At 71.2% G+C, this 56342-nt stretch carries 55 protein-coding genes, 1 pseudogene and 1 riboswitch (2 of these 57 cut by a window edge); of the genes and pseudogenes, 40 read left to right on the forward strand and 16 right to left on the reverse strand.

Features of this window, described 5'->3' with window-relative positions; translation table 11 throughout:
- From metK to AB0M36_RS04185, 6 genes and pseudogenes are all read left to right on the forward strand, one after another.
- Nucleotides 1–126, forward strand: partial view of a methionine adenosyltransferase gene (gene metK, locus AB0M36_RS04160; RefSeq protein WP_364151967.1) — the 3' end only. 1065 nt of this gene lie to the left of the window's left edge; 126 of the gene's 1191 nt are visible here — the last part of the coding sequence; the start codon falls outside the window, past its left edge; the stop codon is at nt 124–126.
- A gap of 448 nt (nt 127–574) precedes the next feature.
- Nucleotides 575–2959, forward strand: coding sequence for a primosomal protein N' (locus AB0M36_RS04165; protein ID WP_364152275.1), 2385 nt, complete (start codon nt 575–577; stop codon nt 2957–2959).
- Between the two features lie 228 nt (nt 2960–3187).
- A pseudogene (locus tag AB0M36_RS04170) lies at nt 3188–3577 on the forward strand (cytochrome P450); the annotation flags it as partial.
- Nucleotides 3578–3615: 38 nt separating this feature from the next.
- Nucleotides 3616–4173, forward strand: coding sequence for a peptide deformylase (gene def / locus AB0M36_RS04175; RefSeq protein WP_364151969.1), 558 nt, complete (start codon nt 3616–3618; stop codon nt 4171–4173).
- Nucleotides 4174–4175: 2 nt separating this feature from the next.
- Nucleotides 4176–5102 (forward strand): methionyl-tRNA formyltransferase, encoded by a 927-nt coding sequence (gene fmt / locus AB0M36_RS04180; RefSeq protein WP_364151971.1) that lies wholly within the window; start codon nt 4176–4178, stop codon nt 5100–5102.
- Nucleotides 5099–6583 carry a transcription antitermination factor NusB gene (locus AB0M36_RS04185; protein ID WP_364151973.1) on the forward strand — a complete coding sequence of 495 codons (1485 nt, stop codon included), beginning with the start codon at nt 5099–5101 and terminating at the stop codon, nt 6581–6583. The genes fmt and AB0M36_RS04185 overlap by 4 nt, the downstream gene beginning before the upstream one ends.
- A gap of 6 nt (nt 6584–6589) precedes the next feature.
- On the opposite strand, the gene AB0M36_RS04190 is transcribed toward AB0M36_RS04185, so the two are convergent.
- Nucleotides 6590–7459: a septum formation family protein gene (locus tag AB0M36_RS04190; RefSeq protein ID WP_364151975.1), complete on the reverse strand. Its 870-nt coding sequence runs from the start codon at nt 7457–7459 to the stop codon at nt 6590–6592.
- Nucleotides 7460–7529: 70 nt separating this feature from the next.
- Between AB0M36_RS04190 and rpe the strand changes: the two genes are divergently transcribed.
- The 6 genes from rpe (at nt 7530) to ribH (ending at nt 13012) form a co-directional block, all read left to right on the forward strand.
- A complete protein-coding gene (rpe, locus tag AB0M36_RS04195) occupies nt 7530–8207 on the forward strand; it encodes a ribulose-phosphate 3-epimerase (RefSeq protein WP_364151977.1) in 678 nt (225 codons plus the stop codon).
- The gene (locus AB0M36_RS04200) at nt 8204–9223 is read left to right on the forward strand and encodes a response regulator (RefSeq protein WP_364151979.1); all 1020 of its coding nucleotides are present in this window, start codon (nt 8204–8206) and stop codon (nt 9221–9223) included. The genes rpe and AB0M36_RS04200 overlap by 4 nt, the downstream gene beginning before the upstream one ends.
- A gap of 57 nt (nt 9224–9280) precedes the next feature.
- A riboswitch (FMN riboswitch) is annotated at nt 9281–9465 on the forward strand.
- A 132-nt stretch (nt 9466–9597) separates the two neighbouring features.
- Nucleotides 9598–10683: a bifunctional diaminohydroxyphosphoribosylaminopyrimidine deaminase/5-amino-6-(5-phosphoribosylamino)uracil reductase RibD gene (ribD, locus tag AB0M36_RS04205; RefSeq protein ID WP_364151981.1), complete on the forward strand. Its 1086-nt coding sequence runs from the start codon at nt 9598–9600 to the stop codon at nt 10681–10683.
- 9 nt (nt 10684–10692) lie between these two features.
- A complete protein-coding gene (locus AB0M36_RS04210) occupies nt 10693–11295 on the forward strand; it encodes a riboflavin synthase (RefSeq protein WP_364151983.1) in 603 nt (200 codons plus the stop codon).
- Nucleotides 11285–12490 carry a bifunctional 3,4-dihydroxy-2-butanone-4-phosphate synthase/GTP cyclohydrolase II gene (locus AB0M36_RS04215; protein WP_364151985.1) on the forward strand — a complete coding sequence of 402 codons (1206 nt, stop codon included), beginning with the start codon at nt 11285–11287 and terminating at the stop codon, nt 12488–12490. Before AB0M36_RS04210 ends, AB0M36_RS04215 begins: the two co-directional genes overlap by 11 nt.
- Before the next feature lie 45 nt (nt 12491–12535).
- Complete coding sequence (gene ribH / locus AB0M36_RS04220) at nt 12536–13012, forward strand: 6,7-dimethyl-8-ribityllumazine synthase (RefSeq protein ID WP_364151987.1); 477 nt, start codon at nt 12536–12538, stop codon at nt 13010–13012.
- Nucleotide 13013: 1 nt separating this feature from the next.
- Here ribH and AB0M36_RS04225 read toward each other — a convergent pair whose 3' ends face one another.
- Genes AB0M36_RS04225 through AB0M36_RS04235 form a run of 3 tightly spaced genes read right to left on the reverse strand, consistent with a single transcriptional unit; the run spans nt 13014 to nt 15474 of the window.
- Nucleotides 13014–13754 carry an amino acid ABC transporter ATP-binding protein gene (locus AB0M36_RS04225; RefSeq protein WP_364151989.1) on the reverse strand — a complete coding sequence of 247 codons (741 nt, stop codon included), beginning with the start codon at nt 13752–13754 and terminating at the stop codon, nt 13014–13016.
- A gap of 2 nt (nt 13755–13756) precedes the next feature.
- Nucleotides 13757–14590 carry an amino acid ABC transporter permease gene (locus tag AB0M36_RS04230; protein WP_364152278.1) on the reverse strand — a complete coding sequence of 278 codons (834 nt, stop codon included), beginning with the start codon at nt 14588–14590 and terminating at the stop codon, nt 13757–13759.
- An 11-nt stretch (nt 14591–14601) separates the two neighbouring features.
- On the reverse strand, nt 14602–15474 hold the full coding sequence (locus AB0M36_RS04235) for an ABC transporter substrate-binding protein (RefSeq protein ID WP_364151992.1): 873 nt from the start codon (nt 15472–15474) through the stop codon (nt 14602–14604).
- 102 nt (nt 15475–15576) lie between these two features.
- Here AB0M36_RS04235 and AB0M36_RS04240 point away from each other — a divergent pair, with 102 nt between their 5' ends.
- From AB0M36_RS04240 to pheT, 9 genes are all read left to right on the forward strand, one after another.
- Nucleotides 15577–15840, forward strand: coding sequence for a phosphoribosyl-ATP diphosphatase (locus AB0M36_RS04240; RefSeq protein ID WP_364151994.1), 264 nt, complete (start codon nt 15577–15579; stop codon nt 15838–15840).
- A gap of 45 nt (nt 15841–15885) precedes the next feature.
- Entirely contained in the window at nt 15886–16728 is an 843-nt protein-coding gene (gene hisG, locus AB0M36_RS04245) for an ATP phosphoribosyltransferase (RefSeq protein ID WP_364151996.1), read from the forward strand.
- A 66-nt stretch (nt 16729–16794) separates the two neighbouring features.
- Nucleotides 16795–17247, forward strand: a complete 453-nt coding sequence (locus AB0M36_RS04250) for a PH domain-containing protein (RefSeq protein ID WP_364151998.1) — start codon at nt 16795–16797, stop codon at nt 17245–17247.
- A gap of 309 nt (nt 17248–17556) precedes the next feature.
- Nucleotides 17557–18186 (forward strand): translation initiation factor IF-3, encoded by a 630-nt coding sequence (gene infC, locus AB0M36_RS04255; protein ID WP_364152281.1) that lies wholly within the window; start codon nt 17557–17559, stop codon nt 18184–18186.
- Between the two features lie 55 nt (nt 18187–18241).
- Nucleotides 18242–18436 carry a 50S ribosomal protein L35 gene (rpmI, locus tag AB0M36_RS04260; protein ID WP_071807036.1) on the forward strand — a complete coding sequence of 65 codons (195 nt, stop codon included), beginning with the start codon at nt 18242–18244 and terminating at the stop codon, nt 18434–18436.
- Nucleotides 18437–18475: 39 nt separating this feature from the next.
- Complete coding sequence (rplT, locus tag AB0M36_RS04265) at nt 18476–18868, forward strand: 50S ribosomal protein L20 (RefSeq protein ID WP_184991627.1); 393 nt, start codon at nt 18476–18478, stop codon at nt 18866–18868.
- Between the two features lie 46 nt (nt 18869–18914).
- Entirely contained in the window at nt 18915–19730 is an 816-nt protein-coding gene (locus AB0M36_RS04270; protein WP_364152001.1) for an RNA methyltransferase, read from the forward strand.
- A gap of 200 nt (nt 19731–19930) precedes the next feature.
- On the forward strand, nt 19931–20992 hold the full coding sequence (locus AB0M36_RS04275; RefSeq protein ID WP_364152003.1) for a phenylalanine--tRNA ligase subunit alpha: 1062 nt from the start codon (nt 19931–19933) through the stop codon (nt 20990–20992).
- A gap of 2 nt (nt 20993–20994) precedes the next feature.
- Nucleotides 20995–23472: a phenylalanine--tRNA ligase subunit beta gene (pheT, locus tag AB0M36_RS04280; RefSeq protein WP_364152005.1), complete on the forward strand. Its 2478-nt coding sequence runs from the start codon at nt 20995–20997 to the stop codon at nt 23470–23472.
- Nucleotides 23473–23583: 111 nt separating this feature from the next.
- Here the strand turns inward: pheT and AB0M36_RS04285 are convergent, their stop codons facing one another.
- Nucleotides 23584–24357 carry a hypothetical protein gene (locus AB0M36_RS04285; RefSeq protein ID WP_364152008.1) on the reverse strand — a complete coding sequence of 258 codons (774 nt, stop codon included), beginning with the start codon at nt 24355–24357 and terminating at the stop codon, nt 23584–23586.
- A 121-nt stretch (nt 24358–24478) separates the two neighbouring features.
- On the opposite strand from AB0M36_RS04285, the gene AB0M36_RS04290 reads away from it, so the two are divergent.
- Nucleotides 24479–25969 carry a hypothetical protein gene (locus AB0M36_RS04290; RefSeq protein WP_364152010.1) on the forward strand — a complete coding sequence of 497 codons (1491 nt, stop codon included), beginning with the start codon at nt 24479–24481 and terminating at the stop codon, nt 25967–25969.
- Nucleotides 25970–26691: 722 nt separating this feature from the next.
- Nucleotides 26692–27897, forward strand: a complete 1206-nt coding sequence (locus tag AB0M36_RS04295) for a hypothetical protein (protein WP_364152012.1) — start codon at nt 26692–26694, stop codon at nt 27895–27897.
- On the opposite strand, the gene AB0M36_RS04300 is transcribed toward AB0M36_RS04295, so the two are convergent.
- Nucleotides 27868–28425, reverse strand: coding sequence for an NUDIX domain-containing protein (locus tag AB0M36_RS04300; protein WP_364152014.1), 558 nt, complete (start codon nt 28423–28425; stop codon nt 27868–27870). The two genes, AB0M36_RS04295 and AB0M36_RS04300, sit on opposite strands and share 30 nt — an antisense overlap.
- Before the next feature lie 283 nt (nt 28426–28708).
- On the opposite strand from AB0M36_RS04300, the gene AB0M36_RS04305 reads away from it, so the two are divergent.
- Nucleotides 28709–29236, forward strand: a complete 528-nt coding sequence (locus AB0M36_RS04305; protein ID WP_364152016.1) for a hypothetical protein — start codon at nt 28709–28711, stop codon at nt 29234–29236.
- A gap of 33 nt (nt 29237–29269) precedes the next feature.
- On the opposite strand, the gene AB0M36_RS04310 is transcribed toward AB0M36_RS04305, so the two are convergent.
- The 4 genes from AB0M36_RS04310 to AB0M36_RS04325 all read right to left on the reverse strand — a co-directional run bounded on the left by AB0M36_RS04310 (nt 29270) and on the right by AB0M36_RS04325 (nt 34317).
- Nucleotides 29270–30226, reverse strand: a complete 957-nt coding sequence (locus tag AB0M36_RS04310) for a serine hydrolase (RefSeq protein ID WP_364152019.1) — start codon at nt 30224–30226, stop codon at nt 29270–29272.
- 91 nt (nt 30227–30317) lie between these two features.
- On the reverse strand, nt 30318–31232 hold the full coding sequence (locus tag AB0M36_RS04315) for an aminoglycoside phosphotransferase family protein (RefSeq protein ID WP_364152022.1): 915 nt from the start codon (nt 31230–31232) through the stop codon (nt 30318–30320).
- Nucleotides 31233–31244: 12 nt separating this feature from the next.
- Nucleotides 31245–33488 (reverse strand): glycoside hydrolase family 3 N-terminal domain-containing protein, encoded by a 2244-nt coding sequence (locus AB0M36_RS04320; protein WP_364152025.1) that lies wholly within the window; start codon nt 33486–33488, stop codon nt 31245–31247.
- A 103-nt stretch (nt 33489–33591) separates the two neighbouring features.
- Nucleotides 33592–34317 carry a DUF4386 domain-containing protein gene (locus AB0M36_RS04325; RefSeq protein WP_364152028.1) on the reverse strand — a complete coding sequence of 242 codons (726 nt, stop codon included), beginning with the start codon at nt 34315–34317 and terminating at the stop codon, nt 33592–33594.
- Between the two features lie 96 nt (nt 34318–34413).
- On the opposite strand from AB0M36_RS04325, the gene AB0M36_RS04330 reads away from it, so the two are divergent.
- Both AB0M36_RS04330 and AB0M36_RS04335 read left to right on the forward strand, forming a co-directional pair.
- Complete coding sequence (locus AB0M36_RS04330) at nt 34414–35811, forward strand: TetR/AcrR family transcriptional regulator (protein ID WP_364152031.1); 1398 nt, start codon at nt 34414–34416, stop codon at nt 35809–35811.
- Between the two features lie 61 nt (nt 35812–35872).
- On the forward strand, nt 35873–36643 hold the full coding sequence (locus AB0M36_RS04335; protein WP_364152034.1) for a hypothetical protein: 771 nt from the start codon (nt 35873–35875) through the stop codon (nt 36641–36643).
- Here AB0M36_RS04335 and AB0M36_RS04340 read toward each other — a convergent pair.
- The gene (locus tag AB0M36_RS04340) at nt 36628–36969 is read right to left on the reverse strand and encodes a hypothetical protein (RefSeq protein ID WP_364152037.1); all 342 of its coding nucleotides are present in this window, start codon (nt 36967–36969) and stop codon (nt 36628–36630) included. The two genes, AB0M36_RS04335 and AB0M36_RS04340, sit on opposite strands and share 16 nt — an antisense overlap.
- Before the next feature lie 232 nt (nt 36970–37201).
- Between AB0M36_RS04340 and argC the strand changes: the two genes are divergently transcribed.
- The 8 genes from argC to argG all read left to right on the forward strand — a co-directional run bounded on the left by argC (nt 37202) and on the right by argG (nt 45023).
- A complete protein-coding gene (argC, locus tag AB0M36_RS04345) occupies nt 37202–38203 on the forward strand; it encodes an N-acetyl-gamma-glutamyl-phosphate reductase (protein WP_364152040.1) in 1002 nt (333 codons plus the stop codon).
- Nucleotides 38200–39372 carry a bifunctional glutamate N-acetyltransferase/amino-acid acetyltransferase ArgJ gene (argJ, locus tag AB0M36_RS04350; RefSeq protein ID WP_364152043.1) on the forward strand — a complete coding sequence of 391 codons (1173 nt, stop codon included), beginning with the start codon at nt 38200–38202 and terminating at the stop codon, nt 39370–39372. Before argC ends, argJ begins: the two co-directional genes overlap by 4 nt.
- On the forward strand, nt 39369–40235 hold the full coding sequence (gene argB, locus AB0M36_RS04355; RefSeq protein ID WP_364152046.1) for an acetylglutamate kinase: 867 nt from the start codon (nt 39369–39371) through the stop codon (nt 40233–40235). The genes argJ and argB overlap by 4 nt, the downstream gene beginning before the upstream one ends.
- Complete coding sequence (locus AB0M36_RS04360; RefSeq protein ID WP_364152049.1) at nt 40232–41389, forward strand: acetylornithine transaminase; 1158 nt, start codon at nt 40232–40234, stop codon at nt 41387–41389. The genes argB and AB0M36_RS04360 overlap by 4 nt, the downstream gene beginning before the upstream one ends.
- Nucleotides 41386–42303, forward strand: a complete 918-nt coding sequence (gene argF, locus AB0M36_RS04365) for an ornithine carbamoyltransferase (RefSeq protein ID WP_364152052.1) — start codon at nt 41386–41388, stop codon at nt 42301–42303. Before AB0M36_RS04360 ends, argF begins: the two co-directional genes overlap by 4 nt.
- A gap of 85 nt (nt 42304–42388) precedes the next feature.
- On the forward strand, nt 42389–42892 hold the full coding sequence (locus tag AB0M36_RS04370) for an arginine repressor (RefSeq protein ID WP_364152055.1): 504 nt from the start codon (nt 42389–42391) through the stop codon (nt 42890–42892).
- Nucleotides 42889–43791 (forward strand): hypothetical protein, encoded by a 903-nt coding sequence (locus AB0M36_RS04375; RefSeq protein WP_364152058.1) that lies wholly within the window; start codon nt 42889–42891, stop codon nt 43789–43791. Before AB0M36_RS04370 ends, AB0M36_RS04375 begins: the two co-directional genes overlap by 4 nt.
- Nucleotides 43791–45023, forward strand: a complete 1233-nt coding sequence (gene argG / locus AB0M36_RS04380) for an argininosuccinate synthase (RefSeq protein ID WP_364152061.1) — start codon at nt 43791–43793, stop codon at nt 45021–45023. Before AB0M36_RS04375 ends, argG begins: the two co-directional genes overlap by 1 nt.
- Before the next feature lie 141 nt (nt 45024–45164).
- On the opposite strand, the gene dapE is transcribed toward argG, so the two are convergent.
- Nucleotides 45165–46232, reverse strand: coding sequence for a succinyl-diaminopimelate desuccinylase (dapE, locus tag AB0M36_RS04385; RefSeq protein ID WP_364152064.1), 1068 nt, complete (start codon nt 46230–46232; stop codon nt 45165–45167).
- 46 nt (nt 46233–46278) lie between these two features.
- Here dapE and argH point away from each other — a divergent pair, with 46 nt between their 5' ends.
- Nucleotides 46279–47709, forward strand: a complete 1431-nt coding sequence (gene argH / locus AB0M36_RS04390) for an argininosuccinate lyase (protein ID WP_364152067.1) — start codon at nt 46279–46281, stop codon at nt 47707–47709.
- A gap of 23 nt (nt 47710–47732) precedes the next feature.
- Here the strand turns inward: argH and AB0M36_RS04395 are convergent, their stop codons facing one another.
- Together AB0M36_RS04395 and AB0M36_RS04400 are read right to left on the reverse strand one after the other, a co-directional pair.
- Nucleotides 47733–48101 carry an STAS domain-containing protein gene (locus AB0M36_RS04395; RefSeq protein WP_364152070.1) on the reverse strand — a complete coding sequence of 123 codons (369 nt, stop codon included), beginning with the start codon at nt 48099–48101 and terminating at the stop codon, nt 47733–47735.
- Nucleotides 48098–49075, reverse strand: coding sequence for an ATP-binding protein (locus AB0M36_RS04400; RefSeq protein WP_364152073.1), 978 nt, complete (start codon nt 49073–49075; stop codon nt 48098–48100). The genes AB0M36_RS04395 and AB0M36_RS04400 overlap by 4 nt, the downstream gene beginning before the upstream one ends.
- 365 nt (nt 49076–49440) lie before the next feature.
- Here AB0M36_RS04400 and AB0M36_RS04405 point away from each other — a divergent pair, with 365 nt between their 5' ends.
- On the forward strand, nt 49441–50247 hold the full coding sequence (locus AB0M36_RS04405) for a hypothetical protein (protein ID WP_364152075.1): 807 nt from the start codon (nt 49441–49443) through the stop codon (nt 50245–50247).
- Here the strand turns inward: AB0M36_RS04405 and AB0M36_RS04410 are convergent.
- Both AB0M36_RS04410 and AB0M36_RS04415 read right to left on the reverse strand, forming a co-directional pair.
- Nucleotides 50229–51146 (reverse strand): sulfite exporter TauE/SafE family protein, encoded by a 918-nt coding sequence (locus tag AB0M36_RS04410; RefSeq protein WP_364152078.1) that lies wholly within the window; start codon nt 51144–51146, stop codon nt 50229–50231. The genes AB0M36_RS04405 and AB0M36_RS04410 overlap by 19 nt on opposite strands.
- A 97-nt stretch (nt 51147–51243) precedes the next feature.
- Entirely contained in the window at nt 51244–53544 is a 2301-nt protein-coding gene (locus tag AB0M36_RS04415) for a bifunctional diguanylate cyclase/phosphodiesterase (RefSeq protein ID WP_364152081.1), read from the reverse strand.
- Nucleotides 53545–53649: 105 nt separating this feature from the next.
- Here AB0M36_RS04415 and AB0M36_RS04420 point away from each other — a divergent pair, with 105 nt between their 5' ends.
- From AB0M36_RS04420 to AB0M36_RS04435, 4 genes are all read left to right on the forward strand, one after another.
- Nucleotides 53650–54378, forward strand: a complete 729-nt coding sequence (locus AB0M36_RS04420) for a histidine phosphatase family protein (RefSeq protein ID WP_364152084.1) — start codon at nt 53650–53652, stop codon at nt 54376–54378.
- Complete coding sequence (locus AB0M36_RS04425) at nt 54362–55243, forward strand: NAD(P)H-hydrate dehydratase (protein WP_364152087.1); 882 nt, start codon at nt 54362–54364, stop codon at nt 55241–55243. Before AB0M36_RS04420 ends, AB0M36_RS04425 begins: the two co-directional genes overlap by 17 nt.
- 52 nt (nt 55244–55295) lie before the next feature.
- Nucleotides 55296–55709 carry a CBS domain-containing protein gene (locus AB0M36_RS04430; protein ID WP_364152090.1) on the forward strand — a complete coding sequence of 138 codons (414 nt, stop codon included), beginning with the start codon at nt 55296–55298 and terminating at the stop codon, nt 55707–55709.
- A gap of 94 nt (nt 55710–55803) precedes the next feature.
- Nucleotides 55804–56342 carry the beginning of an alkaline phosphatase D family protein gene (locus AB0M36_RS04435; RefSeq protein ID WP_364152093.1) on the forward strand. Its footprint extends 1108 nt past the window's final position, so only the first 539 of its 1647 coding nucleotides appear in the window; it begins with the start codon at nt 55804–55806; its stop codon lies off the right edge, out of view.

Consider the following 56342-nt stretch of genomic DNA (forward strand, 5'->3'; position numbering starts at 1 on the left):
GACCTCGACCTGATGCGCCCGATCTACCAGCAGACCGCGGCCTACGGCCACTTCGGCCGCGAGCTGCCGGAGCTCCTCTGGGAGAACACCGACCGCGCCCAGGACCTCAAGTCCGCGGCGGCCTGACCCGCACCGCCCGGCGGGGCGCGCCGGCCCGGTCCCGAGAGGTCCGACCGCATTGACGCAGCAAAAGGGTGCCCCGGCCAGGTCCGGGGCACCCTTTCCATTTCCCGGCGCGGCCAATGCGGTCCCCGGGAGGGCGTCCGTGCGGCGAGCGGGTCGGGTTCCGGGCGTGGTTGATGCGGTGTCTGGGAGGGCGTCCGTGCGGCGAGCGGGTCGGGTTCCGGGCGTGGTTGATGCGGTGTCCGAGAGGCCGTCCGTGCGGCGCACGGGTCCGGGGGAGACGGCCGTGGGGCGCGACGGGCCGGGGGACAGACGTGGCGAGCACGACGGTCTCGGAGAGGCCGATGCGGAGCGCGAGGGTGAGGCCGCGCTGTTCGCCGGGGATGTCATACCCCGGCGCGAGAATGGGCGGGTGACGGCGAAGAGCAGGGAGCGGGAACCGGCGGCGGTGCTGCCGGTCGGCCGCGTCTGCGTCGACGTGCCGCTGCCCCACCTCGACCGGCCTTTCGACTACCTCATCCCGGCGGCCGACGACGCCGCGGCGCAGCCCGGCGTGCGGGTGAAGGTGCGTTTCGCGGGCCAGCTGGTCAACGGCTTCCTGCTCGAACGGGTGGAGTCCAGCGCCCACGCCAAGCTCGCCTATCTGGAAAAGGTGGTCTCCGCCGAGCGCGTCCTCGATCCGGAGATCGCCCGCCTCGCCCGAGCGATCGCCGACCGCTATTCGGGAAGCCTCCCGGACGTCCTGCGGCTGGCAGTGCCACCCCGACACGCCCGCGTCGAAACCCAAGCCACCCCCACGGCCGATCCGACTCCTGTCGGTGCCGCTCCTGTCGGTGCCGCTCCCGTCGATGGCGCTCCTGTCGGTGCGGCGAGCCTGGTTCCCGTCGGTGACGCGGTCCCTGCCAGCCTCGCGGCCACGGGCGATGCTGCCGCCGGGCCGGGCCGGGTTCCCGGTGCCGTTGAGACTCACGGCGATGAGAGCCACCTGAGCGACGCAGAAGGCGCGCTTAGGCCGAACTCGTCGAGTCGTCGGGAGCAGAACGACGGCAGCGATCAGGGCAACGGCGGCGGCCAGAGTGACGGCGGCGGCCAGAGTGACGGCGGCGGCCAGAGTGACGGCAGCGATCAGGGCAACGTCGGTGGCCAGGGCAACGTCGGCGGCCACAGTGACGGCGGCGGCCAGAGTGACGGCAGCGATCAGGGCAACGTCGGTGGCCAGGGCGACGTGGGTGGCCAGGGCGACGTCAGCGGCCAAGGCGACGTCAGTGATCAGAGCGACGGCAGCGGCCAGAGCGGATGGGATGCCTACTCGGCCGGGGCTCCCTTTCTTCGCGCTCTCGAACAAGGCCGCCCGGCGCGGGCGGTGTGGTCCGCCCTACCGGGTGAGGACTGGCCCGCCCGGATCGCCGAGGCCGCGGCGGCCACCGTGCGGGCTGGGCGGGGCGTCGTCGCCGTCGTGCCCGACGCCCGGGATCTCGAGCGGCTTGATCGGGCGCTCACCGCGAGGCTCGGTGACGGGCGGCACGTGGCGCTGCATGCCGCCGCCGGGCCCTCGGAGCGCTACCGGCGGTTCCTCGCCGCGAGTCGCCACCGGGTTTCCGTCGTCGCGGGGACGCGGGCGGCCATGTTCGCGCCGGTCGCCGATGTCGGGCTCGTCGTCATCTGGGACGACGGCGACGATCTGCATGCCGAGCCGCGGGCGCCCTATCCGCATGCCCGGGAGGTGCTGCTCACCCGGGCGCAGCTGGCCGGGTGTTCTGCGCTTGTCGGCGGCTTCGCGCGTACCGGAGAAGCGCAGTTGCTTTTGGAAACGGGATGGGCGAAGGAGATCGTGGCCTCCCGGGAGGTGTTGCGGGCCCGCTGCCCCGCCATCGCGCCTACCGGTGACGATCCGCAGCTCGCTCGCGACCCGGGTGCGGTGACCGCGCGGCTGCCCAGCCTGGCGTGGCAGACCGCGCGGCAGGCGTTGCAGTCCGGCGCGCCGGTGCTCGTTCAGGTGCCTCGGCGCGGCTACCTGCCGTCGGTGGCTTGCGCCGAGTGTCGGACGCCCGCGCGGTGTCCGCACTGTTCCGGGCCGCTCGGGCTGGCTGGTGCGCGTTCGGTGCCTGCCTGTCATTGGTGCGGGCGTGCCGCCGCGGTGTACGCGTGTCCCGCGTGTGGTGGCCGCCGGCTGCGGGCCTCGGTGACCGGTGCCCGGCGGACGGCGGAGGAACTCGGACGAGCTTTCCCCGGCGTGCCCGTGCGCACCTCCGGACGGGACGAGATCCTCGACACCGTGCCCGGCGATGCCTCGGTGGTCGTCGCGACGCCGGGTGCGGAGCCGATCGCCGAGGGTGGGTACGGCGCGGTGCTCCTGCTGGACACCTGGGCGCTGCTGAGCCGTGCTGACCTGCGGGCCGCCGAGGAGACGATGCGGCGGTGGCTGTCCGCCGCCGCGCTGGCCCGGCCGGGGGCGGCGGGCGGTCGGGTCGTGGTCGTCGCCGACGGTTCGCTCGCGCCGGTGCAGGCGCTGCTGCGGTGGGATCCGGCGTGGTTCGCGGCACGCGAGCTGGCCGAGCGCCGTGAGCTGCGGTTTCCGCCGGCCGCCCGGTTCGCGAGTCTCACCGGCCGCACCGAGGCGGTCGCGGAGCTGCTCGCGGCGACCCGATTGCCCGACGGCGCGGAGGTGCTCGGGCCGGTGCCGGCCCCCGACGATCAGGAACGCATGCTGGTGCGGGTGTCCCGGAGCCGCGCCGCCGACCTGGCCCGCGCCCTGCACGAGGGCGCCGCGGTGCGCAGCGCGAAGAAGGCGGCGCTGTCGGTGCGCGTTCAGATCGACCCGGCGGAGCTGCTGTGACCGGAGCGGGGCCGCTGAGTCGGTGGAGATCGACATTGATGTGCGTCGTCAGCACAATGGAGCGATGAACGTCGCCGAAGCCGTCTCCCGGCTGCTGTCGCCCGGTGCCGGGCATGATCCCTACCCCGCGTACCCGTTGCCCATCGGCGGTGATCTGCGCCCTGCTCGGGGTGCCGGAGGCCGACCGGCCGCAGTTCCGGCGGCTCGCCGAGGCGCTCACCGCGGTGTTTCGACTCCCCGGTGCGGTTGACCGAACGCTTCGCGGGGGCGGCCACCCGGATCGCCGGGTTGCCCGTGCCGGCCGGCAGCGAAGTCGTTCTGTTCCTCGGCGCCGCCAACCGGGATCCGGCCCGGTTCGCCGACCCGGACCGCTTCGATCCGGACCGGTCCGGCAACGCGCCGCTGTCGTTCGGCGCGCCGAGGCAGTACTGCCTCGGCGCGCCGCTGGCGCGGCTCGAGGCGCAGGTCGCGCTGCCCGCCGTGCTGCGTCGTTTTCCGGCGATCGAGGCAGCCGGTGAGCCGGTCCGCCGTGACCGGCTCACGCTGCGCGGATGGGCGACTCTTCCGGTCGCGCCGGGCTCCGTAGACTGCAGGGGCGCGCCGGGCTCCGTAGCCTGAGGGCGTCAAGTCTTCACCCGAGTCAGGAGTGGCACCGCGTGACCGTCCAGCCCATCCGTCTGTTCGGCGACCCGGTGCTGCGTACGCAGGCCGACCCGGTCACCGGCTTCGACAAGGAACTGCGCACTCTCGTGAAGGACCTCACCGACACCATGCTCGACGAGGGCGGCGCGGGCATGGCCGCCCCGCAGCTGGGCGTCGGCCTGCGGGTGTTCGCGTTCGACGTCGATGACGTGGTGGGTCACATCGTCAATCCGGTGCTCGCCTTTCCCGACGACGAGGAGCAGGACGGTCCGGAGGGCTGCCTGTCCATCCCCGGCGTCTACGTCGATACGAAACGCCGTCAGAACGTCGTCGCCGAGGGCTTCAACCAGCACGGCGATCCGATCCGTCTGATCGGTTCCGGCCTCATGGCCCGGTGCGTGCAGCACGAGACCGATCATCTCGACGGGGTGCTCTTCCTGGATCGCCTAGACACCGCCGCCCGCAAGGACGCGATGAAGCAGATCCGCGCTGCCGAGTGGTATGACGCGGCTAGTCCGCCCGTGGTCAAGGCAAGTCCGCACGGCCACGGCATCTTCGGTTTGGGACGGTGACCATGCGCCTGGTTTTTGCCGGTACGCCGGAAGTCACGCTGGCGTCCCTCGACGCGATCGCGGCGTCCTCGCACGAGCTGGTCGCCGTGGTGACCCGCCCCGACGCCCCGGCCGGGCGGGGTCGGCGGCTGGTCCGCTCGCCCGCCGGCGCCTGGGCCGACGAGCGCGGCATCGAGGTGCTCACTCCGCAACGCCCGCGGGAGCCCGAATTCCAGGAGCGGCTGCGGGAGATCGCGCCCGACTGCGTGCCCGTCGTCGCGTACGGCGCCCTGGTGCCGCCGCCCGCGCTGGCTATTCCGCGGCACGGCTGGATCAACCTGCACTTCTCGCTGCTGCCCGCCTGGCGGGGCGCGGCGCCGGTGCAGCATGCCGTCCTGCACGGCGACGAGGTCACCGGCGCGAGCGTGTTCGCGCTGGAGGAGGGCATGGACACCGGCCCGGTCTACGGCACGCTGACCGAGCGGATCCGGGCCGTCGACACCTCCGGCGACCTGCTGGGCCGGCTGGCGACCGAGGGCGCGGGGCTGCTCGTCGCCGTGCTCGACGCGATCGAGGCGGGCACCGCCCGGGCCCATCCGCAGCCGGCGGACGGCGTGAGCATGGCGCCGAAGATCACGGTCGAGGACGCGCGGGTGCGCTGGGACGATCCGGCGTTCGCGGTTGACCGGCGGATCCGCGCCTGCACGCCCGCGCCCGGCGCCTGGACGACGCTGCGCGGCGAGCGGCTCAAGCTGGGCCCGGTGCGCCCGGTGGCGAACGCGGTCGCACTCAAGCCCGGCGAGTTGCTGGTCGAGCGCACCCAGGTGCTCGCCGGCACCGCCACCACCCCGGTGATCCTCGGCGAGGTCCGGGCCGCCGGCAAGAAGCCCATGTCCGCGAGCGACTGGGCGCGCGGCCTGCGGATCAACCCGGGAGAGCAGCTTCAGTGAGTTCCGAGCACCGCGCCGACCGACCGCACAACCCCGGGCCGCGGCGCCCCGGCGGACCCGGCTACGGCCGGGGCCAGGACCGCGACGCCCGCACCGGCCGGGGTCCGCGCGGCGGCCGGCCGCCGTCGGATCCGGCACGGCAGGCCGCGTACGAGGCGATCGCCGCCGTGCACCGCGACGACGCGTACGCCAACCTGGTGCTCGGCGACATTCTGCGCGGCATGGGCCTGCACGGGCGGGACGCGGCGTTCGCGACCGAGCTCACGTACGGCACCCTGCGCGCCGTCGGCACCCTCGACCTGATCATCGCGGACGTCGCCGGCCGTGAGGTGGCCCGCATCGACCCGCCGGCCCGGGACGCGCTGCGGCTGGGCGCGTACCAGCTGCTGTTCACCCGGGTCCCGGCGCACGCCGCGGTGAACCAGACCGTCGACCTGGTGCGCTCGGTCGCGCCGGGCGCGGCCGGGTTCGCCAACGCGGTCATGCGCGGCATCTCCGAGACCAGCCTCGACGACTGGCTGACCCGGGTCGCGCCGACCTACGAGGAGAATCCGGTCGGCCACCTCTCGGTCGTCCACCACCACCCGGAGTGGATCATCCGGGCGTTCGCGGAGGCGCTCGGCGGCGACCTGGACGACACCGCGCGCCTGCTCCTGGAGGACAACCAGCCGCCGACGGTGCACCTGTGCGCCCGGCCGGGCCGCTCCGACGCGATCGAGCTCGCGGACGCTGTCGACGGGGTGCCGGGGGCGTTCTCGCCCTACGCGGTCTATCTCAACGGTGGCGCCCCCTCGGATGTCGCCGCTATCCGCGACGGTCGGGCGCACGTGCAGGACGAGGGCTCGCAGCTGGTCGCCGCCGCCCTGCTCGCCGCGCCGTTGGAGGGCCGCGACACCCGCTGGCTCGATCTGTGCGCCGGCCCGGGCGGCAAGGCGGGGCTGCTCGGCTCGATCGCCGCGCAGCGGGGCGCCGAGGTCACCGCCGTCGAGGTCGCCGACCACCGGGCCCGGCTGGTCGAGCAGGCCACCGTCGGACTGCCGGTCACGGTTCTGCCGACCGATGGGCGTACGGTCGGCCGCGATCCCGACCTGCCGGAGGAGTCGTTCGACCGGGTCCTGGTCGACGCGCCCTGCACCGGCCTGGGCTCGCTGCGCCGGCGTCCCGAGTCGCGCTGGCGCCGCCAGCCCGCCGACCTGCCGCCGCTGACCCGGCTGCAACGCGAGCTGCTGGTCGCGGCCCTGCGCGCGGTTCGGCCGGGCGGGGTGGTGGCGTATGTCACGTGTTCGCCGCACATGGTGGAGACCCAGGTGACGGTGAGCGAGGGTGCGCGGCGCAGCGGGGTCGAGGTGGACTTCGTCGACGCGCGTCCGCTGCTGCCGCCGGGCATGCCGAAGCTGGGCCCCGGCCCGACGGTGCAGCTGTGGCCGCACCGGCACGGCACGGACGCCATGTTCCTGGCGGTGCTGCGCCGCACCAGCTGAGGTCGGTCAGTCGACCGGGAGGACCGCCGGCCCGGCGTTCCTGAGCGAGCGGGTCAGGGTGCGCTCGGCGAAGTAGACGAAGCAGCGCACCCGGCGCTCGCCGGCCAGCCACTCGGTGCGGGTGGGGTTGTAGGAGATCCAGCCACTGCGGTACTGCATGTCCGAGTCGTCGGGCACCGCGGCGAAGCGGGCGATCACGCTGCGGCAGGCCGCCGCGCTGCGTTCGGTGCCGGCTTGCAGCTGCTCGTACGAGACGTCCGGCGCCCGCCACAGCCCGGCGAACTCGGCGCGGTGTTCTCCGGTGCACGGCGTGGGTCGCATCTCGGTCACCGCCTGCCCGTCGACCGTCGGGTCGAAGCAGCCCAGGCGCAGTGGGGACGGCCGGGTGAGCTCGCCGGAGAGGCTGTCTTTGCGGCCGCTCTGGCCGTACCCGTCGAGGTCTGCCTGGGTGACGTCGCAGCGGAACCAGCGCGCCCCGCCGGACCAGGCTTTCCGGGTGGGCCACACCACGTGCACGGCGATGCCGGCGGTGCGCCAGTCGCCGCCGAGGAAGTCCTCCGCGGCCGCCGAGCACTCCCGGTAGGCCGCCTTCGCGCCTGCGGTGCCCGGCGCGGGTGGCTCGGCGGCGCCGGGCGGGGTGCCGACGTGGAAGGTCTCGCTGACGTGGACCTCGTCACAGCTCGCCGGCCGGTCGTCGCCGGGGCCGGCGGTCTGCGTCAGCGCCTCGTGGCAGACGCCCGGCACCGGCCGGTAGGCCGCCGGTGCCGGTAGCGGCGCCCAGTCGTCGGTGAGGTCTTTGTCGGTGCCGCTCGGGGGCGCGCTGGTGCATCCGGCGGTGAGTGTCACCGCCGTCAGAGCCGTGATGACCCGACGCATGCTCCGACCCCTCCGCGGGAGAACCCCATGAGTATCCCGGCCCGGCGGACGGAGGCCATACACTTCACCGGTGGAGTCATCGCCGATCATCGCCCCCAGCATCCTGGCCGCGGACTTCGCGCACCTCGCGGACGCGGTCCACGACATCGAGGGTGCGGCCGACTGGGTGCACGTGGATGTCATGGACAACCATTTCGTCCCCAACCTCACCATCGGTCTGCCGGTCGTCCAGAGCCTGCGCAAGGCGACGACGATCCCGTTCGACGTGCATCTCATGATCGCCGACCCGGAGCGCTGGGCGCCCGGGTACGCCGAGGCCGGCGCCTACAACGTCACCTTCCACGCCGAGGCCTGCGACGACCCGGTGGCGTTGGCGAAGACGTTGCGCGCGGCCGGCGCGAAGGCGGGGCTGGCCATCGACCGGGACACCCCCGTCGAGCCGTACCTGGAGCTTCTGCCCTACGTGGACACCGTGCTCATCATGACGATCAAGGCCGGCTTCGGCGGCCAGAAGTTCCTGCCCGAGATGCTCGACAAGGTTCGTGACGTGCGCCGCCGCATCACCGCCAAGAACCTCGAGGTCCGCCTGGAGGTCGATGGCGGCATCGCGGTCGACACGATCGAACAGGCCGCCGAGGCCGGCGCCGACGCGTTCGTCGCGGGCACGGCCGTCTACGGCGCCGAGGACCCCGCCGAGGCGATCCGCAAGCTCCGGGCGCTCGCCGCGCGCGCAGACGTCCGAGCATGAACACCGGCGTCGGGCGCCAGAGTGACGAGCCGGGCGCGGATACCGAGGCCCGGCCCGACCTCGTGCTGGTCGTGGACGATGACGACGACATCGCCGGCTTCGTGGGCTTCAACCTCGAGGTGCACGGCTTCGAGGTGATGCGGGCGCGCGACGGCCAGGAGGCGCTCGAGCTGATGGAGACCCGCCGTCCCGATCTGGCGGTGGTCGACTGGATGATGCCGCGGATGGACGGCGTCGAGTTGACCCGTCGGTTGCGCGCCGAGCCGCTCACCTCCGCGCTGCCGGTGATCATGCTGACCGCCAAGGCGATGACCGTGGACAAGGTCGTCGGCCTCACCGCCGGCGTCGACGACTACCTGGTCAAGCCCTTCGACACCGCGGAGCTGATCGCCCGGGTCTCCTCGACGCTGCGGCGCACCAAGGAGTTCCGCGAGGTGTCGCCGCTGACCGGCCTGCCCGGCAACGCCCGGGTGACCCGCGAGATCGCCGACCGGATGCGGGCCGGTGGGGACTTCTCCGTCGGCTACGTCGACATCGACCGCTTCAAACCGGTCAACGACGTGTACGGCTTCGACCGTGGCGACGAGTTCATCACGGCCCTGGCCCACAGCCTGCATCGCGCCTCGACCGCCGCCGGTCGGCCGCCGGTGTTCCTGGGCCACATCGGCGGCGACGACTTCGTCTTCATCTGCCATCCCGACCAGGTGCTGCCCCTGACCAAGCACATGGTCACCGACTTCGAGGCCTCCGCCGACCAGCTCTACGACCCGGTGGACGCCCGCCGGGGCTACGTCGAGGTGCCGGACCGCCGGGGCGGCAAGCAGCGTGCCGCGCTGGTCACCCTGTCGATCGGCGTCGCGCAGTCCACCACGGGCGGGCGTCCCTATCCCGATCACCGGGCGGTCGTCGCCGTCGCCTCCGAGATGAAGAAGGTCGCGAAGAGCCAGCCCGGCTCGTACGTCGCGATCGACCGCCGTCGCCTCGACTCGGAGAACAGCGACGAGCCGCCATTGTGACCGGGATCGCCCTGTGGCATTTCGGCGTTGGCGTGCAAGACTGATCGGTAACCCACCACGCGCTGGCGGGACTCGGTGAAATTCCGAACCGGCGGTGATCCTTCCGAACCTGGGAGGTAAGCCCGCGACCCGGACGTCGTTTCCTTCGACGGACGGTGGACCTGGTGAGAATCCGGGGCCGACGGTTGATCGACCGGCACACACGCCGATCGGTCAGACAGTCCGGATGGGAGACAGCGCGCGGAGCAGGACCGAGGGCTCGTTGCGGCGTGCCTGGCCCGGGGTGGCGCGAAGCGTCCCCTGATGTCCTGTTCTCGGCGTTTTCTCCCTTTCCCTCGGCGCGTGACCGCACCGCGCCAGGGAAAGGCATTGAGATGGTCACCGAGCACGAGGCGATGGGACGCGCGATCGCGCTTGCCGCCCGTGGCCTCGGCACGACGAGTCCCAATCCGGTCGTCGGCTGCCTGCTGCTCGACCCGGACGGCGAGGTCGTGGGGGAGGGCTTCCACGCGTACGCGGGTGGGCCGCACGCCGAGATCGTGGCGCTCGCCCAGGCGGGCAAGCGCGCCCGGGGCGGCACCGCGATCGTCACCCTCGAGCCGTGCAACCACACCGGGCGCACCGGCCCCTGCGCCCAGGCGCTGATCGGTGCCGGCATCCGGCGGGTGGTCATCGCCGTCGACGATCCGACGCCGGTCGCCGCAGGCGGGGCGGCGACGCTGCGCGCCGCCGGGATCGAGATCGAGACGGGGATGCGCCGGCTGGAGGCCGAGGCGGGCAACGTGGCCTGGCTGACCGCCGTGCGCCGTGGTCGCCCGTTCGTGACCTGGAAGTACGCGGCCACCCTCGACGGGCGGTCGGCGGCGGCCGACGGCACCAGCATGTGGATCACCTCCGAGCCGGCCCGGGCCGACGTGCACCGCCTGCGCGGCACGGTGGACGCGATCGTGGTCGGCGTCGGCACCGTGCTCGCCGACGATCCCCAGCTCACCGTCCGGTATCTGCGCGACGGCAGCCTCGCGATCAAGCAGCCCCTGCGGGTGGTCGTGGACTCCCACGGGCGTACGCCGGCGAAGGCGCGCGTGCGCGACGCCGCCGCCGAGACCTGGATCGCGACGGCGGCCGCGGTGGGCGCCGGCCCGGACGGCCACGTCGACCTCCCCGCCCTGCTCACCGAGCTCTACCGCCGCGGCGTCCGCGCGGCGCTGCTGGAGGGCGGCCCGATGCTGGCGGGCGCGTTCCTGGCCGCGGGCCTCGTCGACCGGGTCGTCGGCTATGTCGCCCCGAAGCTGCTCGGCGGCGGCCGGGCCGCCCTCGTCGACGCCGGCATCACCACGATCGACGAGGCGATCGAACTGGACCTCACAGACCTCACGCAGGTCGGCTCCGACCTGCGCTTCACCGCCACGCTCCGGCAGAAGCCGTCCGACCTCCCCGCCCGCCACCCAAAGCCGGAATAGAGGAGTCTTATGTTCACCGGAATCGTCGAGGAACTGGGTGAGGTCATGTACCTCACCGACGCGGGGGGAGACTCGGCGGTACTTGCCGTGCGAGGACCTCTCGTCACATCCGACGCACGGCACGGCGACTCGATCGCGGTCAACGGGGTCTGTCTCACGGTTCTCGACACCGTCGACGGCGTCTTCACCGCCGACGTCATGGGCGAGACCCTGCGGCGCTCCTCCCTGGGCGCGCTGGGCTCCGGCAGCGCGGTCAACCTGGAGCGGGCCGCGACGGTCGGCAGCCGGCTCGGCGGGCATCTCGTGCAGGGCCACGTCGACGGCGTCGCCACGATCGTCTCCCGGGAGCCCGCCGACCAGTGGGAGGTGCTGACCTTCTCCCTGCCGCCGGAGCTGTCCCGCTACGTGGTGGAGAAGGGATCGATCACCGTCGACGGGGTCTCGTTGACCGTCATGGCGGTGACCACCGACACGTTCAGCGTGGGCCTGATCCCGACCACGCTCAAGCTCACCGTCCTGGGGTCCAAGGACGTCGGCGACCCGGTCAACCTCGAGGTCGACGTCATCGCGAAGTACGTCGAGAAGATGCTGGGGGATCGTCATGTTGGATGATATCGAGCGCGCTGTCGCGGACATCGCCGCCGGGCGGCCGGTCATCGTCGTGGACGACGAGGACCGGGAGAACGAGGGCGACCTGATCTTCGCCGCCGAGCACGCCACGCAGGAGCTGCTCGCGTTCATGGTGCGGTACACCTCCGGCTACATCTGCGTGCCGCTCACCGAGGAGGAGGCCGACCGCCTCGACCTGCCGCCGATGTTCCACACCAACCAGGACCGGCGTGGCACGGCGTACACGGTGACCGTCGACGCCCGCGAGGGCGTCAGCACCGGCATCTCGGCCGCCGACCGGGCGCACACGATCCGGCTGCTGTCGAGCGCCGACACCCAGCCGACTGACCTGTCGCGGCCGGGCCACGTCGTGCCGCTGCGGGCCAAGGCCGGTGGGGTGCTGCGCCGGGCCGGGCACACCGAGGCGGCGATCGACCTGGCGGTGCTGGCGGGGCTGCGCCCGGCCGGCGTGCTGTGCGAGATGGTCAACGACGACGGCACCATGATGCGCCTGCCCGACCTGGAGAAGTTCGCGATCGAGCACGACCTGGCGCTGATCAGCATCGCCGATCTGATCGCGTACCGGCGGCGGCGCGAGCAGCACGTGGAGCGGGTCGTGGAGACCCGGCTGCCGACGGAGCACGGCGACTTCACGGCGGTGGGCTACCGCACCGGCGTCGACGGCGCCGAGCACGTCGCCCTGGTGTACGGCGACCTCGGCGCCGGCGACGACATCCTGGTGCGCGTGCACTCGGAGTGCCTGACCGGCGACGTCTTCGGCTCGGTGCGCTGCGACTGCGGGCCCCAGCTCGACGCCGCCCTGGAACGGGTGGCGCAGGCCGGGCGGGGTGTCGTGCTCTACATGCGCGGGCACGAGGGCCGGGGGATCGGACTGCTGCACAAGCTGCAGGCCTATCAGCTGCAGGACCGCGGCCTGGACACCGTGGACGCCAACCTGGAGCTGGGCCTGCCGGCCGACGCCCGCGACTACGGCACCGGCGCGCAGATCCTCTACGACCTGGGCGTGCGCTCCATGCGGTTGCTCACCAACAACCCGGCGAAGCGGGCCGGGCTCGAGGGCTACGGCCTGACGATCACCGGCCGGGAGGCGCTGCCCGTGCGCCTGCACCCGGAGAACGTCCGCTACCTGCGGACCAAGCGGGACCGCATGGGGCACCTGTTCGAAGCGTTGGGCTGATAAGCCCCCTCGGGGCATGTGAGCATTCATCTAAAAGGGGGCAACATGGCCGGTTTTGGTGATCCGCACCTGCAGACCGTCGAGGCCGCCGGGCTGACGCTCGGTATCGTCGGCTCGCGCTGGCACTCCGACCTGGTCGACCACATGGTCGAGCGGGCGCAGGAGGCGGCCAAGGCGTGCGGCGTGGACCACGTGGTCGTGGCCCGGGTGGCGGGCTCGGTGGAGCTGCCGATCGTCGCGCAGGCGCTGGCGAAGAAGTGCGACGCGGTGGTGGCGCTCGGCGTGGTCATCCGCGGGGAGACGGCGCACTTCGACTACGTCTGCGACGCGGTGACCGCCGGGCTGACCCGGGTGTCGCTGGACGAGCGCACGCCCGTGGCACACGGCGTGCTGACCGTGGAGAGCCTGGGCCAGGCCAAGGACCGGGCCGGCCTCGAGGACTCGATCGAGGACAAGGGCTGGCAGAGCACGGTCGCCGTGCTCGACGCCGTCCTCGCGATCCGCGACGTCGAGAAGGGCTGACCTACAGCCGGCCCGCCTCGATGATGCGGGCCAGGAACTGTCGCGTCCGCGCCTCGACCGGGTCGCCGAGTACCTGCTCCGGCGGCCCGGTTTCGAGCACCCGGCCGCCGTCGAGGAAGACGACCCGGTCGGCGACCTGACGGGCGAAGCCCATCTCGTGGGTGGCCAGCACCATGGTCATGCCCTCGTCCTTGAGGCCGCGGATCATCGTGAGCACCTCGCCGACGAGCTCCGGGTCCAGCGCCGAGGTCACCTCGTCGAGCAGCAGCAGCCGCGGGCTGTTGACCAGGGCCCGCACGATCGCGACGCGCTGCTGCTGCCCGCCCGAGAGCCGGTCCGGGTAACTGTCCGCCTTGTCGGCGAGCCCTACCCGGTCCAGCCACCGCATCGCCTGGTCCCTGACCTCCGCGGCCGCGCGCCCGTGCACCTTGTCCGGGGCGAGCGTGATGTTCCGCAGCACGGTCATGTGAGGGAACAGGTTGTAGGACTGGAAGACCATGCCGATGCGGCGGCGTACCAGATCGGGGTCGGCCCGGGGATCGGTGATGTCCTCGCCGTCGAGCCGGATGACGCCGTCGTCCACGTCGGTCAGCAGGTTGACGCAGCGCAGCAGCGTGGACTTGCCCGAGCCGGAGGCGCCGATCAGCGCTACCACCTGGTGCTCGTCCACCTCCAGCGACAGGTCGTCGAGAACCACGGCGGGCCCGAAGGTCTTACGGAGGTTCTCGCAGGAGAGCAGCATCGTCAGGACCCCGCGGACTGGCGTCGTGCCGCCCGCAGCGTGACCCAGTCGGTCACGCCGATGAGCGGCAGGGCGAGAAGAACAAAGAGCACCCCGGCCACGATGTACGGGGTGAAGTTGGCATCCTGCGCCGTCGCGATCTGAGCCGCGCGCACCGCGTCGATCGGCCCGGCCAGCGACACCAGGCCCACGTCCTTCTGCAACGCCACGGTGTCGTTGAGCAGCGGCGGGGCGACCCGGCGCACCGCCTGGGGCAGCACCACGTGGCGCATCGTCTGCCGGTAGGTCAGGCCCAGCGACCGCGCGGCGGCGAGTTGGCTGGGGTGCACCGACTCGATGCCGGCCCGGAACACCTCGGCCAGGTACGCCCCGTACGTGATCACCAGTGCCGCCCCGCCGAGCACCAGCACGCTCGGCATGCCCTGCAGGCGCAGCCCCGGCACGCCGAGAGTGCACACGTACAGCACGATGATCAGGGGGAGGCCGCGGAACGCGTAGGTGTAGCCGGTGGCCAGCGCCCGTACCGGGAAGAAGACCGGACCGCGCAGCGTGCGCAGCACCGCGACCAGCAGGCCGAGCGCCAGCGCGGCGACCGCGCAGACGGCCAGCAGCCGGATGTTGAGCCACAGTCCGTCGAGCACGGCGGGCAGATACTTCTTCGCGATCTCCACGTCGAAGAACGACGTCTTGACGCGCTCCCAGCCGGGGGCGCCGGTGACCGCGAAGGCCAGCGCGCCGCCCACGACCGCGGTGGACAGCGCCGAGAGCAGCACGGAGCGGATCGTCTGCCGCCTGCGGTAGGCGATCCGGCCCCGCTGAGTCTCGCTGGGCCGCATGCGCTCGGCCGTCACGACAGCTCGGGTGCCCCGGCGGAGCCGGCCAGCCAGGTCTTCTCCAGCGTCGCGAGGGTGCCGTCCTGGCGAAGCTGCTCCACTGCCTGGCTGACGCACGGGGTCAACTTCGAACCCAGATCCAGGACCAGACCGAACTGCTCGGGTACGCCCACCTGCGGCAACTGCCCCACGATCACCCCGTCGTCGAGCTCGGCGCCGGTCATGTAGAACGCGGTCGGCAGGTCCACGACGATGCCGTCGACCTGGCTGTTCTCCAGGGCCTTCTTGGCGTCGTCGTTGTTGTTGAAGACCTGGGGCTTCGCGGTCGGCTTGAGCAGCTCGGTGATCGCCTGGTAGCTGGTGGTCCCCACCTGGGCGCCCAGCGTGGCGCCCTTGAGCTCGGCGATCGTCTTCGCCCCGGCGATCTTCGAGCCCTTCGTGGTGATCACGGTCTGCCGGACGAGGTAGTACGGCGCCGAGAAGTCGACCGCCTTCCGGCGCTCCGGGGTGATCGAGAACTGGTTGATGTCGACGTCGAACGTCTTCGGCCCGGGCGCGATCGCGTTGTTGAAGGTCACCTGGGTCCAGACGACGTTCTCCGGCCGGTAGCCGAGCCGCTTGGCGACCTCGTACGCCACCGCCGATTCGAAGCCCTTGCCGTTGCTCGGCTTGTTCTCGCTGAACCACGGCTCGTACGCCGGGTTGTCGGTGCCGATCGTGAGCTTGCCCGGCGTCCGCGTGGCGAGCGCACCGCTCGCGCAGGCGGCGCCGGTGGCCGCGCTGCCACTCGCGGCGGGACCCGCCTCGTCCGCCGGCGCGCAGGCGCCCAGCGCGGCGAGGAGCACGACGGCGCCACCCAGCGCCACGAAGCTGTGTCTGCTGACCATGTGCCGCAGGCTAACTCCGACCCCCTCCGGCGGGCCAACGCGAATCCCAAGGTTTGGGGCCGTCGCTCGCGGGCCCGTCATGAGCTGCCACAATCGGCTCCTGTGAAGACGTTCGAAGAGTTGTTCGCCGAGTTGCAGGCGAAGGCGGCGCAACGGCCCGCGGGTTCGGGCACCGTCGCGGCGCTGGACGCCGGCGTGCACTTCATCGGGAAGAAGGTCGTCGAGGAGGCTGCCGAGTCCTGGATGGCCGCCGAGCATGAGGGGCCGCAGCGGGCCGCCGAGGAGATCTCGCAGCTGCTCTACCAGGCGCAGGTTCTCATGATCGCCACCGGTCTCGAGCTCAAGGACGTCTATCGACATCTGTGACGTGCCCTCCGCCGCCGTCGTCTCGACTTTCAAGGAGCACGTCCGATGCTGCGCATCGCCGTACCGAACAAGGGAACCCTGTCCGCCCCCGCCGCCCAGATGTTGCGTGACGCCGGTTACCGCCAGCGCACCGACGGCAAGGACCTCGTCTGCCGCGACGAGGACAACAGCGTCGAGTTCTTCTACCTGCGTCCCCGCGACATCGCCACGTACGTGGGCTCCGGCGACCTGGATCTCGGCATCACCGGCCGGGACCTGCTGGTCGACTCGGGCGTGCCGGCCCACGAGCTGCTGGATCTGGGCTTCGGCGGTGCCACGGTCCGCTGGGCGGCGCCGGCCGGCGTGCTGTGCTCGGAGGCCGAGATCGGCGGCCGGCGCATCGCCACCGCCTATCCGGGGGTGGTCGAGCGCTATCTGACCGAGCACGACCTCAAGGCCGAGGTCGTGCGCCTCGACGGGGCGGTGGAGAACGCCGTACGCCTGGGCGTGGCGGACCTCATCGCCGACGTGGTGGAGACCGGCACCACCCTGCGTCAAGCCGGGCTGGTGACCGTCGGGGAGCCGCTGTTGCGCTCCTCGGCGATCCTGGTCGGCCGCCAGGAGACGACGACGGCGAGGGCCGCGCAGCTCATCCGGCGCCTGCAGGGGGTCCTGGTGGCCCGCAGCTATGTGATGCTCGCCTACGACGTCCGGGCGGACCTGCTGGAGAACGCCACCGCGCTGACGCCCGGCATCGAGTCGCCGACCGTCTCCCCGCTGCACCGCGAGGGCTGGGTCGCCGTCCAGGCCATGGTCCGCCGCCTGGATGTGCACCGGATCATGGACGAGCTGTACGAGCTCGGCGCGCGCGCCATCCTGGTCACCGACATCGCCAACTGCCGGCTGTGAGCGAGCGTCCCGCCGGGCGGGGACCTGCCCGGCGGGACGGGCCACGCCAGTGGCAGAGTGGAAGGCGTGAGTACTTCCACGCATGAGGCGGCTGTCTACCGGCCGCGGCGCATCCGGTGGGTGGCCGGCGTCTCCGCGGCCGCGGTGGTGATCCTCTTCACCGTGCTCAGCTTCGGGCTGCACGGCTCCACCGGCGACGGCCTCGGGCAGTTCGCCCGGGGCGACCAGAGCGCCATGATCGGCCTCGGCGTGCTCGCCGGGCTCGGCATCCTCATGTTCACCCGGCCCCGGGTGCGGGCGGACGCCGACCACGTGCAGATCCGCAACGTCGTCGGCAACTTCGATCTGCCCTGGTCGGCGGTGCGCGCGGTGCGCTTCGACCGCAACTCGGCGTGGGCGATGCTCGAGCTGCACGACGACGAGACCGTGCCCGTGCACGCGCTCCAGGCGGCCGACAAGGACTACGCCGTCGAGGGGGTCCGGGCGCTGCGGGCCCTTCACTCGGCCGCCACCTCGTGAGCTGGTAGACTTCTGCGTAGTCGACCACGTCCGCGTTCGCGGGCGCGAAAGAGGAGCCCGCAGGTTCCCACCCGATTCGCTCTCACGGCGGCCGGGTCCGGTCAACCGATTCCGGGGTTCCGGGGTGGGTGCGCGTCCTCATGGGCGCCGATGACCGGTCGAGCGGGCCCTGGCATATGCCGGGGCCTTCTGCTTTCCCGTCGCCGGTGGCGGTTCACCGGTGGGCGCGAGGCCGACCGACATTGGCAGGGCTTTCTCCGGCGGAAGCCGGGGAGGGCCCGGAACATGACATCGTTCTGAGGAGGCCCCATCAGCGTCGAACCACGCGTTAACGAACAGATCCGGGCACGAGAGGTCCGTCTGGTCGGCCCCGAGGGTGAGCAGGTGGGCATCGTCCCGCTCGAGCGCGCCCTGCAGCTGGCTGCGGACGTCGACCTGGACCTGGTCGAGGTCGCGCCGATGGCACGTCCGCCGGTGTGCAAGCTCATGGACTTCGGAAAGTTCAAGTACGAGAGTGCACTCAAGGCGCGCGAAGCCCGGCGCAACCAGCAACAGACCGTCATCAAGGAAATGAAGCTCCGCCCGAAGATCGACCCGCACGACTACGAGACCAAGAAGGGTCACGTGGTGCGGTTCCTCAAGGCGGGCGACAAGGTCAAGGTGACGATCATGTTCCGCGGTCGCGAGCAGAGCCGCCCGGAGCTGGGTTTCCGGCTCCTGCGCAGGCTCAGCGAAGAGATCTCGGAACTGGGTTTCGTCGAGGCCAGTCCCAAGCAGGACGGCCGCAACATGATCATGGTGCTGGCTCCCCACCGGGCGACCAAGGCCGCCGCCGCGGCGACCATCGCGGCCAACGCCCGCCCGCCGCGGGAACCGCGTGAGGGCGATGGTGCCGAGGCACCTCCGGCCGCAGCAGCCGACACCACCGCAGCAGAGTAGTTACGAAATTCCCCGCCGGTCCCCGGCCGGCGGGGCAGAGAGAGTAGGCGTTCAAGTGCCGAAGATGAAGAGCCACACCGGCATGGGTAAGCGGGTGAAGGTCACCGGCAAGGGCAAGATCGTCCGTGAGCAGGCCGGCAAGCGCCACCTGCTCGAGGGCAAGTCCTCCCACGTCACCCGCCGGATGACCGGTACGGTCGTCGTGGCCAAGGCTGACACCAAGCGAGTCAAGAAGCTGCTGGGCCGCTGACGCGCGCGCCACACCCGTTCCCCTGTTAGGAGTACCGAAATGGCACGCGTCAAGCGGGCAGTGAACGCCCAGAAGAAGCGTCGCACGTTGCTGGAGACCGCCAGCGGATACCGCGGTCAGCGCTCGCGGCTCTACCGCAAGGCCAAGGAGCAGGTGCTGCACTCGATGCAGTACGCCTACCGCGACCGGCGTGACCGCAAGGGCGACTTCCGTCAGCTCTGGATCACCCGCATCAACGCGGGCGCCCGGGCCAACGGCCTGACCTACAACCGCCTCATCCAGGGCCTGAAGCTGGCCGGCGTCGAGGTGGACCGCAAGATCCTGGCCGACATGGCCGTCAACGACGCCGCCTCGTTCGCGGCGATCGTCGAGATCGCTCGCGCCGCCGTCGCGGCCGAGGGCACGGGCGGCGCCGCCGCCCAGGCCGCCTGAGCTAGTTCTCTCGGGGCGTCTTCCGGTTCGTCCGGGAGGCGCCCCGATGCATGTCCTCGGAGGAAGCGTGACCTTCACCCCCCGTACCCCCAGGGTCGTCGCGGCCCGGCGCCTGCAACGCCGCCGCGACCGCGACCAGACCGGCCGCTTCCTGGCGGAAGGCCCGCAGGCGGTGCGGTCCGCCCTGGCCGCGGGGGTCGTCCTCGAACTGTTCGGTACGGACGCCGCGCTGACCCGCCACGGCGACCTCGCCTCGCAGGCGCCCGAGGTGTCGCCGGTGACCGACGAGGGGCTCGCCGCACTCGCCGAGACGGTGCAGCCGCAGGGGCTGGTCGCGGTCTGCGAACAGGTCGACGTGCCGCTGGCCGACGCCCTCGCGAAGCAACCCCGCCTGGTCGCGGTCGTCGCCGAGATCCGAGACCCGGGCAACGCGGGTACGGTGCTGCGCACGGCCGACGCCGCCGGGGCCGGTGCGGTGGTGTTCGCGGGCGACGCCGTGGACCCGTACAACGGCAAATGTGTGCGGTCCTCCGCCGGAAGTCTGTTCAACGTGGACGTCGTGCGGGCGTCGCTGACCGTCGCCGGCGACCTGCGCGCCGCCGGGCTTCAGGTGCTCGCCACCACGGGCTACGGCGACGCCGACCTGGACGACCTGCTCGACGACGGCTCGCTGGCGGGGCCGACCGCGTGGCTGTTCGGCTCGGAGGCCCACGGGCTGCCCGACGAGGTGCTGAAGGCGGCTGACCGGCGGGTGCGCGTACCGATCTACGGCGGTGCGGAGAGCCTTAACCTGGCTGCCGCGGCGGCGGTCTGCTTGTATGCTTCGGCGAGAGCGCAGCGCTCCCCGAGGAGACCGTCATGAGTCAGATGTTTACCCAGCCCGCTGGTCGCGGGCTGGTCGCCTGACTTATTTGCGCGAACTTCCCTGACCGGCGGGCTGCGGCCCCGCCGCGCCTCCGTACACTGATCCACCGAGTCAGCCCCTCGCGGCCCTCGCTGCGCTCGGTGCACTCGGTCCAGACGAGCCGATGGTTCATCCGGTGTGAGGGAGTTCGCCCGACCATGTCCTACCGCAACGATCCGTACGATCCCAAGCAGGCCGCCCTACTGGCCCCCGAGGCCCTCGAGGCCGCCGTCACCGAGGCGGAGCAGGCGTTCGCCGCCGCGGGCGACCTCGACGCGCTCGGCGTGCTGAAGTCCGCCCACCTGGGTGACCGTTCGCCCGTGTCGCTGGCCCGCCGCGAGATCGGTTCCCTGCCGCCCGCCGCCAAGTCCGACGCCGGCAAGCGCGTCAACGTGGCCCGGCAGTCCATCCAGGGCGCGTTCGACGCCCGCCTGGCCGAGCTGGAGCGCGAGCGCGCCGCCCGCGTCCTGGTCGAGGAGCGCGTCGACGTCACCCTGCCCTGGGACCGGCGTCCCCGCGGCGCCCGGCACCCGCTGACCACGCTCATGGAACACATGACCGACCAGTTCGTCGGGATGGGCTACGACGTCGTCGAGAGCCCCGAGCTCGAGCTCGAGTGGGCCAACTTCGACGCGCTCAACATCGGGCCGGACCACCCGGCGCGCGGGCTCATGGACACGTTCTACGTGGACCTTCCCGGCCTGGTCATGCGCACACACACCTCGCCCGGCCAGGTGCGCACCATGCTGACGCGGCAGCCGCCGATCGCCGTGGTCTGCCCGGGCCGGGTCTACCGCACCGACGACCTCGACGCCACCCACAGCCCGGTGTTCCACCAGCTCGAGGGGCTCGTGATCGACGAGGGCATCACCATGGCCCACCTCAAGGGCACGCTGGACCACTTCGCCCGGGCCATGTTCGGCCCGGACGCGCGCACCCGCTGGCGTCCGCACTACTTCCCCTTCACCGAACCGTCGGCCGAGTTCGACGTGTGGTTCGCCGGCCACCGCGACGGCGCGCGCTGGGTCGAGTGGGGCGGCTGCGGCATGGTCAACCCGCGGGTCCTCGTCGCGTGCGGCATCGACCCGGAGCGCTACTCCGGCTTCGCCTTCGGCATCGGCGTCGAGCGCACGCTGATGTTCCGCAACGGAGTGAGCGACATGCACGACATGGTGGAGGGTGACGTCCGGTTCACCCGCGACTTCGGTATGGCGGTCTGATCATGAAACTGTCCCTGTCCTGGCTGCGCGAGCACGTCGAGCTGCCGGCGCCCACCGACGTCGCCGAGCTCGAGCGGCAACTCGTCGGCCTCGGCATCGAGGTCGAGTCCATCGTCGACCAGGCCGCGACCATCAAGGGCGACCTGGTCGTCGGCCGGGTGCTGGAGATCGAGGAGCTCACCGGCTTCAAGAAGCCGATCCGCTTCTGCCTCGTCGACGTCGGCAACGCGGCGCCGCAGGAAATCGTCTGCGGCGCGCGCAACTTCGCCGCCGGCGACCTCGTCGTGGTCATCCTGCCCGGCGGCGAGCTGCCCGGCGGATTCACGATCGGTGCCCGCAAGACATACGGGCGCAACTCCCACGGCATGATCTGCTCCGCGGCCGAGCTCGGGCTCAGCGGCGACCACGACGGCATCATCGTGCTCGCACCGGAGTCGGCGGCGCCCGGCACCGACGCGCGCCCGCTGGTCGGGCTCGACGACGTCATCATCGACATGGAGATCACCCCGGACCGCGGCTACCAGATGAGTGTGCGGGGGGTCGCCCGCGAGCTCGCGTACGCCTACGGCGCGGCGTACACCGACGCGGGTCTCTCCCCGGCGGCGGCCGGCACGGCGGAGGTTCCCTACGCCATCGGCATCGAGGACACGATCGGCTGCGACCGCTTCGCCGCGCGCGTGGTGCGGGGCATCGACCCGTCCGCGCCCTCGCCGGCGTGGATGCAGCGCCGGCTCATCGCGGCCGGCGTCCGCACGATCTCGCTCGCCGTCGACATCACCAACTACGTGATGCTCGAGCTGGGCCAGCCCATGCACGTGTTCGACCTCAACCTGCTGCGCGGCGCTCTGGTCGTACGCCGCGCCCGGCACGGAGAGAAGCTGACCACCCTGGACGGTGTCGCGCGCGTGCTCGACGCCGAGGACATGGTGATCTGCGACGACACCGGTCCGATCTCGCTCGCCGCGGTCATGGGCGGCGAGACCAGCGAGGTGCAGCCGGGCACGGTGGACGTCCTGCTCGAGGCCGCCCACTGGGACCCGGTCATGGTCGGCCGTACGGCCCGGCGGCACAAGCTGTTCAGCGAGGCCGCCAAGCGCTGGGAGCGCGGCGTCGACCCGCAACTGCCGCTGGTCGCCCTCCAGCGGGCGGTCGAGCTGCTCACCGCCCACGCCGGCGGCACGGTGGACGAGCGGGTGCTCGACATCGACCACGTCGCGCCGCCCGCGCCGCTGCACCTGGCCGCCGACCTGGCGACCCGCCGCATCGGCCTGGCGTACCCGGTGGGCCAGGTCGCCGAGCTGCTGGGGCACGTCGGCTGCACGGTCACCGTCGGCGAACCGCTTATGGTGACACCACCGTCGTGGCGCCCCGACCTGGTCGCCCCCATCGACCTGGTCGAGGAGGTGGCCCGCCTCGGCGGTTTCGACGCCATCCCGAGCCTGCTGCCGCCCGCCCGCGGCGGCCGCGGCCTCACCGCGTCGCAGGTACGCAGGCGCACGGTCGGCCGGGCCCTCGCGGAGAACGGCTACGTCGAGGTGCTGTCGTACCCGTTCGTCGCCCCGGCGGCGGCGGACGCGTTCGGCCTCGCGGCCGACGACCCGCGCCGCAGCGCGGTCAAGCTGACCAACCCGCTGTCGGAGCAGGAACCGCTGCTGCGCACCTCGCTGCTGCCGCCGCTGCTCGCCACGCTCAAGCGCAACCTGGCCCGCGGCGAGCGCGACCTGGCGCTCTACGAGACGGGTACGGTGTTCCTCCCGCACCTCGCGACGACCGCCCCGCCGGCCCTCGGCGTGGACCACGGCCCGTCCGACGAGGACTGGACGGCGGCGAACGCGATCGTGCCGGAGCAGCCGTGGCACCTCGCCGCGGTGCTCACCGGGGACGTGACCCCGGCCGGCTGGTGGGGCGCGGGACGCCCGGCCACCTGGTCGGACGCCGTGGAGGCGGCCCGCATCGCCCTGTCGGCGGCCGGCCTGGCCCCGGAGCGCGTCACGGTCGAGGCGGCCGCGTACGCACCATGGCATCCGGGTCGCTGCGCCGCGATCGCGGTCGACGGCACGGTCATCGGCCACGCCGGCGAGCTGCACCCGGCCGTCCTGTCGACACTCGAACTGCCCAAGCGCACCTGCGCGATGGAGCTCGACCTCGACGCGGTGCCGGTTCCGCCGGTCACCCAGGCCGGGAGGATCTCCAGCTTCCCGCCGGCCCTCATCGACGTGGCCCTGGTGGTGAAGACGGCGGTGCCGGCGGCCTCGGTCGAGGCGGCGCTGGTGGCGGGGGCGGGCGACCTGCTCGAATCGGTGCGCCTCTTCGACGTGTACGCGTCGGAGCAGCTGGGCGAAGGGCTGAAGAGCCTGGCGTACAAGCTGACCTTCCGCGCCATGGACCGCACGCTGACCGTCGAGGAGGCCGTGGCGGCCCGCGACGCGGCGGTGTCCGAGGCGTCAGCCCGCACCGGCGCGACGCTGCGCGGAGCCTGAAAACGATCACCGGTCCGCACCGGGGCGCCCCTTTGCAGCGCCGGTAACGATCACCGGGTCCGCACCGGGGCGCCTCTTTGCGGCGCCTGTAACGATCACCGGCCGGGTCTGTCAGGGCCCGGCCGGTGCCACCTCGACCTCGACCGGCGTGCCCGAGGGCGGATTCCCGAAGAGCTCGGCCGCGTTACCGCCCCGGGCGAACAGCTCGTAGCAGGCCCGGCCCGACCACCCCGAGCTGCCCGGCGCGAACGAGATCGTGCCCGAGGGCACGGTGAAGACGCCGTCGCTGACCATCGCCTCGGCCTCGGCGTCGCCGATGCGCACCCGGACCGTCGCGCCGGCCTCCGCCGGGGCGTCGTACCAGCTCGTCTTCAGATTGCCGTAGCCGTCGGTGTAGACAACGGCCCGTGCCGGGGCGGGAGCGACGCTCACCGGCTCACCGAGCAGACTGCCGTCGCCCCGCGCCAGCCGCGCGACGGCGGAGGGAAAGACGTCCCGCGACCGGAACTGCGAACCCGCGTCCGGCACGTTCACCGCCCGCAGCGGCACCCCTTCGGCGGCCAGAAAGGACAGACTGGCGCCGGCGGCCACCCCGACCACGAGCACGCCGGAATCGAGCCGGGCGGCCACCAGCCGCTCCCCGGCGTTGTCCTCCCGCGGATCGTCCTCGTCTTGACGCGGGGCGACGTTGGCATAGACGACCCGGTCGGCCGGCCCTTCCCCAAAGGCGAGCTGGGCCACGCAGAACCCGGCGCTGACGGTGTCGAACGGCGGCACCGGAATGGCGGCGACATCGGCGCCGGGCAGCAGCAGCGCCAACCGCTGCCGCACCTCGGCGAACGCGAGATCCCCCACACCGTAATCGGCGACGACGGTCAGAAGCATTTCCCCAACCTACGGGATCGCCGTGATCTTGCTATCGTCCTCCCGCTCGTGGCGTCGGTCCACGAGCACACCGGGGGAGGACACGATGCGCCATCTTTGGGCGTGGATAACGACAATCGCGATGGGATTCGGTGTCGCCGCGGTCGGTGGGACGCCCGCCGCCGCCGAGATTCCCAATCCGTACGTCTTCAGCTCGGCTGACGTCGGCTTCATCGAGGGCGGCGTCGATGTGCAACGCCGCGTCGACCTCATCCCGGTGATGGACGAGTACGTCGGGGACAAGAAGCCGATCATCCGGATCGACCTGGGCTGGAACTTCATCCAGTCGTGCGCGACCTGTCCCGTGGACTGGACCGAGCTGGACCGGTCCGTCGACGCCGCCTATGCGCAGGGCATGCGCGTGCTGCTCATTCTCGGCTACGCGCCGAGCTGGGCCAACGGCGGTCGGAAGTTCAACTACTTCCCGACCGATGACGCGGCGTGGGCGTCGATCGTCGACGCGGCGGTGGCCCACTTCGGCCCCAAGGTGCAGGCGTACGAGGTCTGGAACGAGCCGAACCTCGAGCACTTCGGCAACTATGGAGACAACAGCGTCGACGTGCGCGCCGGCCGGTACTGGGAGCTGGTGAAGATCGCCTACCAGCGGGTGCACGCGGCCTGCGCCGACTGCGTGGTCGTCGCCGGCGGTTCCGCTTACGGCGACGTCTACGACGCTCGCCAGTCGCGTAACGACAACGAGGCCCGGGACTGGCTCGAGTGGGCGTACAAGCACAACATGCGCGGCTACTTCGACGCCGTTGCCTACCACCCGTACCCCGACATCCGCGGCGGCCACCTCCCGTCCTACGCCATGATCCCCTGCACCGCCCCCCACTGGTACCGGTGGTGGTCCGGCTTCGGCCCGGACGACCCGCAGTGCGGAGGCCTGGCCGCGTTGCGTGCCGTCATGGTCCAATACGGCGACTCGGCGAAGAAGATCTGGGGCACCGAGTTCGGATTCCCGACGTCTGGCTCCCGCGAGCCGCAGTCGCGCGAGCACGTCCGCGACGCGCTGGAGGAAGGCGTGCGCACGTGGCGCTCACGCGACTACACCGGCCCGCTGTTCATCTACTCCTTCCAGGACCTCCAACGATCCTTCCCGCATTGCGTCAAGAATCCCGCCGACGGCGAATGCCACTTCGGTCTCCGCGACGCCGAAGGGCGGCCGAAGGAACCCATCTACAGCGATGTGCGCGCCGCACTGATCGGTAACGACTTCCTGAACTCACTCTCCCCAGGCCGCTCCCTCTTCCGCGGCACGGCGATGCGATCCAGCGACGGCAAGTACTGGCTGTGGATGCAGACCGACGGCAACCTGGTGATCTACCAGGTGGTCGGTGGCAGACAGACGGTGCTCTGGGGACAGGGCGACAAGCGCGCCTACCGCCTGAGCAACCAGCACGACGGCAACCTCGTCCTCTACGACCAGGCCGACAACGTCCTCTGGTCATCCCGCACCAAGGGCAAGGGCGACTCCACACTGTGGATGCAGGAAGACGGCAACCTCGTCCTGTACGCCCACCAACCCCTCCCGGTCAAACCGACCTGGGCCAGCAACACCGTCCGTCCGTAATGAAGAGACGCATCGTCGTATGACTCCGGCCCGGGCCGGCTGCCCTCGGGCGGCCGGCCCGGGTGCTTTCGCGGATCAGTTCACGGCTCTGGTCAGGGAAGGGGCCCGGCCGATCGTTCTTGCGTAGATCCATCGCCCAGTCGAGGAAACGGTCGCGCAGGCCGTCCGGCAGTGGTCCTCGGCGGGAATGGTGGAAGCTGTCGTCGATCGCTTCCCACATGGTCGTGCCGAGGTAGATCAGCAGACTGCCGACGTCATCGGCGTACTCCTCGGAGAGCCGCACTTTCGCCGGCGCGCAGGGCCAAAGCTGACCGCATAGTGGACACTCCCAGCTCGGCCGCGTGGGAACGTGCTCCTCGGTCACATCCAGCCTCCGGTCGCGCGGTACTGCTGGGCCGGCGTGAGCGTGCCGGCCCGACCGACCTCCGGCCAGGCCCCGGTGTGCTGCGCGCTCCAGGCACCTGTGCCGTCAGTCGGTGCGTAACGAGCCCGCACGCGTTCACGTTTTGCCTCGTCGCAGGGCCACTTCAAACCGCACACGCCGCACCTGTCTGCACGCCACATCCACCGACGCGGCAAAGTGCGCGGATAGTGCTTCGCGATCACCATGCTTTCACCCTGCTTCAAGGCATGGTCACGAGAAATGACAGTGCGTTGCCGGCTTGTTGCATCTCTGCTGCATCGGGAACCTATGCTTGCGGAACCGCGGGCAGGAGTCTCGGATGATCACAGTGCAGCGTTGGACGGGCAGGGAGACCCGTGCGCTTCGTGTGGCACTCCGGCTGCCCGTTCGCAGCTTCGCTGCCTACCTTGGCGTCGGCGTGCGGACCATTGCCAACTGGGAAGCCGGCGGATCGAGCGTCATGCCCCGTCCAGAGATGCAGGCAGCCCTGGACACCGCCCTGATCCGTGCAGACCCTGGAACAAAGGACCGTTTCGCCAACCTCCTGGATGACTGCGACGACAGCATGCTTTCGAAGGCGGCCACTGCCTCGGACCAAACCGTCGAGCAGCGTTCGAGGGATGCCCTCGACACGGAGAGTGGGGGCGCTGAGCTCCGCGAGCGCCTGGAAGCCGCTTCGGCGGTCGATCGTGGATCCCTCAGTCTGCTGACCACTCAGTTGAACCAGATTCGCGAGATCGACAGAAAGTTCGGTGTTCGAACCTCGGCGCCACAGCTCGGTGGTTATCTAGCCACGATCAGATCACTCCGGTCGCACACCATCGGCAATCGTGAGGCGCTAGCCGACCTCTACGCCGACGCGCCCACGCTTGCCGGCTGGCAGTGCCTGGACATGGGCAATCTGAGAGACGCCTGGAACCACTACGAGGCAGCCAAAGAAGCGGGCCGAGAGGGCCGATCGTCTCTGACGTTGGTCCATGCATTGGCCGAACAGGCTTACGTTCTGGTGGAGATCGGTGATACTAGGCGCGCGTCGGAGCTGGTCGAGTATTCCCACTCCATTGCCTTGGGAAATGCTCCTGACCTTCTCATTGCGTGGCTCTGGGCGGTGCGCGGTGAAGTGAAATCTGTTGCGGGAGAGGACCCAGCCTGCCGAGCCGCCTTTGACGCGGCGGAGATTACGCTGCCGGCCGACTGCTGCAATCCCGAGACACCCTTCATCGTGCTTAGCGAGGTGCATCTCGCCCGATGGAGGGGCAATGCCTGGGCGCGGCTCGGCGACCCAACCGCTATAGAGAGTCTTCAGAACGCTTTGAACGGTCTGGACGAGAGTTTCGTGCGTGCGAGAGCCGGTATGCACGCCGACCTCGCCGGTGCGTTCCTGACGACGAAGCAATTCTCGCAGGCCAACGCCCATGTTCAGAAGGCGGAAGTGCTGGCCACGCGCGTCGGCTCAGCTCGTCAGCAACGGCGGATACGTCAGCTCAAGGCTGACTTACCGATGAGTTCCTGCCAGGACGTATAGAAGACCGACGAGCGTTCCCGAGCCTTGCGCCGACCCCTGGCGAAGGATCGCGGAGATCTCTCGACGAGGTATCCAAGCCACAGCGCCAGCCTCATCCTTGTCGGCGGGTGCACCGATGTACTCCGCGTCGCGGAACAGGTACACCGAATGTTTCGCGTCGACCATGCCAGGGATGGGATGGAACTCCGAGATGAGTTGTGGCTCACCGAGCGGGCGCCAACCCGTCTCTTCCTCTGTTTCTCGTGCCGCGGCCTCGGCGGAGGACTCCCCGTCTTCAGGAAAGCCACCGGGGAGCTCCCACCCGACTTCATTGGGGACAAAGCGGTGCCGCCGCAGCATGAGGACCTGGTCGTCTGCGTTCATCACCACCGCCACGGCGACATTCCGTAGCCGGACGACGTGATGCCAGAAGCGCTCTCCGCCAGGCGGCTCCACTTCCTGCTGCACGAGCCGTACCCAGGGATTGTCGTACAGTGTCCGCTCGCCATAGACGTGCCATCGCGGAACGCCCTCTGCGTCGTCGACCACGTCGCGATCCTACGCAGTAGCTGCGGTGGCCGTTGTCGTTGACCAATGCGGTCGCGATCCGCCGAGCGGCAATCGGCCATGATGTCTCCCTGCCGATCCCTTGATTGAGGCACGTTGCCGATGGACTGTGGTGCCGCGCACGTCCTGCAGGGGTCCGTCTCGTCCCAGTGTTACTGGCCAGTAGGTTCGTCGTCGGCGTCCGCGGGGGACGTGGTCAACGGGGGTAACAAGGCGTGAGAAGAACTCAGCTGGCGTCCGCATTGGTCGTTGCACTGCTTCTGGGATGTTCGAGGCCGGCGATTGCGGTGTCATCCTCTGTGGCCAGGTCGGACGCATCCGCGACGAGCCTGCCCTGAATGCCGCCATGATCACCTGGCACATCACCGAGGTCAGCCCACCTGCGACGGCCGACGGCATCACCACCTCGCGGGTGTGGCTGACACTCGACGGGGTCGACTTTCCGTGCGCGCGTTGGGCTGATCTCCCCATGTCGGTAGTCGGCGCCGCGGTTGCGGCGTACACCAACCTCCTCAACGGAGAGGGCGAGGTCTTCTCGTACTTCTTCGAGGGCTCTTACTACCTCTACTATCGGCGTGTTGACGCCGACGAGCCCAGGGTCTACATCGAGGCGAACCGCGATGACGACCCCGACAACCCGGTCTCGATCGCGGTCGGCGAGGTGCTGCTCGACCAGTTCCGGAGCGCACTGGCCAGTGCGGTGCACGAGCTCGCCAACACCCTCCAGGGAAAGCCGCACACCGAGGAAGACATGGAGCTCGTGAAGCGAAACCAGGCGATCCTCGCCCGCTGATGGCGTCTATCGATCGACGACTGTGATGGCGCGTCAGCCGCCGGTGGTCGGGAGGTTGTCGAGGAGGGTGCGGCCGATCACCGCGTGCGCCTGCACCGCCGGATGGGTCGCCCCGTAGTTGTCGGGGTCGCCGAGTTCCTCGGCGAACAGTGCGTACGTCAATTTGGGCCGGCCGTCCGGGCCGAACATGATGCCGGCCTCGTGCCGGGAAGCGCCCAGGTCGTTGGAGTCGGCGCCGTACTTCGTGGCGATGCGGCTGCGTTCCTCGGAGGACATCGTGCGGCGGATGCCGTCGTGGTAGCCGTGGATCCAGCGGATGATGCTCAGCAGGAATCGGCAGGACGCCGGGGTGAGCAGCGTGCCGGTGGCGAGGCGCCAGAGCAGGTCGTGTGTCTCGCGGGGGGTCGTGGTGCCCAGGTAGAAGCGGTTGGGGTTCTCGACCGGTTCGACCCGGGTGTGGGTGAAGTTCTTCGCCGCGAGGATCTGGTTGATTTCCGCTGCCGGCACGACGCGGCCGCACATGCGGACGGCGGTGTTGTCCGACATCAGCAGCATCGCGGTCAGGAAGTTGGCGACCGTGATCTGGTCGCCCCAGACGGTGTGCAGGAAGTAGATGCCGGAGCCGTCGAGGATGAGGTCCTGTTGGAGGTCCAGTGTGGTGGCCAGGGTGAGCTCGCCCCGGTCGATCTTGTCCATGACGGCTGTCGCTACGGCGAGCTTCTGGACGCTGTAGCCCTCGGTGACGTGGTCGGCGTCGTCCTCGACGATCAGGCGGGGGACGCCGGCGTGGTCGACGGCGGCGACGTGCGTGTGCCAGGTGCCGCCGGCTTTCGCCTTTTCCCGCTCGTACACGGATCGGATGGTGTCGGGTTTGTCGCTGGTGGGGGGTTCGTCGGGTCGGGCGGCGGCGGCAGGGCCGCTCATGCCGGCCGACACCGCCGCGGCGGCGCCCAGTCCGAGGGCGGAACGGCGGGACAGGTGGGCTGGCATCGTGCTCCCTCGATGATCCGGCGGTCCGTCGGCACGGTATCGCATAACGGCCGGAGGCGCCGGGACGTTACGGCGGGAGCACAAAGGGCGGTCACAGGTGGAGCACGTTGGCCTGGAGCACGTTCCACGATTCCTCGTCGTCGGCGGTTCCCGTGTGGGGGTGCCGGAAGCGGTTCACGTCCACGCACAGATCGTTGATCATCCACCGCCGCCGGTAGAGTTCCAGCAGGTCCGGAAGGACCTCGATGCCGGTGGCGGCGGTGTACGCCGAGTGGTCGTCGCCGAGCAGCCACAGGTCGCGTTCGGGCGGGGCCAGCAGCGCGGTCTCCCAGTCGATGAGCTTGAAGCCCTCGGCGGTCAGCATCGTGTTGCCGGGATGGGGTTCGCCGTGGGTCAGCACGGACCGTGAGCGGTCGGCCGTGGCGGCGAGAACGTCGTAGCGTTCCAGCAACGCGCGGACCGGTGTGGTATGCCGCGCGATCAGGCTGACCGCGCGCGCCGTGTAGGGCCCGGCGTCCGCGACCTCGTAACCTGCCAGGGTTGCCTCGAGCGCGTCGCGGTGGGGGATGACGAAATCGTCGGTGGTCGCCCTCCGGCCGATCTCTCGCGGCGCGGTGTGCAAGGCCACGAGCATGTCGCGTACGGCGTCCCGATGGCTTTCCGCCGGGAAGTCGCCCCACGAAAAGCTTTCACCCTCCAGGTACGGGTACAGCGCCGCGGCATAGCGACGGGTGACGCGCATCAGTGGCCGCACCGGCGCTACGACGAACGGCAGGCTCAGCGCCGAGGCGGCGTCGAGGGCCCCGCGCAGCCGCTCGTACGGGGCGTCCAGGTCCTCGCCGTCGTGGCGTCGCTTGACCTCCAGGTCGTCGACCGTGAGGAACCAGGCGGTCCCGGCCGCCCAGTGGTGGCTGCCCCAGCCGACCGGCCGATACTCCAGGGAGGACTCCAGCGCGAAGGCCTCGCGCAGGATCTGTTCGGGGAGGTCATCGGGCGGCGTCAACACGCCTCGATCATCTCAGGAGATCCGGAAGCGGGCTCGCAGCAGGTTCCGGGGCCGGGAGTTCGGGCCCACGAGCAGATCGAACTCGCCCGGCTCGACGACACGACGCCCGTCCGCAGTCACCAGCGAGCAGTCGGCCGCCCGCACCTCGAGGGCGACCGTGACGCTTTCGCCCGCCGGCACCTCGACCTGTCGGTACGCCTTCAGTTCCCGGGTGGCCCAGGTGACGCTGGTGACGAGGTCGCTGACATACGCCTGGACCGTCTCGAGCGCCGGCCGGCCGCCGGTGTTGTCCAGCCGTACGGTGGCTCGGATCGTCCCGTCCTTCCGCACGTCGGGGTCGGCGATGCGCAGGTCGGCGTACTCGATGGTGGTGTAGCTCAGGCCCTCGCCGAAGGCGAACAGCGGGTCCTGGTTCAGGTCGGCGTAGCGGTCGCCGTGCTGGCCGCGGATCTGGTTGTAGTAGATCGGCTGCTGGCCGACGTGCCGGGCGGCCGACACCGGCATCCTGCCGGCGGGTTCGATGTGGCCGAGCAGCAGTTCGGCCAGGGCCCGGCCGCCGCGCATGCCCGGGTTGAAGGCCTGCACCAGCGCGTTCGCCCGCAGCGCGGACGGGGGCAGCACCGCGGGCTTCGAGTTCATCAGGACCACGATGGTGGGCGTCGAGGTGTCGGCGAGGGCGTCGAGCAGCGCGATCTGACCGCCCTGGAGTTCCAGAGTGGCCGTCGACTTGCTCTCGCCGGTGAGCGCCACGGTGTCGCCCACGACGACGACCGCGTAGTCGGCGGCGCGCGCGGCCGCGACCGCTTCGGCGATCATCGCGGGGTCGGCGTCGGCGGGCTGGGAGATCGGCGGCCGGGGCTGGCCGTCGGCGTAGTGCGCGCCGGCCGGGTCGGGCACCAGGTGCTCGATGTCGGCGCCGCGAGCGGTGGTGATCGTCCAATCGGTCGGGGCGACCGCCCGGAAGCCGTCCAGCACGGTCTCGACGAGTTCGCGGGGCTGGCCGTCGGGCATCCAGTCGACCTGGCCCGACGCGCCGGCCCAGTCGCCGAGTTGGGCCTGCGGATCGTCGGCGTTCGGACCGATGATCGCGATGGTTCTGGGGGTGCCGGCCGGCATCGGCAGGGTGCCGTCGTTGGTGAGCAGCACCAGCGAGCGGCGGGCCACCTCGAGATTGAGCGCGGCGTGGTCCGGGTGCCCGATGACCGCCGCCTGCCGTCGCGCGTCGGGGGCGCGGGGGTTCTCGAAGAGGCCGAGTTCGACCTTGAGCCGCAGGATCCGGCGTACGGCGGCGTCGACGTCCTTTTCGGCGACCAGGCCGCGCCGCACCGCGGCCTGGGCACCCTCGAAGAACGCGGGGGTCGTCATCACCAGGTCGTTGCCGGCGCGGACGGCGACGGCCGCCGCCTCCACGTCGTCGGCGCAGACCTTCTGTTCCCACACCATGCGCCCGACGTTGTCCCAGTCGGTGACGAGGGTTCCGGTGAATCCCCACTCTCCTTTGAGGACGTCGTTGAGCAGCCAGGTGTTGGCGGTGATCGGCACTCCGTCGATCGACTGGTAGCCGATCATGAACGTGCGGCAGCCCTCGCGGGCGACCCGCTCGAACGGCGGCAGGAACCAGGCCCGCAGCTTGCGCGGGCTCAGGTCGGCCTCGCTGGCGTCCCGACCGCCCTGCGTCTCGGAGTAGCCGGCGAAATGCTTGGCGGACGCGATGACGGCGGTCGGATCGGCGAGGCCATCGCCCTGGTAGCCGCGGACCATCGCGGAGCCGAGCTCGCCGATGAGGAACGGGTCCTCGCCGAACGTCTCGTTCACTCGTCCCCACCGCAGGTCGCGGGCGATGCACAGCACCGGTGAGAACGTCCAGTGGATGCCGGTCGCGGACACTTCGACGGCGGTCACCCGGGCGACGCGCTCGACCAACGCCGGGTCCCAGGTCGCCGCCATCGCGAGCTGGGTGCCGAAGACGGTCGCGCCCGGCCAGAAGCCGTGTCCGTGGATGCAGTCCTCGGCGGTGATCAGCGGAATGCCGAGCCTGGTCTGCGCCGCCAGGTCGATCGCCTCGAGCATCCGTTGCGGGGAGGCGTGCAGGATCGAGCCGGCCAGTCGCGTGGTGATCGCGTCCTCGAGGTCCAGCCGGGCGTCGAGCTGGAGCATCTGGCCGACCTTCTCGGCGAGCGTCATCCGGCCCAGCAGATCCTCGACCCGCTGATCGATGCCCAGGGCCGGATCACGGTACGGGTCGCCAGCAGCCATCGCTCTCCTCCGATGCATCGCCCAGCGCGGGGAAGTGTCGCATGGCCGGAACCGGTACCGGCGGCCGCGGGGATCGGCTTTTCGGCCATCGAGTTCCGGAACCTCAGCAGGCGGCGGGCGTGGCGACCGGCGCCGTGGTTGACGTGTCGCCGGTGGGTCCGTCGGGATCCTGGCGCTGTCGCGCGGGGAACCCCCGGACGACGAGCAGCACGCCGAGGGTGATCTCGAAGAGGCCGCCGGGCACCGACAGCGCCACGCCGACGGCATAGCCGAGGATCTCCAGCACGGCCCCCAGCAGGAAGACGCCGTAGCCGACGAGCCCCCACACGGCCAGGAATCGGGGCACCAGCCGGGCCCGCGACAACACCCGACAGAACACCATGCCCACGGCCCCGACGGAGATCATCGCGAGCTGGTAGCTGTAGTGGTTCCCGACCTTCGCGACCCGGGCCAGCGCCGGCAGGCCCGACGCGCCGTCGGCGCCGGCATCGGCGTACTCCTGGGCGAGCGGCACCAGGATCAGCAGGAAGAGGATCCCGGCGGTGAGCAGCACCGCCTCGATCGCCCGCCCGACCAGATATGCGTAGGCGGACAGCTCGTCGTGCGCCTTCAGCACCGGAAACGCCAGCACGCCGATGCTGGCGACGACAGCGGAGTTGACCAGCATCAGCAGCGCCCCGGCCGACACGCGCAGCTGGTTGTCCGCCACGGCGGCCAGCACGTCGGGGGCGCCGGACCCGGAGTCGACCAGCGCGCCACCCGTGGCGTACACGACGAACGCCAACAGGAACAGTGCCCCCACGGCTCGCCCGACCATTTTCGTCGACATGGTTTCTCCCATCACGGGCGACGCGGCGCGCCACCTTACGTTGTAAGGCAGACGGTACCTTACTAAGTACGAACGAGCCAAACTCTGGGAGGTCGAGTGCCGAAGTCAGGAACCCCGCTGAGTCGGGAACGGGTGCTGCGAGCCGCCGTCGCGGTCGCGGACGAGGGCGGCCTCGGGTCGCTGACGATCCGCTCGCTCGCCCGCGAGCTCGGTGTCAAACCCATGTCGGTCTACCACTACGTCGCGAACAAGGACGAGATCCTCGATGGCGTCGTCGACCTCATCTTCGGCGAGATGGAAGTGCCGTCACCCGGCGGCGACTGGCGCGCGGAGATCCATCGGCGTGCCACCTCGGCCCGTCGGGTCCTGAGCAGCCATCCCTGGGCGATCGGGCTGCTGGACTCGCGGACCGCGCCCGGCCCCGCCACCCTGCGCCACCACGACGCGACCATTGGCGTCCTGCGCGGGGCTGGCTTCTCGGTGAAGTTGTCCGCACACGCCTACGCCCTGCTCGACAGCTACATCTACGGCTTCGCGCTGCAGGAGGCCGCGCTGCCCTTCCGCGGCCCGGACACCGCCGCCGAGGTCACCGAAACGATCATGCAGGGGTTCTCCGGCGACGAGTACCCGAACCTCGTGGAGATGGCGACCGAGCACATCCTCCGGCCCGGCTACGACTTCGGCGACGAGTTCGAGTTCGGGCTCAACGTCATCCTCGACGCCCTCGCCGCGTGGCTGCGATCACCTGGGCCCCGCGGCGGCGAGCCAGAGTACCGTCGGCCTGTCGACAGTCGTCGACAACTGTCGACAGTCGTCGACGCAGGGCCTATGCTAGGGCGAACAGAGACTCCGGGAGGAGTGGTCATGAGAATGGTGAGCATCCGAAACCTCCGCGGCGAGGAGCTGAAACGATGCGCCCACGCCGGCGAGTTGGTCGGCGTCATGAAGACCCGGCGGCTGATCGGCGTCATGATTCCCATAACCCCGAACTGGGTGGCCCACGTCATCGAGAACAACTGGTCACGGGTCCTGCAGAGCGTCACCGAGGGCGAGCGAGCCCTGGCGGACGACGTGCCGCTGCGCACCCTGGAGAACGCGCTGGTCGACGTCCCGGTGCCGGCGGGCCGGGAGCTTCCGGACCGGGCCCTGCCGATGATGCTGGCGTCCACCGGGCTGATGGAGAGTGCCGACGGCGACCTACCGCCGGCGCGGAGCCTCAGGGTCGGCGACCTCTCCGCGGCGGCCATCGAGCGAGCCGGGGAGGCGGGTGAGATCCTGGCCGTCACGCACGCCGGTGAGATGCTCGGCGTCCTGGTGCCGGTGACGCAGCGCCTGGTCGGATACCTGGTCAACAAGAACATGAGCCGCGTGCTCTACAACATCGGCTACGGCGAGAAGGAAGCCGGCACCGGCGAACCCATGAGGACTCTGGAGCGGGCGCTCGCGGAGCACTCGGACGTCCTGCGCACCGGCCCCGCTTCCCGGCGCTCCTGAGCGATGCGGCGTTGCCATGACGACGTCGCCACATCCTTCCCAAGCCCAGGCCGAGCCCGCCGTGGATAACGTCGTCCCGGTGGGGCCCGCGCCGGCTGACGCCTATCTCGCGGCCACCGAGGCCCTGCGGTCCACGACCCGATGGCTGGTGTCCGCCGCCGCCGGGGTGGGCGCGATCCTGGTCGCGGGCCTGCAGCTGACCGGCCTCGGCTCGCTCGGCAGCCAGGAGCTGCCGCGGCTGACGGCCGCCTTCGCGGGCCTGATCGTCGCCCTGACCGCCGTCGGATACATGGTTCTGCGGGCGAGTCAGCTGTTGACCACTGAATGGGTGACCCTGGCCGACATCGAAAAAGACATCTTCGATCATCGTGTACGCCAGAGCGCCCAGCGGCAGAACGGCGCGCCGCAACCCAATTTCCTCGACCGTGTAGGTCGGCTGCGAGATCGGCGGTATCGCCTGCGTGCCGCAATGATCGAAGGTCTCAAGGAGCGGCTCGAATTCATCGCCGAAGAGCTTTTCGGATCATTGGCGACCAGCGTGCCGGATCTTTACGCGCAACTCGCTGATGCCAATGAGGCCGCGCGCGCGGCTGGAGGGGCGGCCCCGGCCCGGTCCGCCGTCGCCCTCACGCAGGCGGCGGGGACGGTGGTGGCATTCGCCAATTTCTACATCACCAAGGAATGGTTCAAGGTGCTCCGGCGCCAGCTCGCGGCGGCGTCGGCGGTGGTGGTCGCGGGGGTTCTGGTGTTCGCGTACGCGGCCAACCCGCCGACGCCGGCCGAGCCCGCCGCCGGGGCGAAACCCGCTGCCATCGCTCACATCTCGCTGTAGGGGCCGATCTCGAAGGCGGTGTGCGGCGGCAGCAGGTCGTGGATCAGGAAGCCCTGCGACTCGACCCTGCGGCCCTGCTCGTCGCCGAGCCGGTCCAGCTCGGCGCGGGTGAGTCGGCGGTGGACCGCGACCCACGCCCGGAAGGTCAGCGGCGTGGCGATGTAGCTCCTGTCCCCGATCTGAAAAACCCATTCGTTTGCCGCATTGGGTCCCTGATCGAGTTCTTTTCCCAGGCAGTCGGCGAGATCGTCACGGTCGGAGACCGTCCGGAGATCTCTGATCGCACGCCACGCCGCCGGGGAAAGCACTACTTCGTACTTCGCCACGACGCCTCCTCACTGGTCATGGTCGAATTCGTCGCGGAAGACGCCCGCAGTTCGAGTTTCCATACGAATGCATGAAGGACACGATCACCAGTCGGCTATCCGTCCATAATTGGATTCGGGTGTTCCGCGAGAGATACCCCCCTCGCCCACCGCGGGGTGACCCACGGCATACCTGGTTGCCGAGCGGTCGGTGACGTTATACGGTCTTCTGCATAGTCATGCGGAGGTAGGTATGGGAATCCGGGTCGCTGTCGCCGGTGCGAGTGGATACGCGGGGGGTGAGCTGCTGCGGCTGATCGCCGGGCACCCCGAGCTCGACCTCGCCGCCGCCACCGCGCACACGCAGGCGGGTACGCCCGTCGGGGCCGTACACCCGCAGCTCGCAGGGCTGGAATTGACGCTGACCGCGACCGACGCGGACGTCCTGGGCGACGCGGATCTGGTCTTCCTCGCCCTGCCGCACGGGCAGTCGGCGGCGCTGGCCGCTCAGCTGCCCGCCGGCGTCAAGGTCGTGGATCTGGGCGCCGACTTCCGACTCCGGGACGCCGCGGCCTGGGAGCGGTACTACGGGGGACCGCACGCCGGCACGTGGACGTACGGCCTGCCGGAGTTGCCCGGGCAGCGGGAGGCGATCGCGGCGAGCGACCGGGTCGCCAGCACCGGCTGCTACGCGGCGGCCGTCACCCTCGCGCTCGCCCCGCTCGTCGCCGCCGGCGTCGCCGACCCGGCCGACGTCGTCGTGGTGGCCGCGTCCGGCACGTCGGGTGCCGGACGGTCCGCGAAGACCCACCTGCTCGGCAGCGAGATCATGGGCGACCTGACCCCCTACAAGGTCGGCGCGCACCAGCACGTTCCCGAGATCAAGCAGGCGGCCGGCGCCGACTCGCTGTCGATGACGCCGGTGCTCGCGCCGATGCCGCGCGGCATCCTCGCCACCGTCACCGCCCGACCGGTCGGCCGGACGCATCCGCGCGACGTGCTGCGCGCCGCGTACGCCGACGAGCCGTTCGTGCACGTGCTGCCCGAGGGCACGTGGCCGCACACCAGCGCCACGCTGGGCGCCAACACCTGCCACCTGCAAGCCACAGTGGACGTCGACTCGGGGCGCATCGTCGTGGTCAGCGCCCTGGACAACCTCGGCAAGGGCGCCGCCGGACAGGCCGTGCAGTGCGCCAACCTCATGCTGGGGCTGCCCGAAACGCTCGGCCTGTCGGCGTTCGGGGTGGCGCCATGACCGTCACCTCGCCCAAGGGATTCCAGGCCTCGGGTGTCGCCGCCGGCCTGAAGTCCGCCGGCCTCGACGTGGCCCTGGTCATCAACGACGGCCCCGACGCCACCGTCGCCGGCGTCTTCACCGCCAACCGGGTCAAGGCGGCGCCCGTGCTCTGGAGCCAGCAGGTGCTCAAGGGCGGCGTGGTCCGGGCGGTCGTGCTGAATTCCGGCGGCGCCAACGCGTGCACCGGCACCCAGGGCTTCCGCGACACCCACGCCACCGCCGAGCACACGGCCGCGGCACTGCGCGGCAGGTCGAAGAAGCCGCTGCTGATCGGCCCCGGGGATGTGGCGGTCTGCTCGACCGGCCTCATCGGCGAGCTGTTGCCGATGGACAAGCTGCTGCCCGGCGTGACCGCCGCGGTCAAGGCGCTGGCCGCCGACGGCGGCGAGCGGGCCGCCGAGGCCATCATGACCACCGATACGGTCACCAAGAACGTGCACGTCGAGCGGGACGGCTGGTCCGTGGGCGGCATCGCCAAGGGCGCCGGGATGCTGGCGCCGGCGCTGGCCACCATGCTGGTCGTGCTCACCACCGACGCGGTCGCCGGCTCGGAGGCGCTGGACACCGCGCTGCGCGAGGCGACCCGGCTGACCTTCGACCGGATCGACGCCGACGGGTGCATGTCCACCAACGACACCGTGCTGCTGCTGGCCAGTGGCGCCTCGGACGTGCAGCCCGCCCAGGAAGAACTGACCGCCGCCGTCACCGAGGCCTGCCGCGACCTCGCGCGGCAGCTCATCACCGACGCGGAGGGCGCCACCAAGCACATCGCCATCGAGGTGCTGGGCGCGGCCAGCGAGGCGGACGCGGTCGAGGTCGGGCGCGCGGTCGCCCGCAACAACCTGGTCAAGACCGCACTGTTCGGCAACGACCCGAACTGGGGTCGGATCCTCGCCGCCGTCGGCACCACCGCCGCGGCGTTCGTGCCGGACCGCGTCGACGTCGGGGTCAACGGGGTGTGGGTCTGCCGGGGCGGTGCCGCCGCGGAAGACCGCTCCAAGGTGGACCTGAAGGGGCGCGACGTCACCGTCCAGGTGCACCTGCACGAGGGGGAGATGGACGCGACGATCCGGACCACCGACCTGTCCCACGCGTACGTGCACGAGAACTCGGCGTACAGCACATGACGCCGGGGGAGAAGGCGGCCGTCCTGATCGAGACGCTGCCGTGGCTCGAGCGCTTCCACGGCGCGACCGTCGTCGTGAAGTACGGCGGCAACGCCATGATCGACCCCGAGCTCCAGCGGGCCTTCGCGGCCGACATGGTCTTCCTGCGCTACGCCGGACTCAAGCCGGTCGTGGTGCACGGCGGCGGCCCGCAGATCTCGGCGATGCTCGACCGGCTCGGCATCGCCAGCGAGTTCCGCGGCGGCCTGCGCGTCACCACGCCGGAGGCGATGGACGTGGTCCGCATGGTGCTCGTCGGGCAGGTCGGGCGCGAACTCGTCGGGCTCATCAACGCGCACGGCCCGTTCGCCGTCGGGCTCTCCGGCGAGGACGCGCGGCTGTTCACCGCGGTCCGCCGGCCCGCCGTGATCGACGGTGAGCCGGTCGATATCGGTCAGGTCGGCGACGTGGCCGAGGTGGACACCTCGGCGATCGACGACCTCATCGCCGCCGGCCGCATCCCGGTGGTCGCCGGCGTCGCGCCCGACGCCGACGGCGTGGTGCACAACGTCAACGCGGACACCGCCGCGTCGGCCCTCGCGGTGGCGCTCGGCGCCCGCAAGCTCGTCGTGCTCACCGACGTGCCGGGCCTCTACACCGACTGGCCCGACACCTCCTCGCTGACCTCCCAGATCGACGCGGACGCGCTGGAGAAGCTGCTGCCCGGCCTGGAATCGGGCATGGCGCCCAAGATGGAGGCCTGCCTGCGCGCCGTCCGGGGCGGAGTGCCCGCCGCGCACGTCGTCGACGGCCGGGTGCCCCACTCGACGCTGCTCGAAGTCTTCACCTCGGAAGGATCCGGAACGATGGTGGTTCCCTCATGAGCGCTCTTGTCGAACGCTGGCGGCAGAGCCTGATGGACAACTACGGCACGCCGTCGCTGGCCCTGGTCAGCGGCTCGGGCGCGGTCGTGACCGGCGAGGACGGCACCCGCTATGTCGACCTGCTCGGCGGCATCGCGGTCAACGCGCTCGGGCACGCCCACCCGGCGATCGTCCGTGCCGTCACCGAGCAGATCTCGACGCTGGGACACGTCTCCAACTTCTACGTCACCGAGCCGGCGGTCGCGCTCGCCGAGCTGCTGCTCGCCCTCGCCGGACGCCCCGGGCGGGTCGTCTTCGGCAACTCCGGCGCCGAGGCCAACGAGGCCGCGTTCAAGCTGTCCCGGCTCACCGGGCGCACCCACGTGGTCGCGGCGCGGGGCGGCTTCCACGGCCGCACGATGGGGGCGCTCGCGCTCACCGGTCAGCCGGCCAAGGCGGACCCGTTCCGGCCGCTGCCCCCCGACGTCACCCATGTCCCGTACGGCGACAGCGACGCGTTGCGCGCGGCGGTGACCGAACGCACCGCCATGGTCATCCTCGAACCGATCCAGGGCGAGATGGGTGTCGTCGTCCCGCCGCCCGGCTACCTCGCCGCGGCCCGGGAGGCCTGCACCCGCACCGGCGCCCTGCTGGTCCTCGACGAGGTGCAGACCGGCATCGGCCGCACCGGCCACTGGTTCCACCACCAGGGCGAAGGCGTCGAACCCGACGTCGTCACCCTGGCCAAGGGGCTCGGCGGCGGCCTGCCGATCGGCGCCTGCCTCGCCTTCGGCCGCGCCGCCGACCTGTTCGGTCCCGGCTCGCACGGCACCACCTTCGGCGGCAACCCGGTGAGCTGCGCGGCGGGCCTGGCGGTCATCCGGACGATCGCGGGGGAGGGGCTGCTCGATCACGTCAAGCGGGTCGGCGAGCTGATCCGACGCGGCGTCGAGGGCCTCGGCCACCCGCTCGTCACCGGCGTCCGGGGAGCGGGTCTGCTGCTCGGCATCGGGCTCGCCGAGCCGGTCGCCGCCGAGCTGACCGACAAGCTGCGCGACAAGGGCTTCCTCGTCAACGCCGTCCAGAGCGACGCGATCCGGCTGGCGCCGCCGCTCATCCTCACCAGCGAGCAGGCCGAGTCGTTCGTCGCGGCCTTCCGGGAGGTTCTTCCATGACCCGCAACTTTCTGCGCGACGACGATCTGAGCCCGGCCGAACAGGGCGCCGTGCTGGACCTCGCCGCCGCGATGAAGGCCGACCGGTTCGGCTACCGCCCGCTGGCGGGGCCGCGGTCCGTCGCGGTCTTCTTCGACAAGGTCAGCCTGCGGACCCGGCTGTCGTTCGAGACCGGCATCTCCGAGCTCGGCGGCAACGCGATGATCGTCGACACCCACGCCACCCACTTCGGTCGCGGCGAGTCCCTCGCGGACGCGGGCCGGGTCGTCTCGCGCTACGTGTCGGCGATCGTCTTCCGCACCTCCGGCGACGAGCGGCTCGCCGAGCTCGCCTCGGACGTGCACGTGCCGGTGATCAACGCGTTGACCGACGGCTTCCACCCGTGCCAGCTCCTCGCCGATCTGCAGACCATCCGGGAACGCTTCGGCACCACCGCCGGCCGCACCCTGACGTACGTGGGCGACGCGGCGAACAACATGGCGCACTCGTACCTGCTGGCCGGCGCCACCGCCGGCATGCACGTGCGGGTCGCCGGGCCGGCCGGGTTCGACCCGAACCCCGAGGTGGTGGCCCGGGCCACCGAGATCGCCGCCGGCACCGGCGGCTCGATCAGCGTGCTGCGCGACCCGTACGAGGCCGCGAAGGGCACCGAGGTGCTGGCCACCGACGCGTGGACCTCCATGGGCCAGGAGGACGACGGCGTCGACCGGCTGACGCCGTTCCGGCCGTACCAGCTCAACGCCGACCTGCTCGCCGCGGCCGCGCCCGGCGCGATCGTGCTGCACTGCCTGCCCGCCCACCGGGGCGAAGAGATCACCGACGAGGTGCTGGACGGGCCGCAGAGCGCGGTCTTCGACCAGGCCGAGAACCGCTTGCACGCTCAGAAGGCGCTGCTGGCCTGGCTCCTGTCATGACCGCCTGCACCGAGCGGCACCTTGCCGCACCGAACAACGGCCTGGCAGGCGAGGGCCAGAAGGGCATGGCCAAGGAGGCCCTGTCGTGACCGGGCCGGGAACCCGCGCCGCGCGGCACGCGCGCATCGTCCAACTGGTCCGCGACAAGGCCGTACGCTCGCAGACCGAGCTCGCCGAGCTGCTCGCCCTCGACGGCGTGCAGGTCACCCAGGCGACGCTGTCCCGCGACCTCGAGGAGCTGCGGGCCGTCAAGGCCGCCGGCGTCTACCTCATCCCCGAGGACGGGCTGCCCGCGCTGCGCCCGGTCGAGCAGGCCCCGGCACGGCTCGTCCGGCTCCTGCGCGAGCTGCTGAACTCGGTCGACGTCAGCGGCAACCTCGTCATCCTGCGGGTGCCGCCGGGTGCGGCGCAGTTCCTGGCCAGCGCGCTCGACCGCTCCGGCCTGCCGGACGTCGTCGGCACCATCGCCGGCGACGACACCATCCTCGTGGTGGCCCGCGAGCCGCATTCCACCACCGGATCCGGCGCCCGGCTCGCCGAGAAGCTCACGGCCTGGAGCCGTACGGACAATGAAGGGACCCTGCCGTGATCGCGCAGCAGCCCGCCGTCGAAGCCTTCTTCCCGGGTTTCGCCGACAACATGCAGAAGCTCCAGGCCCGCGGGCTCGAGTTCTACCTGGCCTCCAACGACACGCTGCGCCCGTTCCTCAACGAGGCGCCGTACGGCCACAAGCTCGCCTGGCTGGACTTCACCGACACGACCGAGGACAAGGGCTGGGACACCGGCGAGTTCCTCAACCTGTTCAACGTCATCAACGGCATCGCGTTCGGCGACCGGGGCATCCCGATGCCGCAGTGGGTGATGGTAGACCTGATCCTCATGCCGTCGGCCGCCGTCATCGCCGCCCTGCCGCAGGCACAGTTCACCGAGACGCTGGAGACCAGCGCCTTCGACGACGACGCGAAGCGGCACCTGCGCGAGGTCTTCGATCGGGTGAAGCAGAGCGACTACCAGGGGCCCATCCCGATCGGCGGCTACTGCGCGGCTCCCAGCGCGGCGCCCGGCACCTGGGTCGGCTGGTCACTGTGGTCGGTGATGACCAACGTCGGTCTCGGCCGTGCGCTCAAGGCCCTGGCGCTCTCGGTCTACCAGGCGCAGAAGCTCGACGGCGTGACCCAGTACGACAACACGGCGCTGCGCGTGCACACCCGGTTCGGCCGGCTGCGCATCATGGTCGCCACCGTGCCTTTCCATACCTCACCCGGCTCGTTCGTCTATGAGAACGACTTCACGACCCCGGTCGCCGAGAGCGATCCGGAGCCGACGTTCCTGCTGGATCCCTTCGACTACGAGCGTCAACGGGCCATGCAGAAGGCGATCGAGGCCCGGAAGAGCACCTACTACGTGCTCGCCCCCGGCCACCTTGTCCAGGGCGGGACGTCGTTCGTGCCGATCCTCGAACTCCCGTACCCGTCCGGAGGAAACTGATGTCCCAGCGCACGATCGTTCTCGCGTTCTCCGGCGGCCTCGACACCTCGTACGCCCTGGTATCGCTGCGCGAGCAGGGCTGGGAGGTGCTGACCGCCAACATCGACACCGGAGGCCTGCACAGCGGCGAGGCGGACGCGGTCCGCAAGCGCGCCGAGGAGCTCGGCGCCGCGCGGCACTTCGTCGTCGACGCCCGCGAGGAGCTCTACTCGCGCGTGATCACGTACGCGATCAAGGCCAACTACCTGCGCAACGGCGGCTATCCGTCCTGTGTGGGTGCGGAACGGCTGGTGCAGGCCGAGCAGGTCGTGCGGGTGGCCCTCGAGAACGGCGCCGAGGCGGTCGCGCACGGCTCGACCGGCGCCGGCGCCGACCATGTGCGCTACGACTCGGTGATCCGGGCCCTGGCGCCCCAGATGGAGATCATCACCCCGATCCGCGACGAGCGGCTGACCCGCGAGTACGAGCGCGACTACCTGCTCGAACGCGGCTTCTCCACGCCGGAGAAGGTCACCACGTACTCGATCAACGAGGGCCTGATCGGCACCTCGATCGGCGGCAAGGAGACCTACGGCTCCTGGGACTATCTGCCCGAGGACGCCTGGACCTACACGAAGTCGATCGCCGACGCGCCGGCCGACGGCATCGAGCTGATCCTCGAATTCGTCCGTGGCGAGGTCGTCTCCGCCACCACCGCCGACGGCACCCCGATCGAGGGCACCGGCCCGGGCACGCCCAACTACGCGATCCTGCGCTCGCTCAACGTCCTCGCCGCCGAGCACGGCGTGGGCCGCGGCATCCACATGGGTTCCACGATGGTCGGCAACCTGGCCCGGGTCGGCTTCGAGGCCCCCGGCATGCTGACGCTGATCGCCGCGCACCGCGAGTTGGAGCGGCTGGTGCTCAGCAACCGGCAGCAGGCCGCCAAGGCACAGCTCGGCACCGCGTACGGCGACCTGCTGCACGAGGCGGTCTACTACGACCCGATCCTGGACGACTATCGCGCGTTCCTGGACAGCAGCCAGAGCCGGGTCACCGGCCACGTCCGAGTCAAGCTGATCAAGGGCAACGTGGTGCCGCTGGGCAGCCGCAGCCCGTACAGCCTGTTGGACGCGGCTACCCGGCAGGGCGTCGTCTACGGTTACGGCTCGTCGCTGTGGAGCGGCGAGCAGGCCCGGGCGTTCGCGCACATGTACGCGATTCCCGGCGCCATCGCCAGAAACGCTGTGTAGATGACCGAGCTTCGCTCGGCGGGCACTGCGCCCGGGGAGGTCGTTTTCCGGAAGGGCGCCCTTCCGTTCCGGAAAACGGTGATCCCGACAACGACGGGCGCAGTGCGACTTGGGCTTCGCGTCGCTGTCCTGGGGGGAGTGTCAGCTGAGCCAGGCGGCCAGGACGCGTTCGCATTCGCGGAGGTCGGCGGTGGGGAGGTTCTCCTCGTCGGTGTGGCAGAGCAGCGGGTCGCCCGGGCCGTAGTTGACGGCCGGGATGCCCAGCTCGGCGAAGCGGGCCACGTCCGTCCAGCCGAACTTCGGGGCCGGCTCGCGGCCGACGGCGGCGACGAACTCCGCGGCGGCGGGTCGGTCCAGGCCGGGGCGGGCGGCGGCGGCCTGGTCGCGGATCTCCAGCTCGTAGCCCTTGAAGACGTCCTGGAGGTAGGCGTAGGCGGCGGCGGGGTCGCGGTCCGGGGCGAAGCGGTGGTTGACGTCGATCGCGACCTCGTCCGGGATGACGTTGTTGGCGATGCCGCCGTGGATCTGCACGGCGTTGAGCCCCTCGCGGTATTCGAGGCCGTCGACCACGACGCGGCGCGGTTCGTAGGCCTTGAGGATCGCCAGCACGTCGGCGGCCGCGTGGATCGCGTTGATCCCGTGCCACGCGCGGGCGGGATGGGCGGCCTTGCCCTTCAGGGTGATCCGCACGCGCATCGTGCCCTGGCAGCCGCCCTCGACCGTGCCGTTGGACGGCTCGCCCAGAATGGCGAAGTCGCCGGCGAGCCAGTCCGGGTGGTGGCGCACGAGCCGACCCAGCCCGTTGCGCGCCGAGGCGACCTCCTCGTTGTCGTAGAAGACGAAGGTGAGGTCGTGGCGGGGCTCGGGGACCGTGGCGGCGATCTTCAACTGGACGGCGACACCGCCCTTCATGTCGACCGTGCCGCGGCCGTGCAGCAGTTCGGCGTCGCCCGTGCCGGTGAGCCGAGACGGCAGGTTGTCCTTGATGGGCACGGTGTCGAGGTGCCCGGCGAGCACGATCCGCCGGTCCCGGCCCAGGTGGGTGCGCGCGACCACGGCGTCGCCGTCGCGCAGCACCTCCAGGTGTCCCAGGCCGAGGAGAGCGGCCTCGACGGCGTCCGCGATCGCGACCTCCGTCCCGCTGACCGAGGGTATGTCGCACAGTGCGCGGGTCAATGAGACAACATCATCGTGCAGGTCGAGCTTCATGCGACGACCCTATCGTTGAACCCACCGATTGCTGAGGAGTGAGGCAGTGCCGGAGACCGAAGGTCCGACCAGGTTGTGGGGTGGCCGGTTCGCCGGTGGACCGGCCGACGCGCTGGCACGGCTCAGCGTCAGCGTGCATTTCGACTGGCGGCTGGCGCCGTACGACATCGCCGCGTCGCGGGCGCACGCCCGGGTGCTGGCCGGCGCCGGGCTGCTCGACGCCGACGAGCTGGGCAAGATGCTGGCCGCTCTCGACGACCTCGAGTCGGCGTGCGCGGCGGGCGACTTCCGGCCCACCATCGAGGACGAGGACGTGCACACGGCGCTGGAACGCGGCCTGCTGGAGCGCCTCGGCGGCCTCGGCGGCAAGCTGCGCGCGGGCCGTTCCCGCAACGACCAGGTCGCCACCGACCTGCGCCTCTATCTGCGTGAGCACGCCCGCGGGGTGGCCGCCGCCGTGGTGGAACTGGCCGACGCGCTGATGGAACAGGCCGGGCGGCACATCGACACGCCGGCGCCGGGCCTGACCCACGTGCAGCACGCCCAGCCGGTCAGCTTCGGCCACTGGCTGCTCGCCCACGTCCAGCCGCTGCTGCGCGACCTGGAACGGATGCGCGACTGGGACGAGCGCACGGCGATCTCGCCGCTGGGCTCCGGCGCCCTGGCCGGCTCGTCGCTGCCGCTGGACCCGGCCGCGGTCGCCAAGGAGCTGGGCTTCAAGGCACCGGTGCAGAATTCCATGGACGGCGTCGCGGACCGCGACTTCGTCGCCGAGTTCCTCTTCATCACCAGCCTCATCGGCGTGCACCTCTCCCGCCTCGGCGAGGAAGTGGTGCTCTGGACCTCCACCGAATTCGGCTGGGTGATCCTCGACGACGCGTTCGCCACCGGCTCGTCGATCATGCCGCAGAAGAAGAACGCCGACATCGCCGAGCTGGCCCGGGGCAAGGCCGGCCGGCTCATCGGCGGCCTCGTCGCAGTGCTGACCATGCTCAAGGGCCTGCCGCTGACCTACGACCGCGACATGCAGGAGGACAAGGAACCCGTCTTCGACGCGGTCGACACGCTCCAGCTCCTGCTGCCGGCGCTGGCGGGCATGATCTCCACCATGACCGTACGCGTGGACAAGCTCGCCGCCGCGGCGCCGGTCGGCTTCTCCCTGGCCACCGAGGTGGCGGACTGGCTGGTCCGCAAGGGCGTTCCGTTCCGCGATGCCCACGAGATCACCGGCCAGTTGGTGGCCCTGTGCTCGGCCCGCGACTGCGAGCTCGAGGACGTCACAGACGACGACCTGAAGACGGTCAGCGAACACCTGGATCCGTCCGTACGCCAGGTGCTGTCGGTGCGCAGCGCGCTGGCCGGACGCACGACGCCGGGCTCGACCGGTCCCGGCCCGGTCGCCGACCAGCTCCGCACCGCCTCGGACAAACTGGACGGTTGGCGCGAGTGGGCGATCGAACGCGTCGTACCGCGCTGAGCGGGTGCCCGACCGGTCGGCATTCAGTGCCGGTAAGGCCTCGGGGGTGGGGTGTAGCCGAGGAGCGCGGGGGTGTCGCAGAGCTGGAGCAGAACGTCGACGGCCGGGCTGGCGGCGGTGATCCTCACCTGGTGAGAGCCGTCGGTGGCCCGCTCCAGGGCGTACAGGAGGCGCAGGCCGGCGAGGTCGCAGAATTCGACGGCGGACAGGTCGATGTCGAGGTCACCGGCGTGGTGGCCGTCGAGGATGCCGGTGAGGTGGTGGCGGAATGTTGTCGCGGTGTCGCGTTCGAGGTCGCCGGTCACAGTAATCGTGAGGGTGCCGGAGGGCGAGGGCGCGGTGGTGATGGTGAGGTGCTGTGGGAAGGTCGGACGGTCACTTCCCGTGGTCATGACGACGGGTGGTGCTTGAGCCGGTGGCTCAGCAGCAGCCGACTGCCGGTGGTGTCGGTGGTGATGGCCAGGCTGGTGCAGGTCTTCTCGATGAGCCACAGGCCATGGCGGTCCGGGCGTCCACCTCGCAGGTCGGGGCGGCACCTCGGCGCGGTGCCGTGACCGATGCCAGGGCCGTGGTCGCTGATCTCGCACCAGAGACGGCCGTCGCGGCGCCACATCAGGAGCTGACCCTGGCCGCCGCCGTGCCACACGGCGTTGGTCATCGCCTCATGGACGGCCAGCGTCCACCGGTCCGTGTCATCGCCGGACAGGCCGTGGCGGATGCTGAGGGCGGCGACCTCTCGCCGCACCACCGCCAGCGTGGCCTGATCGAACCAGCGGGCCAGCGGCAGCCTGGGAATGCCGGAGACCGGGACGGCCGGCCCGCTGACCGCCTCGCCGGCGGCAACGGCGCCGCGGAGGCGCCCGGCGGCGAATGCCTCGGTGAAATCCAACCTGAGGCGCTCCAGGGTGAGCAGTTCGGCGGCGGCGGCGGCGAACACCGCGGCGCACTGCGCCACCGCCGAGCTGTCCAACCGGCCCGGCGCCTGGTGGTACAGATCGATGGCGCCGTCATGACGGACCGCGCCCGCGTGTAACGGCAGCGCGTATACCGCCTTGATCCCGGCGCGCAGGGCGGCCGGGGTGAACCGGGGCCACCGCCGCGTCCATGAGGCGCCGGTCAGATCCACGGCCAGCACCGGAGCCCGGGTAGCAGCGGCATCGCGACACGGTCCTTCGTCGAGGGTGTATTGCGCCGCTTCCAGGAGGGAACCGGTCGGGTCACTGCTGAACCGGGTGTGCGGCGTGGACCCGGCCGGCGGGCCGCCGGCGAACCGGCCCGCGGACAGGCCGAGGCCGGCGATATCCGGAATCAGGGCGGTCCCGGCCCGGCACAGGCCGGCCAGGTCCGGGCCGTAGGTGCGGACCATGCTCCACACCCGGTCCTGACCAGGCCTACCTCGTCCGCCGCTTCCACCGGGCCCGGACGACTGCGCGGAAAACTGGTCATCGGTCATGGCAGAGAACCTCATGTTCCCGCCTCGTACCGCCGTGACGACTTCAGATCCGGCAACGCGTCCGCCGGCATCCCACCGAGACAGGGGGTCCTCCGCCCAGAGACGGATTGATTCCTACGCTACCCCGCAATCCCCGCAACAACCTCCACCAGGAATGACGAACCATCCCGGATTCCACGAAACCCGAACCAAGAAATGTGGTTGCGGACCAGGGGAACATCCGGAATCCTGGTCGGCATGATCATCACTGAGCGAAAGGGCGTGCGCGCCCTCGGTCGTTGACCGCCACCGCGCGGCGCAGGGGCGCCGCCGCGATCCTCGATCACTGGCACCGGGCCGACGGCATCCGCCGCGAATGGCTTGACGTGGGCCTGGATGTCGGGCCCGCCGACCGCGAGACCGCCGAACGGATCCTCACCCGTTTCTACCGGCGGCACGGCCGTGCCCAACCCCGTTTCGTCTGGGTGGAATCCCCGGCGGACGCCTTGCCCCACACCGCCGGCATCCCGGGCCACGACGACCTGCACGCGTGGCTGCGCCCGGTGCCGCCGCCCGGCCGTCCACCCGTTTCGGTCGACATCGCCGCGAGTTGGTCCCGCCTGCTGGCCGCCCTCGACGACGCCGCCGATCATCCGGATCTCGAACCGACACGGCAGGTCCGCAAGGGCGACAAGCCATGGCCGGAGCTGCCACCCGAGGCGGCGCTGGAGGCGGGTGTGCCCTTACGTGTGGTGTTGCGCAGAGGCGTGCGGGACACCCTGCGGACCGCGCTGATGGGGAACGTCGCGCTGCCGATCCGGGCCGCGCTCGGGCCGTCGGCCCGGCTGCCGATCTGCTGGTACGGCCAACAGGACGCCTCCTGGATCGCCCAGCACGACGTCCTGCGCAAACTGGGTCTGTCGCATCCGGCACCACGGGACGTCACGTACCTCGACGACTGGTCCACCCTGGCCCGGGCCACCGGGTGGTGGTGGCCCGGCGAGGAGGTCTGCGTGGCCGTGGACCGGCCGGCGCGGATCGGGCCGGAGGCCGTGGAATTCCGCGACGGGAGCCGGCTGGGGCTGGCTCAGACGGACAGTCGTTGATCGTCCTCCGCCGGGTTGGTCTGCTCCGGGATCCGCGTCGCGGCCCGGGGTGCGACCGCCCGGCGGACGACCGCGACCGTGACCGCGGCGACGATCGCCGCACCGGTGATCAGCCCGACCGCGAGGGTCGGGACGTCGAGGAGCTTGAGGGCGCTGGCCAGCAGCACGATCACCAGAGCGACCCGCACGATGCCGCCCGGGGCGCGCGAGGAGATGCGGGCGCCGATCAGGACGCCGGGGATCGAGCCGAGCAGGACCGCGGCGGTGAGGTCAAGGTGCAGGTCGCCGAAGAAGGCGTGGCCGATCGCCGCCGAGAGCACCAGCGGGACCGCCTGCACGAGGTCGGTGCCGACGAGGTCGTTGGCGCGCAGTTTCGGGTAGAGCGCGAGCAGGGCCACGATGATCAGGGAGCCGGAGCCGACGCTGGTCAGCCCGACGATCAGGCCGCCGACGGCGCCCAGCAGCATGGTCGGCACCGGGCGTACGGTGATCGGCGCGGCCGGGGCGTCGCCGCGCTGGCGGCGGCTCACCCAGGCCTTGAGCAGCAGACCGCCGGCGGCGAGCAGGAGTGCCACCCCGAGTGAGATCTTGATCGTGTGCTGCACCGAGGCGTCGTCGCCGAGCAGCCGCAGGACGAGGACGCCGAGGAACGCGCTGGGCACGCTGCCGGCGCAGAGCCACGCGACGAGCTTGAAGTTGACCGTGCCACGGCGGGCGTGCACCCAGCCGCCGAAGGGCTTCATCACGGCGCTCGCGGCCAGGTCGCTGGAGACCGCCGCCACCGGCGGGACACCGAAGACGAGGACGAGAACGGGGGTCATGAGGGCGCCGCCGCCCATCCCGGTGAGTCCGACCACGATGCCTACGCCGAGTCCGGCGAGCGCCAGGGTGAGATCCATCGCTCGAGTCTCGGCAACAATCCCTTGTTTGTCTACTAACCGGGTCGAGTTTGTGGAGTTTTCCCGGCGGCGTCCCACGTAGTGGCACGCACGCCCGTCAGACCGGAACCGACCCGGCCGGGCGCAGCAGCGCGCCGATGTCGTCGCCGGACATCGGCCGGGCGAAGTGGAAGCCCTGGGCGTAGCGGTAGCCCGCCTGGTGCAGCCGGTGCGCCTGGTCGGCGGTCTCGACGCCCTCGGCGACGGCCTGAATCCGCAGGCCGGCGGTGATGCCGATCAGACTCTCGACGATGACGGCCTCCGGGCTGGCCGTGGTGACGCCGTCGACGAACGACTTGTCCACCTTGAGGACGTGCACCGGGCAGTCGACCAGCAGGCTCAGCGACGACTGGCCGGTGCCGAAGTCGTCGAGCGCGACCCGGATGCCCAGCTCGCTGAGGCCGTGGATCGCCTGCAACGCGGCGCCGGTGCCCAGCACCGCCGTCTCGGTGACCTCGGCGACGATCATGGCCGGGTCGACCCCGGCGTGCCGCATCGCGGCCTCGATCTCGGCGACGAACCCGGGCTCGCTGAGCTGGCGGGCCGACACGTTGACGCTGACCCGCTCGGGCGCGGCGTCGCCGTAGTCGCGCTGCCATGTGGCGGCCTGGGTGACCGCCTGCTCGAACACCCACCGGCCCAGCGCGATGATGGCGCCGTTGCGTTCGGCCAGCGGGATGAAGACCGCCGGGGAGATGTCGCCGTGCTGGGGGTGACGCCAGCGCAACAGCGCCTCCACGCCGGCGATGCGTCCGTCGGGCAGCTCGACGATGGGCTGGTAGAGCACCCGCAACTCGCCGCGGTGCAGCGCCTGGCGCAGGTCGGCGCCGAGGCGGGCGTCCTGGTCGGCCATCCGGTCCATCGCCGGGTCGAACCACGCCCAGCGGCCGCCGCCGTCGTTCTTGGCCGCGTACATCGCGACGTCGGCGCGGCGGAGCAGCTCACCGGGGGTGTCGCCGGCCATGCTGGCGGTGACGCCGATGCTGATCCGCGGCACCATCTCGTGCCCGTCGACGGTCAGCGGCTCCTGCACCGCCCGCACCATCCGCCGCAGCAGGACAGCGGCCTCGTCGCCGGTCAGGCCGGGCAGCAGCAGCGTGAACTCGTCGCCGCCGAGCCGGGCCACCGTGTCCCCGTCGCGCAGCCGCTCGTGCAGGCGCCGGCTGACGGCCTTCAGCAGGGCGTCGCCCGTGCCGTGCCCGAGCCGGTCGTTGACGACCTTGAAGTCGTCCAGGTCCAGCAGCGCCACGAGGAATTCCTCGCCGCTGGCGAGCTGCTCGGTGACCCGCTCCTCGAAGTTGGCCCGGTTGGCGATCTCGGTGAGCGTGTCGTGGCGTACCTGGTGGGCTAGTTGCGCCTGGTAGTCGCGCAGCTGCCGCAGGCTGGCGTCGACCGTACGCAGCAGGTGGGCGTTCTCCCGCAGCGTGGTGATCTGCCGGGCCACCACCAGGGCGGTGATCGCGACCGTGCACCCGGCGATGACCTTGCCCTCGGTCGAACGGGCGATGTCGGTGCCGAGCAGCATCGCGTCCATGCCGGCCACGGCCAGGTAGGGCACCACGCTGAAGCGGCGCGGCGCGGGCCGGGGCGCCGTGGTGACGAGATCGCAGCGGACCTGGCGGTGAGCGGCGAGCTGGGCGCAGAAGGTGGCGATCGGCACCGCGATGAACGCCGAGTTGAGCCGGGGGTGGGACTCGAGGACCAGGGTCAGGCAGGTCGAGGCGCCCGCGGCGCCGATGCCGAAGGACACCAGGTGCATGGCGCGCCGGTCCAGCGAGCCGGCACCGGCGTACGCGACCTTGACGAAGGCGATCATCGACACGGCCGCGGCGACCGCGATCAGCAGCGCCGGGGTGACCGAGCCGGTCAGCGAGGTCCATGCTTCCGCCCGGCGCAGCGAGAAGTGCCACACCAGCAGGCCGCCGGTGATCAGGATGATCCCCGTGTCGAGACCGAAGCGCACCCACTCGGCGCGCGAGCGCTGCCACGTCGGCAGGCGGAGCAGCGCCCACACGGCGATGCCGAGGACGGTCAGATAGAGGGCGACCGACACGGGCCCGAAGCGCTGGGTACCGCCGGGCACGGAGAGCGCGTCCCGCGCGTTGGAGACGGACGCTACGGCCAGTACCACGCAGGCGAGCCCGCCGTGCCGCCAGAACCGGCGGGTGGGGGCGTCGAGGTCGGCCCGGCGGGAGGCCTCCCGGCACGCGGATGCGGCGAGCAGGCACATCACGGGCAGGGGGGTCCAGCCCACCACGGGGTGCGGAACGTTCGCGAAGAACCCGGCGACGAAGCCGATCACGCAGAACGCAAGGAGTGCGGCCCCCATGATCATGGGAAGGCGAGCGCGGACCGGCATGTGCGTACCTATCGGTGGTCTTGAGGCGGCCTTGAACAGTTCGCCGCCGCAATGCCGGGTCAGCGACCCGGCGTATCGCCCGCCCGGGCGGGTAAAGGACCCGCCATGGAGCAACTGCAGTGGCTGGCGGTCGTGCGACACGGCCTGAGCACCGGCAACGTCATCGCGGAGGCGGCGGAGACCGGCGGCCTGGAAGCCATCGACATTCCCGAGCGCGACGCCGACGTCCCGCTGTCGGACACCGGGCGCGACCAGGCCCGAGCGGTCGGCAAGTGGCTCGGCGACCTGGCCGCGGACGAGCGTCCGGTGGTCGCCGTCGTGTCGCCGTACCTGCGCACCCGGCAGACCGCGGAGCTGGCGCTCGACGGCAGCGGCGTCCCGATGGTCGTGGACGAGCGGCTGCGCGACCGTGAGCTGGGCATTCTTGACCTGCTGACCGCACGCGGGGTGCAGAATCGGCTGCCGGACGAGTTCGCCCGGCGGGCCCGGCTCGGCAAGTTCTACTACCGGCCGCCCGGCGGCGAGTCGTGGGCCGACGTGCTGCTTCGCCTGCGCGCGCTGTTGCGGGAGCTGCGCGAGGACCACCCCGGCGGGCGGGTGGTGCTGTTCGCCCACGAGGCCACCGTGCTGCTCGTGCGCTACCTGGCGGAGCGGCTCAGCGAGGCCGAGCTGATGGAGATCGCGCACGCCACGACGGTGGCGAACTGCTCGATCAGCTCGTGGCGGTGTCACGACGGGACATTGCGGGCCGAGCTCTTCAACGAGGTCGGCCACCTGCACGCCGAGGGGGCGCCGGCCACGCGCCAGGAGGATGTCGATGCCGAGCCGGTCTGAGGAGCGCGTCATCACGCCCGGCGTGCTGCGGGAGTGGCCGCTGCCGGATCCTCAGGGCGGCAAGGAGTCGCGGGGCACCGTGCTGGTCGTGGGCGGCTCCCGGCACACGCCCGGGGCGGCCCTGCTCGCCGGTGTCGCCGCGCTGCGCGCCGGCGCCGGGCGGTTGCAGCTGGCCGTGACGGAGTCGACGGCGGCGGCGCTGAGCATCGCCGTCCCCGAGGCGATGGTCGTGGGCCTGCCCGAGACCAACCGCGGCGCGGTCGCCGGCGACGTGGGCCGCGACGTGCCGGACCGCCTGCTCGAGTTGGCCGCCGCCGCGGACGTGCTCGCGATCGGGCCGGGCCTGGACGACGTGGAGGAGACCGGGCGGTTGCTGCACCGGGTCCTCGACGCCGCCGGCAAGCAGGCGGCGATCGTGCTGGACGCGTACGCCCTCGGCGCGCTGAGCAAGGAACCCGACCTGCTGGCCGGCCGGACGCAACCGGTGGTGCTGACGCCGAACATCGTCGAGGCCGAGCACCTGCTGGGCCGCGCACCCGGCGACGACCTGGCCGCCGAGGCGATGGCGCTGGCCCAGCGGTACGGGAGCACCGTCTCGCTCTACGGGCACATCGCGGCCCCGGACGGCCGGGCCTGGCGGGAGGAGAGCGGCGACGCCGGCCTGGGCACCTCCGGCAGCGGGGACGTGCGGGCCGGGATAGTCGCCGGGTTGCTCGGCCGGGGCGCCGACCCGGCGCAGGCGGCCTGCTGGGGTGCCTTCGCGCACGCGGTCAGCGGGCAGCGGCTGGCGCCGCGTTACGGCCGCACCGGCTTCCTCGCCCGCGAACTCGTCGACGAGGTGGCCTACACGATTGCGACCGTCTGAAACGGGTACGGGTTTCAATACACCCCCGTATCACCGTGAAGGGAGTTCCATCATGCCCACCGCCCGCGAGATCATGACCCCCAACGTGACCTGCATCGGCGAGAAGGAGTCGCTGGCGGAGGCCGCACACAAGATGGCCGACCTCGGAGTCGGCTCGCTGCCGATCTGCGGCGACGACAACCGGCTCAAGGGGATGATCACCGATCGTGACATCGTCCTCCAGGCCGTGGCGAAGGACCGCAACCCGGCCGACATCACCGCCGGCGAGCTCGGCGGTGGCAAGCCTGTGACGATCGGCGCCGACGACGACGCCGTCGAGATTCTGCGCACGATGGCGCAGCACAAGGTCCGCCGGCTGCCGGTGATCGACGGGCACCAGCTCGTCGGGATCGTTGCGGTGGCCGACGTGGCCCGGGCCCTGCCCGACCGCCCGGTCGGCGACCTCATCGACGCCATTTCCGAATAAGGACAAGATCGTCGACGACGGCGGGATGAACCATCGTCGAATTAATCGTCTGTACGAGGTCGTGAAGTCGGCAGGTTCTGGTAGATAGATCTGCATGACTGTCATTGCCCGCGCTGAGGGTGCGGTCGATCGCCGCACCCTCCTGCGTCTCGCCGGCCTGTCCGCCGGTGCTGGTCTCGTCACCGCGGCCACCCTGCCCGGCGAGGCACACGCCGCCGCCGGCGCCTTCCTGCACGGCGTGGCCTCCGGAGATCCGCTCCCCGGAGGCATTCTGCTGTGGACCCGGGTCACCCCCACGCCCGACTCGGTGCCGGGCTCGGGAGCCGGGCCAGAGGTCACCGTCTCCTGGCAGATCGCCGCGGACGCCGACTTCTCCACCATCGTGCGCTCCGGCGACGTCCGCACCGGGCCGACGCGGGACCACACCGTCAAGGTCGACGTGTCCGGTCTGCTTCCCGCCACCACCTACTGGTTCCGCTTCGGCTACGACGGCGCCTGGTCGCCGACCGGGCGCACCATGACGGCGCCCGACGCCGACGCCGCGATCGCCCGGTTGCGGATGGGCGTCGTCTCGTGCGCCAACTGGGAGGCCGGATACTTCGCCGCATACCGGCACCTCGCCGAGCGCGGCGA

Origin of the sequence: Actinoplanes sp. NPDC051346 (assembly GCF_040682215.1) — a bacterium.
Taxonomy (GTDB): domain Bacteria; phylum Actinomycetota; class Actinomycetes; order Mycobacteriales; family Micromonosporaceae; genus Actinoplanes.

Coding starts and splice junctions, on each gene's coding strand:
- fmt (WP_364151971.1), top strand. CDS start 4,176: ATGCGCCTGGTTTTTGCCGGTACGCCGGAAGTCACGCTGGCGTCCCTC.
- AB0M36_RS04190 (WP_364151975.1), bottom strand. CDS start 7,459: ATGCGTCGGGTCATCACGGCTCTGACGGCGGTGACACTCACCGCCGGA.
- AB0M36_RS04200 (WP_364151979.1), top strand. CDS start 8,204: ATGAACACCGGCGTCGGGCGCCAGAGTGACGAGCCGGGCGCGGATACC.
- ribD (WP_364151981.1), top strand. CDS start 9,598: ATGGTCACCGAGCACGAGGCGATGGGACGCGCGATCGCGCTTGCCGCC.
- AB0M36_RS04210 (WP_364151983.1), top strand. CDS start 10,693: ATGTTCACCGGAATCGTCGAGGAACTGGGTGAGGTCATGTACCTCACC.
- AB0M36_RS04215 (WP_364151985.1), top strand. CDS start 11,285: ATGTTGGATGATATCGAGCGCGCTGTCGCGGACATCGCCGCCGGGCGG.
- ribH (WP_364151987.1), top strand. CDS start 12,536: ATGGCCGGTTTTGGTGATCCGCACCTGCAGACCGTCGAGGCCGCCGGG.
- AB0M36_RS04225 (WP_364151989.1), bottom strand. CDS start 13,754: ATGCTGCTCTCCTGCGAGAACCTCCGTAAGACCTTCGGGCCCGCCGTG.
- AB0M36_RS04230 (WP_364152278.1), bottom strand. CDS start 14,590: ATGCGGCCCAGCGAGACTCAGCGGGGCCGGATCGCCTACCGCAGGCGG.
- AB0M36_RS04235 (WP_364151992.1), bottom strand. CDS start 15,474: ATGGTCAGCAGACACAGCTTCGTGGCGCTGGGTGGCGCCGTCGTGCTC.
- hisG (WP_364151996.1), top strand. CDS start 15,886: ATGCTGCGCATCGCCGTACCGAACAAGGGAACCCTGTCCGCCCCCGCC.
- rplT (WP_184991627.1), top strand. CDS start 18,476: ATGGCACGCGTCAAGCGGGCAGTGAACGCCCAGAAGAAGCGTCGCACG.
- AB0M36_RS04270 (WP_364152001.1), top strand. CDS start 18,915: ATGCATGTCCTCGGAGGAAGCGTGACCTTCACCCCCCGTACCCCCAGG.
- AB0M36_RS04275 (WP_364152003.1), top strand. CDS start 19,931: ATGTCCTACCGCAACGATCCGTACGATCCCAAGCAGGCCGCCCTACTG.
- pheT (WP_364152005.1), top strand. CDS start 20,995: ATGAAACTGTCCCTGTCCTGGCTGCGCGAGCACGTCGAGCTGCCGGCG.
- AB0M36_RS04285 (WP_364152008.1), bottom strand. CDS start 24,357: ATGCTTCTGACCGTCGTCGCCGATTACGGTGTGGGGGATCTCGCGTTC.
- AB0M36_RS04290 (WP_364152010.1), top strand. CDS start 24,479: ATGGGATTCGGTGTCGCCGCGGTCGGTGGGACGCCCGCCGCCGCCGAG.
- AB0M36_RS04295 (WP_364152012.1), top strand. CDS start 26,692: ATGATCACAGTGCAGCGTTGGACGGGCAGGGAGACCCGTGCGCTTCGT.
- AB0M36_RS04305 (WP_364152016.1), top strand. CDS start 28,709: ATGTTCGAGGCCGGCGATTGCGGTGTCATCCTCTGTGGCCAGGTCGGA.
- AB0M36_RS04310 (WP_364152019.1), bottom strand. CDS start 30,226: ATGCCAGCCCACCTGTCCCGCCGTTCCGCCCTCGGACTGGGCGCCGCC.
- AB0M36_RS04320 (WP_364152025.1), bottom strand. CDS start 33,488: ATGGCTGCTGGCGACCCGTACCGTGATCCGGCCCTGGGCATCGATCAG.
- AB0M36_RS04325 (WP_364152028.1), bottom strand. CDS start 34,317: ATGTCGACGAAAATGGTCGGGCGAGCCGTGGGGGCACTGTTCCTGTTG.
- argC (WP_364152040.1), top strand. CDS start 37,202: ATGGGAATCCGGGTCGCTGTCGCCGGTGCGAGTGGATACGCGGGGGGT.
- argJ (WP_364152043.1), top strand. CDS start 38,200: ATGACCGTCACCTCGCCCAAGGGATTCCAGGCCTCGGGTGTCGCCGCC.
- argB (WP_364152046.1), top strand. CDS start 39,369: ATGACGCCGGGGGAGAAGGCGGCCGTCCTGATCGAGACGCTGCCGTGG.
- AB0M36_RS04360 (WP_364152049.1), top strand. CDS start 40,232: ATGAGCGCTCTTGTCGAACGCTGGCGGCAGAGCCTGATGGACAACTAC.
- argF (WP_364152052.1), top strand. CDS start 41,386: ATGACCCGCAACTTTCTGCGCGACGACGATCTGAGCCCGGCCGAACAG.
- argG (WP_364152061.1), top strand. CDS start 43,791: ATGTCCCAGCGCACGATCGTTCTCGCGTTCTCCGGCGGCCTCGACACC.
- dapE (WP_364152064.1), bottom strand. CDS start 46,232: ATGAAGCTCGACCTGCACGATGATGTTGTCTCATTGACCCGCGCACTG.
- AB0M36_RS04395 (WP_364152070.1), bottom strand. CDS start 48,101: ATGACCACGGGAAGTGACCGTCCGACCTTCCCACAGCACCTCACCATC.
- AB0M36_RS04400 (WP_364152073.1), bottom strand. CDS start 49,075: ATGGTCCGCACCTACGGCCCGGACCTGGCCGGCCTGTGCCGGGCCGGG.
- AB0M36_RS04410 (WP_364152078.1), bottom strand. CDS start 51,146: ATGGATCTCACCCTGGCGCTCGCCGGACTCGGCGTAGGCATCGTGGTC.
- AB0M36_RS04415 (WP_364152081.1), bottom strand. CDS start 53,544: ATGCCGGTCCGCGCTCGCCTTCCCATGATCATGGGGGCCGCACTCCTT.
- AB0M36_RS04420 (WP_364152084.1), top strand. CDS start 53,650: ATGGAGCAACTGCAGTGGCTGGCGGTCGTGCGACACGGCCTGAGCACC.
- AB0M36_RS04425 (WP_364152087.1), top strand. CDS start 54,362: ATGCCGAGCCGGTCTGAGGAGCGCGTCATCACGCCCGGCGTGCTGCGG.
- AB0M36_RS04430 (WP_364152090.1), top strand. CDS start 55,296: ATGCCCACCGCCCGCGAGATCATGACCCCCAACGTGACCTGCATCGGC.